The following is a 57,671-nucleotide window of genomic DNA, read 5'->3' as shown; positions in this document are numbered from 1 at the left end:
AAAAAACCAATGAAATTTTTTCTGACATCACCTCACCAGCTGGGTCCCTACGATCAACTTCTTAGCCTATCACCGCAGAACAATACAGAACAATGGAGTTCGGATGGGTAGTCCCGGTGATCATCTGTGTACTTGTGTACGCGGGTGTATGCTGGGCAATTAAAAAACACAACTTCCATCCCGAGATCTTTGCTTTTATGGGGCCGTGTCTGATGATCCGAACGTCCCGGACCGGCATCTTTGATGTACTGGCACGTTTCCGCAGAACCTTTCTGGTGTACGGAACACTGGGGGTTGTGGTCGTTGCGGTCTGCGGCGTTCTGATGACGGCAATGATTATTCTTACCGCGTACCTGACGATGCTGATCCAGCCCGATCCGTCGCCGATAATTCAGCCGCAGAATCTGCTTCTGATTCCGGGTGTGAATGACTTTGTTCCCTCCACCTTTGCGGTCTGGTTTGCACTGGTCTTCGCGGTGGTCATTCATGAGTTCGGGCACGGACTTCTTTCCCGGGTGGAAAATATCCGCGTGAAGTACACCGGAATCCTTGCACTGGTTATCCCTATCGGTGCATTCGTCGAACCGGATGAAGAGGAGATCGAAAAGTCACCGCTTGCAACAAAGCTCCGCATGTTTGCTGCGGGCATCACCAACAACATGGTGGTGGGGGCGGTGTGTATCGTGATTCTCGCGCTGCTTCTGGGTATGATTGTGCCCGGAACTGCACCGTTTGTGCAGGGTATTTACGCCGACTATCCGGCAGACCTTGCAGGTATGCAGCCCGGAACCGTGATTCTTGCAATTGACGGAGTCCCGGTTGCAAATACGACAGATATCTCTGTGATTCTTGCGGGAACCACGCCGGGCCAGACGGTTCAGGTACTCGGTGAGTACAAAGGTTCGCAGCAGATGTATGACATTACCCTCACTTCCGTTCCCCCCGAAATCAGTAATGCAACTTCGGGATTCATGGGTGTTGTGTACGGACAGCCGCAGGCGATCGTAGATACCCTGCATGCATGGACACATCCGACGACGCCCGGGGGTGTGCTGGTCTCTGCACTGAATTTCCTTGTGCTTCCGTTCTCGTCCATCACCGGCGGCAGTTCCTTTAGCATTCTGGTAACGGATACGCCGGACCCGGCGTTCCTGTCCGCACCGTTTGAGGGATTCTGGGAAGTTGTTCACGTTCTCTACTGGTGTGCCTGGGTAAACATCCTGCTGGGTACGTTTAACGCCCTGCCGCTCGGGCCGCTGGACGGCGGTCAGATGCTGCGCGAAGGTGTGAAGAGTTTCCTTGCCAAACGCGGCCGGGAAAAGTATGCCCAGCCTCTGTGCAGCATGATTACCAATCTGCTGATTGTCGTGATCATCATTCCCATTATCATGCCGTACTTTTTCCGCTGAGTGAAAGGACAGTGCTTATGAGGTTCCAGCCCTCATAAGAGTATAATTTTATGAACGGCCGCTGGCTTCTGTTTCCCCTGCTGGTTTTTCTTGGCGGATGCTGTTACGGTCCGTCATCCCCAACGATTAAGATTGCCTATGAAGCAGGGTTTTCGGCAAATGATGTGGTGATGAGTCAGTACTTTTACGGGTGGCTGATTCTGCTGGTTCTGGTCGGGGCAGGTTTTCTCAAAGGTTCTCTGCACCGGCCGGTATCCTGTGCACCGTGGACGGTAAAACGGGTGCTGCGGCTGTTTGCAACCGGGGCCGCGATTGCGCTGGTGAGCGTCTGCTACTGTTTTTCCCTGCAGAGTGTTCCTGCCTCGGTCTCGGTTATTCTGCTGTTCCAGTTTACGTGGATTGGTGTGATCATTCAGGCTCTGGCGGAACGGCGTATGCCGTCGCGGCGGACGATTGCAGCGGTTGTGATTCTGATCGCAGGCACTGTTCTTGCCGCCGGTCTTGTCGGCAGCAGTGTCCTGCTGACCGCAGAAGGTGTGACATTCGGCATGCTGTCTGCTTTGTTCTACGCGCTGTATATGTTCCTGCTCGGCCATACGGAACCGGAGATGCATCCGCTTACCCGGAGTTTTGTGATCATGTCCTGCTCACTTGCCCTGCTGCTGTGCATTCTGTCGCCTGCGTATATTGTGAGCGGCACGGCGTTCTCCGGTATCTGGGTATATGGTACTATTCTTGGTCTGTTCGGCTGTGCTCTTCCGATGTTTCTGTTTTCGATCGGAACGCCGCGTATTTCAACCGGGGCTGCGACGATTCTCAGCTCATCGGAACTTCCCGCTTCGATCATCTGTGCGGTGATTATTCTTTCCGAGGCGGTGTCCTGGGTACAGTGGGTTGGGATTGCCCTGATCTTCTTTGGTATTGCCTATCCGTATCTTGGAACCGGGGAAATGTCCGGCAGGACATCTGTGGTGTCGGAAAAGTAGTTCATGGTTGTTTCTTTTCTGGAAAAAATCAGCTAAATACTTTCGGCACGTCCCCCTCCTGCCGAAATATAATAATCCGCCCGCGTCCAATATACCTGTAACATGAAGCGGATTGCGGTACTTGCTTCGGGGCGCGGCTCAAACTTTCAGGCGATACTTGATGCCCTTGCCCGGGGAGAGATTAATGGACAGTGTGTTGCTCTCATTACGGACAACAAGGATGCCTATGCGATTGAACGGGCAAAGGCTGCCGGTGTTCCGGCAGTTGTGGTCAACTACCGTGACTATCCGACCAAAGCGGCCTTTGAAGCAGACCTGCTTGCAGCAATGCATGCGGCAGGCGCGGATCTGTTTGTCTGTGCAGGATATATGCGTATCATTGGAACCGAAATTATCCGGGCGTTTGCCGGAAAAATGATCAACATCCACCCCGCACTGCTGCCGGCGTTCCCCGGTCTGCACGGTCAGCGGCAGGCTCTTGAGTACGGGGTCAAGATTGCAGGATGCACTGTACACTTTGTGGACGAAGGGCTGGACTCCGGACCGATCATCCTGCAGAAGGCGGTTCCGGTTCTGGACGATGATGATGAGGAAGCGCTTGATGAGCGGATTCTTGCCCAGGAACACATTGCGTTCCCTGAAGCGGTTGCCCTGTTCTGTGCCGACCGGCTGGTGGTATCCGGCCGTCATGTGAAGATTCTGCCGGAGATGCGGTAAGGTCATGGCTCAGCACAAAAAAGGTCCGGCACCCAGAACGATTGCTCTTGAACGAATTGAGATCCTCTTCGATCAGGCATACAGAAATCGTTCGGATCCGGCTCTTGCCGATCGGTATGTGGCGCTCGCACGTGAGATCGCTATGCGCCACCGGATGCGGATGCCCAGAAAATTCCGGCGTGCTTTCTGTCCTGTATGTCATGTATATATTGTTCCAGGAGATAATTTCCGCGTCCGTATTCAACACGGAAAGGTCATCTCCACCTGCAGAATTTGCGGCACAGTGATCCGCTATCCTCTTCACTAATTCTGGTCGCCACTATTTTTGCAGTCGGTTTTTCGTGAAATCGTTTTGTCCTGACAACCTGTTCGAACAATCACACAAACTTATATGATGTGAATTATAACAGGTACAGGGGTCTATGAAATGAATAAGTATTTCTCTGGAGCAGTTATTCTCGTTGTGATAAGTACTCTTCTGGCCGGATGTGTCCAGTTGGAGTCAAATCCAAATGTCTCTACCTACTCTCCTGAATCTGAAGCCCCGTCTGAGGTGATTGCAGAACTGGACAGGCTCTCACAGACGATCTGTGAGCGGTATGATGCAGTGGATTTGGATCTTACCCGGGCTGCACTGAATATGTCCGGAATTCCGAAAAATGATACGCGTACGCTCAACAACATACTGTTGGAACTCTACAGCACCTATCCAAGCAGTTATGGAATTTGTCGTGTCGGTCCTTCCGGAGATGAGTATGTATCAATTCCGTATTTCTGTCTGAATGGGTTTGCCGAAGACAGTGAGTTCTGGAACTTTGATCAGAAATCCTTCGCTGAAAACAACACTACCATAATGCTGCATCCCGTGCATTCCGCGACCTACGGCTATCTCCTGCATTTCCGCCACCCGGTGTACACACCGGAGGGTGAATATGACGGTTATGTCGGTATCTCATTTTTGCCGATCTATCTGTATGACAGTCCGATGCACTTTTTACTGCATTTTGAGAATTCCAGCTGGTACTCTGCACTATACGAACCTAACGGTCTGATTTTGTACCAGCCGAACACCGAGGTTATCGGAACAAATCTGCTGGATTTGGCCGGGACAAAGGGTAGCGGGATTCCCAAAGAGATGGCATATATAATGCAGAGACCTTCCGGCATGCTGGAACATCTGGATTATGCACTAAGTTATAGTTCACCAGAAAACCATACCATCGTTTGGCGCGAAGTATCTATCGGCGGGAAAAATCTGCGGGCGGCACTTGCCAGTTACACCCCCCAGTCGGTTCCGGAGTACTCTGGTAATTTTGCTGACTTTGACAGCAGTGTTCTCTCCTCTCTCGTGTCCCAGATGTATTCGTATGCACGAGCGAACGGTGTTGACAAAACTGTTGCCGTGTTAAATGATCCGAACGGGCAGTTTGCGGTGGATGACAACATTACTCTGTTTGCGTATAATGAAAACGGAATAACGCTTGCACATTCTCAAAATCCCAATGCAGTGGGAAGAAGCATGCTGAATGCGCGGGGCAGCTATAATCTCCGCTACATCAATGCAATGATCGACCGGGCGTCCCAAGGCGGAGGATTTATCCATCACTATGTCGCAGCCGGCGATCTGGACAACGGCCTGTCAATATTCACGATTGCCTATCTTCTTCCGATAGACAGTGAGAATACCTGGTTCGTTGGAGCATCCCGCCCGATCGGACTTGTCCAGCCCGATATTGTCACGCGTGATCAGTTGAAATCAGATGTAATTGCCTTCCATCAGGCCATTCAGACGTATGGAAAGGATGCTGTGCTTGCAAAACTTCTTGATCCGGAAGTTACCTCACAGATGACGCACTCGCCCATCCTCGCAGTTGATTATGACGGAAATATTCTTGCAGTTCCGGCAGACACCAGTCAGATCGGAAGAAATATTTTCGGATCTACGGATCCGCATGGAGCATCCAGTATGCGTCATATGGTTATCCTTGCCAAACAGGGCGGCGGGTATATCCTGATTGAAACCATGGGGCCGGATGGGGTTCATGTAATGAATCTTGTCTATGTAGAACCGGTTGATGATACATGGTGTATTGCAAGCTGGGCTGCACTTGATTCGTACTTTAGTTATGGCGGTGATGAAGCCTAATGTCGTTTGTTGTATATCAGGACTATGTCCTGCTTGACAACTCTCGGTCGTCTTTCCTTTCTCCGGTTATCTGCATCATACTGGTGATCAGTATTGTTGCTGCACTTGTCGTGGCAGGGTTTTTTGCCATGGGGAAGATCGCCGACTCTACCATTGATGGACGGGATTTGACCGTACAGCTTTCCGGCAATGATATTATAGTGACAATTCTTGACGGAGGCGAGACATCCCAAATCGTTTCACTCAGTATCTATATTGAAGGTACACCGGAGAACAGCAGAGACATGATCATCAAAAACCCGCAGATAGGAATGCCAATCATCTGTTACGACCTTGCAAAAGATCGGAAAGGGTATGCGTTTGTGATTGCAGAAGCAACATTTGCTGACGGCAACAAAAAAATCATTGATTATTCCCGTGTTCTGTTTACCTGAAAATATTTCTTTCTTTTTTTTCACATATGGATGACACGTTGTCCCGGGTTTTATCCCTGAATAGGGGACACGGGACAGTCAGGATACTGCCTCGCCTGCCTGTGGATAAAAATATCCGGATTGTCAATAATATTGATTATGCCTTCGCTCTTATACATGGAACGATGAATGCATTTACCGCGTCCTGTCATACCGCGGTGATCCGGTCCCCTGGGCCCGACACGGCATATGTGGATGCCTGCGATGCGAATACCTCTCGGTTCGGATCTAATATACCTGTATCATGAAGCGGATTGCGGTACTTGCTTCGGGACGCGGCTCAAACTTTCAGGCGATACTTGATGCCCGTGCCCGGGGAGAGATTAACGGAGAGTGTGTTGCTCTCATTACGGACAACAAGGATGCCTATGCGATTGAACGGGCAAAGGCTGCCGGTGTTCCCCGGTCTGCACGGTCAGCGGCAGGCTCTTGAGTACGGGGTCAAGATTGCCGGATACACCGTACACTTTGTGGACGAAGGGCTGGTTCCGGACCCATCATCCTGCAGAAGGCGGTTCCAGTTCTGGACGATGATGAGGAAGTGCTTGATGAACGAATTCTTGTTCAGGAACCCATTGCGTTCCCTGAAGCGGCTGCTCTGTTCTGTGCCGACCGGCTGGTGGTATCCGGCCGTCATGTGAAGATTCTGTCGGAGACACCCTGAGTACATGGCGCAGCACAGAAAGGGTCCGACGGCAAAAGAGATCGCGCTTGAGCGAATTGCCATTCTTTTTGATCAGGCGTATCAGAACCGGGCGGATCCGGTCCTTGCCGACCGGTATGTGGCGCCCGCCCGCGAGATTGCGATGCGCAGGCGGCTGCGGATGCCAAGGGAATACCGCAGGTTTTTCTGTCCGGTCTGCCACACCTGCTTTGTTCCGGGGGAAAAAACCACCGCGTGCGCATTCAGCACGGGAAGGTCATCTCCACATGCAGGATCTGCGGTGCAGTGATCCGGTATCCTCTATCGTAATCCCTTTTTTTCTTCTGGTGCGGCATGGGGGGTGCAGTATTTTCTGCATGAAATTTTTTCTGCAATACAAGCACTGAGTACAATACCTGCGCGCTGATTCGTATGACCGGATGAGGATATGCGTTCTGCGGTATGATCTCTGACAAATATTTTTGCCGGTATCTGAAATGAACGGGCATCATCCGTTTTCCTTTTTCAGCGACTGTTTTTGTAGTGCAAAAGTGATCCATGCGTATTTTGGATCGCAATAGTATTCTTGAGGTATTTCTAATCGTTATGTTTATAATAAATTACGATAATAATTCTTCAATAGCTGACAGAATATGAAGCGCGAGGTTATTATTTCAGTTTCCATCCTGCTAGTAATATCCGTATTGTTTGCTGGATGTATTCAATTGTTTAGTACTAACGAAACAAAAGAGAATTTGTATCTCTTTCCGGTATCCAATGCCCCGCCCGAAGTAATGGCGGCACTGGATCACTTCTCGGAATCCGTTTTTGCCCGGTGCAATGAGCTTGATGTTGAGCTTACCGGAGCTGCTGCAGATCTGAGCGGGATATCAAGTACCGATATCTCAGGTATTTCAGCAGTTCTCATGAAGATATACAGCAACCATCCTTATGCTGTTGGCATCTCACGTGTCGGACCAAACGGTGAAGAGTATGCATCGCTTCCGTTGTATAGTCTGACCGGTATGGAAATGTCATCTTCCTTCTGGGAGTTTAATGAAACTTCCTTTGCCAAAAATAATGCAACCATTCTGATGGAGCCGCTGTACTCCACCACCTACGGGGAGATACTCCATTTCCGTCATCCGGTTTACACTCCGGAGGGTGAGTATGACGGCTGGATTGGTGCTTCGTTTATCATGACCTACATCGTTGACACGAGTGAGGACTACTTCTCTTACGGGCACGCCAACAATTATTTCCCGGCGCTCTATGATGCCGAGGGTAATATTCTGTATTACCCGACCCAGGAGATCATTGGTGACAACATCCGTACCCTTTCCCGTGAAGACAGCGAAGTCCTGCTGCATACTGATGCAATCTTCACGCAGCCGGACGGCATGATGAAATATCTGTTCACCCCGTTCAACCCGGGTCCGCTGGTTGAGTACACGACGGTGTGGAAGACGATCACCGTCTGCGGCCGGGACCTCAAACCGAATATCATCGTGTATGAGGTAGAGGACTGGAATCAGAACTTCTCCGAGGATCTGGCGATTGATGATTTATCGAATCTGGTGTTCCAGATGTATCAGTACGGAAAGGCCAACGGAATTGAAGCAACAACTGCTGAGATTCAGAATCCGCGCGGTAAGTTTGCGGTTGATCCCAATATTATCCTCTTTGCGTATGACATGAATGCAACAAACCTTGCACATTCGCTGACGCCGGATCGCATCGGGAAAAACCAGATGAACGCAGGAGATGCCTATGGTCTCCGTTATATCAGCAGAATGGTTGACCTGTGCGAACAGGGCGGCGGCTTTGTCCACTACTACAAACCTGTGGGCGAACCGAGCGGGAGTGTATCGGTTCTGATGATCTCCTATGTCCTGCCGGTGAACAGGGAATGGTTTGTGGGTGCTGCCTATCCGATCATGTTTGCCTCACCGGATCCCAAAAAGCGTGACAAACTGAATACTCTGGTCGTGGCTGCCCAGCAGTATGTTCGTGACCAGGGAAAGGATGCAGCACTGTCCGAGTTCACCGCTTCCAACAGTTCATTCCAGTTAAAGGATATTTCCCTTATGGCAATGGACTATAACGGGAATGTTCTTTCCGCTCCCGTACAACTGAATGTGACCGGTACGAATGCTTTCGGCTTTACCAATGCACACGGAGTTTCCAGTATGCGGGAACTGGTAATTCTCGCCAAACAGGGCGGCAATTATCTGTTAATGGATACTGCAAATCAAAATGGTATGAATACGATGTATCTGTTCTATGTAGAACCAGTAAATAACGAATGGTGTCTTATCAGCTGGACTGAATTGAATACGTTTGTTGAAGGGAGGTAAATCACTCATGGCGGCAGAAAATAGCTATCACTCCTGTTTTAGTGGTAGCTCCCGCATAAAATCCCCGCCCCTCAATATTTCGGTTTCAGACTCGCCAAATCGCACAGCTCCCCAGTCACGGGTTATCATTCTTCTGCTGATACTTTGTATCATCATCGGACTGGTGACCCTCGGTTTCGTTGTGATTGACCAGATTGCAGATACCTCTTCGGAGGGAATTGATGTAGTCGTCCAGCTTGCCGGAAACGATGTTCAGGTCACCCTTCTGCCGGGCGGCAAAGTGAATCAGATTACCGGTCTGAATGTATATGTTGACGGGCATTCTCTCCCCAACCCGTCTGTTGTTCACGATCCGTTGGTGGGAAGTTCCATTCAGTTTGCCGGCGTTGCAAAGGATGTGACCGGCTATGAATTTGTCGTCGTGGAAGCAACGTTTACTGACGGGACACAGACGATCATTGAGTACGCACGCATGCGGTTTTCCTGAATTCCCTCCTCCCGTTTTTCAAACAGAGACAAAATGTATCTGCCGTGCCCGTTAGGAATGGCGTTGCACCCAAATTTGTTTTTGCCTACGAATGATCTCGTTGATCGAATTTCAGCCTATGATGTTCAGGAATAAAGGTGTACCTCCGTTGGGAGCGTCATATTTATATTGTATTACGGTAATATTTCAAACAGACAATCGTATGAATCAATGGGGTGTTGTATCTGTTTTTATCCCGTCCGCAACTGTTATCGGGGCTTCCGGTCACACCCGTTTGTCCGCGGATACTGAAATCAAAAATACTTTGTATCTTTCATTTGTATCTGATGTCCCGGACAGTTCATCCCAGGAGAATGATCCTTTTCGAAGAACAACAAACAATGAAACAGTTTTCTCCTCTCCGGCAGATTCAGGATCTGCCGGTCCGGATATTTTTGCATTTCCCCATACCCGTGGAGTTTTGGGTATGCGGGAAATGTCGGAACACGCCGACAGTGCGGCGGTTGCCCGGCAGGGAACAACGCAGGATATGGACGGTTCAAACACCATGTATCACGCCGATCCGCTGAATACCGAGGGCCTTACTCTTAGATAGCTGAAAAATATTCTTTTTCAAGATGGAAATATGCAACTTATAGCGATAAAAAATGGTTATTATCTCCGGCCCAGCAGCAGCTCCCGCACGGGATCCTTTTCCTCGGTTATCATCGTTCTCCTGATAATGGGGATTATCATCGGACTTGTGGTTGCCGGTTTCTTTGCGATGGGACAGATTGCCGGTACATCCTCGGAAGGAGTTGATGTACTTGTCCAGGTATCCGGAAATGATGTTCTGATCACGCTTATTGCAGACGGCCATGCCAACCCGATCACCGGGCTTCGCGTATCTGTTGACGGTTATGCTCCTTCTGATGCAAATTCCTCTTTGCAGAACCCGCAGATGGGAACTCCTATACAGTTTGCCGGTGTTGCAAAGGATGTGACCGGCTATGCATTTATCATTGTGGATGCAGAATTTTTGGACGGAACGCAGAGGGTTATTAAATATGCCCGCATGCGATTCTCCTGAACTGATCTCCTTTTTTCAATTTAGGGGATGTTGCGGCGTTGTCCATAAAGGCCTGAGACCCACAGAAAACACCAAACACTCTAAAAACATCACGGAACTCTATACTAACCGCATGCCTTTCAGCCTGCTTCATTCGCCGCTGCGTGGCCTAACAACACGGAAATAATACGTTGAATGGAAATTCTGTGATGTTTTTTTTCTTCTGTAAAGTTTGTGTCTTCCCGCGGAGCGGTGAGCACTGATCTGCCTTGTGGATCGTGGGCAACGGATCGATGAATGGCGACGGCTGTCAGAAACCGGACTTGAACTAAGCAGCCGCAAATCTCCAGATATATTGATATGATTTCTGAACGCACAAGTAACTATACTATGGCTGCCCGACATTATTCCATTCCCCTGGCGGCATTGCTCCTTCTGGTCATTGTGTGTATCGGTACTGTTCTTCTGATGCACCTGTCGTACCCCGGGCCGCGGTATATTGATGCTCCGCTGGAGATGCAGGAATCTTCCCAGGAGTTTGCCTCGGATGTGCAGGCGCACACTTCAAATATTGAATCCGTTCTGAAAAATCTCTCCGGAGACCTTACCGGTCTTACTCCTGACGATCCCCGGGCAGGTGATCTGATCCGCACCTATTATGATCAGTATCCGGATGCTGCGGGAATTGTCTGGGTTGATGCAAATGGTTCTGTCTGCCGTGAACCTGTCTATTCCATGTCAGTACTTCTGGCCGCCCCGGAGATTGCTGCTCTCAATGAATCCTCGTTTGCGGAACACGATGTTCTGATGATAGGTCCCCTTGTTTCCCAAACCTACGGTATGGTGCTGTGCTTTGCAGTTCCGGTCTATGCGGAGGACAAAACCTACAACGGATTTGTCTGCATAGCACACCTCCCGGCTCTTCTGCTGAACGAGACGCCCGGCACCCCGTACTTCAAAGAAACGGACTATGAACTGTGGGTCATCAATGACGACGGCACGTACCTGTACCACCCGGATGCCGGTCTGATCGGTCAGAATATCTATACTGACCCGATGTTCGTGAGTGAGCCTTCTGTTCTCACCGGAGTGCGGGCGGTGGTGGAGAAACCGTCCGGCGCCATGAACTATACCGGGTATGATCTGAGCTGTACTGAAGTTGTGGAAAAGACAGGGGTATGGACAACTGTCTCCTTTGGTGGTCAGGATATACGGCTGGTTCTGGATGACTACTCATATGACGTATCGCAGATTTTATTCCCGGATACCATTGTAACTCCGGACAATTTGAAATCCATTGCCGAGTCAATGCTGGTGTACGCATTTGAAAACGGCAGGGAACTGACACTTAATGCGATGAACAATCCTTCCGGGCCGTTTGCGACACCCGGATATGATGTCTTTGCATTTTCCATGAACGGAACACTCTTGTCCATGCCTTCCCAGACATACGGCGTAGGAATGGACCGGACAAACTACCGCGATGCGTACAGTATGCTGAGTGTCACCAGTATGATCAACCGGTGCATGCAGGGTGGCGGGTACGTTCATTACTATCTGAAGTATCCCTACACCGATGAACAGGCACGTCTGGGTCTTGCCTATGTCATGCCGGTTGATGAAAACTGGTTTATCGGTGTTGACGGTCCTGTTCAGGATCATTCAGTTACCTATGACATGACCAAGCGCACGGAAGTTGTCCATACGGTTCAGGCTGCTCAGGAGTACGTTCTTGCCTTTGGCAGGGAGGCAGCTCTTGCCAAAATGATGGACGCAACGGATCCTCTGGTGAAAGAAGATACACATTTGTTTGCCCTGGATTATAACGGCACACTCCTCGCTGATGAAACGAACCGCAGCAATGTCGGAAAGGATGTGTTTTACCACACCGACTCCTATGGAAACTCTCCCATTCGTGAGGTTGTGATGGTTGCGCGTACCGGAGGCGGCTATCTCTACATTGAATCTGAAAATCCCGTAACACATCAGCATATGCTGTACCTTACGTACGTGGAGCCGGTGAATGATACGTGGTGTATTGCCAGTGCCATTTCATTGGATGCGTATGACGTTTCCGCCGGGAGTGCATCATGACCCTGAATGCATCAGCCCGGTTTGACTATCTGTACTCTGTGAAGCAGTCCGGTTCCCGTGTCTCCTTATCCCCTGTGATCGTGGTGCTTCTCGCTATAGGAATTGTTGCGGTACTGATCTTTGTCGGCCTCTGTGCGATGACTGAGATAGCTGATATCTCCCATGCCAATGTGGATGTTACCGCCCGTGTCTCCGGGAATGATGTGATGATTACGGTGATCGGCAGCGATGATGCACGCCATGTCACGGGAATCTGTGCCTACATTGACGGGGCCGCTGAGGGAAAACAGACCGTGTTCCGAACATTCCCCGGTACCGGGGAGACCATTGTCTTTCCCGACATTGCAGCAGGAGTGTTTGGTTCTGCCTTCGTGATCATTGAAGCACAGTTTGATGACGGCACAACCGACATTGTCAATTATGTCCGGCTGCAGTTCAGCTAACATCCCTTTTTTCGAGAGTGTCCCGAAAAATTTTTCCGGATATTTTTTCATCAGACGGTAGATTTATTTTCTACGGCGTAGATGATACTCCGATTACATGAATCGTCGTGGATGGTTGTTTTTCACTGTGGTTATCCTGTTTGCCGTATGCGCAGCCGGATATGGGATGCTCGTCATCTTGCCGGCCTCAAATAGTGTGGATGAACCGGTGAATGTTGCGCCGGAACTCAATGCAAATCTTACCGATTTTCATCACTCCTTCCTCTCCCAGACAACACGGATACGTACTGCACTGCTCACAACAGCCGATGCTCTTTCCGGAGTTGAACAGGGAGACCCCCGGCTCGATGTGATTCTCCGCGATCTGTATCTCTCTGTCCCGGCTTCAGCAGGTGTCTGTTATGTACAGGATACCGGGGTTGTGGGCCGCAGTGCCCCGCTGGCCAGTTTGTATTCCCTGGTTTCGCGTTCGGAGTTAAAGGATATCAATGCAGATTCCTTTGTGAACCGGTCCGTTTTATTTGTCGGCCCGATTTACTCCCCTGCCTACGGTGAAGTGGTCTGCTTTGCGGCACCGATCTATGATTCTGCCAATACGTATAAGGGGTATGCCTGTATTGCCCTGTGGCCGGGAGAGCTGATCAGCGACACCTCGTTCCCCGGTTCCCGGAGTTACAATGATACCACCTACCGTCCGTGGATTGTCTTTACGGACGGACTGGTTCTCTCGTCACCCAGTACTACCTATGTCGGGGACAATGTTCTGGACTCCGCAACCATCCGTCGCGGCGTATCGGAATCGGTGATCCGGCAGATTCTTGATGAAAAGGAAGGTGCTATCCGTCTCTCTGCATCCTCCGGGCGCATTGCCGTATGGACAACTGCGGAGGTAGACGGCAGAGAAATGCGTCTCATCCTGAGTACTGCGGAGCTGCGCTCGGATATTCCGCTTGAGCCGGTAAACCGGTATTCCACGGACGTCCATAACGCGACGGCGAATCTCTATCTCTATGCATCCGAACACGGACAGGAACAGACACTCGCCGAACTTGCAAATCCGCAGGGGATATTTGCCAGTGAGAAACTGCGGTACTTTGCCTACGATTTCAACGGCACTTCCCTTTACGACGGATTTAACCCGCAGTATGCCGGGGAAAATATGCTGAACTTCCGTGACTCCTATGGTCTTCGTCCGGTTGCAACCGAGCGGTTCCGGGCCTGGCAGGGCGGCGGGTACACGTACATGTATGCTCCGGTTCAGTCCGGAGAACCGGGTCTGGCAGTGTTATGCATTCTTTATGTCTTGCCAGTTGATGATACATGGTTCGTTGTGGTAAGTCAGTCGATTCTGGATCATACTGTGAAGATTGATCCGTCCAAACGTAATGTGGTGCTCAGTACAGTACATAATGCATCCAGTTATATTCTGATCCATGGGAAAGAGGCTGCATTTCAGGAATTTATGAATCCTGATTCATCATTGCTGGCGGATCACAGAAATCTGTTTGCGATGAACTACAACGGCACTATTCTGATGGACGTTCTGAATCCGGAGATGGTTGGTGCAGATGCGTTCTACTTTACGGATATGCACGGGGCATCCACCATGCGGGAGATCGCGATGCTGGGCCGCGCCGGCGGAGGATACTGTTATCTCGGGGTTACGAATTCCACGACGCAGGAGAGTATGATCTGTCTGGTATATGTTGAGCCGCAGGGTGATGACTGGTGTCTTGGCAGTTCGATTATGCTGGAGACCATCCCGCTGGACGGGTGGCAGCAGGTCGAAGACCTGATGCCCCAGGTAATGTGACAATGACGTGGATTCCGCTCTAAAAAATCTTTTTTTCCTATTCTGATGTAGGCACTTCTCTTTTCCGCGGAGACCGTGACCATGTTTGGGGAGGGGAACTCTTATCTCCGCAACTGTCTAATATATACGGCACGAGGGAATACCACACGTGCCCAAATCATCCGATACAGAATCTTATATTCAAACATTAAAACCCACGATCTGGGTTGGTAAAAACGGCTGCACCGAGGATCTGGTGGAGGAAACTCGCCGCCAGCTGGAAGCAAGAAAAGTTATCAAGATCAAATGGCTGCAGAGCTGTGACCTTGATGAAGAAGAAATTCTTGAGCTTGCCCAGAAAACGTCGGCAGAGGTACTGGACTCCCGCGGCCGAATGGTGGTTCTCGGTGCAAAGAACCGGGGCAAACTTCCTGTGGCAACGCCGGTGAAAGGAAAGAAACCGGTGAGGAAGCAGTCGGCACGGGATCGGATCAAGTCCTTTTATCTTGAGAAAAAATAATTTTTTTCACTTTTTCTTTTTCCGGGAAACCCCTGAATAAAATGGCACAAACTCTCACTTTCCCGAACTTATTTATTGTCCGGACACCAATTGATACAGACTGTTAATGTCATGTGTTGCAGAGAGTATCTCATGCAACCAAATCGTGCCGAAAGGTACGGGCTTACAGTGAGGAAAAGTCTATGACTACAGTATTTGACATCCCTGCCAATGCACTCATCGCAAAGGTTGCTGAGGAACTCAAGAACGAGTCCGAAATCAAGGCACCCGAGTGGTCCGAGTACGTAAAAACGGGAGTACACAAGCAGATGCCACCGGAAAATCCAGACTGGTGGTACATCCGTTCCGCAGCAGTGCTGCGTCGTATCTATGTTGACGGCCCGATCGGAGTCGAGCGTATGCGCTCGGTCTATGGCGGTATGCAGGACCGCGGTTCCAAGCCGTCCCACTTTAGAAAGGGAAGCGGCAGCATCGCAAGAAAAGTCATGCAGCAGCTTGAAGCAGCCGGTTACATCGAGAAAGTTACCGGCGGCCGCAACGTTTCCGCAAAAGGCCGCAAGTTCCTTGACAACATCGCCCACTCCTTAAAGGAAGAAGCAGTCAAGGAAGTTCCGGGCCTTGCAAAGTACTAACGAATATCTGACAAAACAGAATGGTGACCAGAAATGGGAGACGATGAACTCGCAGAAATCCGCCGGCAACGCATGATGCAGCTCCAGCAGCAGCAGATGGCCGAACAGGAACAGGCTCAGCGCCAGCAGCAGATGCAGGCACAGATTCAGTCTGTTCTCATGCAGGCAATGGAACCTGAAGCCCGTGAGCGGCTGAATACTATCAAGCTGACCAAGCCTGAGTTTGCCGCCGCAGTCGAGCAGCAGATTGTCGCTCTCGCCCAGTCGGGACGCCTGCGTCAGAAAATTACTGATGACCAGCTCAAGCAGCTGCTCTCGCAGATTGTTCCGCAGAAAAAGGAATTCAATATCCGCAGGGTTGGATGAAAGCGGGTGTGCTCTACAGCGGCGGCAAGGACAGTACGCTTGCCGCAGTTCTGCTTGCGCGGGACTATGAGGTGGAGCTGATAACATTCGTGTTTGATTCCTGCCATGCAGTTCCTTCCATTGAGGCGGCGGCAAAGGCAACAGGTTTCCCCTGGAAGAAACACACCTTTGCGCCAGGTTTCCTTGATGAGGTTGTCAACAGAATTGTTGACGACGGGCATCCTGCAGATGCCATCAATGAAATCCACCGACGGTCTCTCTGTGCACTTGCGCAGGAATATGAGGTGGTCGCCGACGGAACCCGTCGTGATGACCGGGTCCCGATGCGGACAAGTTCCGAAGTACAGAGCCTTGAGATGAAGTACGGGGTCAGCTATGTGCGGCCTCTGCTTGGCATCGGAAAAAAAGAGATTATCCGGTTATGTGAACGGTCCTTTGAGATCGCCTACGGCGAAACAGGGACGATTCCAAACGGTGATTTCGAAAGTGAGATCAGGGCCGAAATGGTTCGGCGGGGGATTGACTATGTGCCGCTCTTCCCGAAAAACCATGAACAGTCTTTGATCCTTCGAAAAAAGAATGGTGATTAACCATGAGCAAACTTACTAAAGCTCGTAAGATTCGTCTTGCAAAGGCAACCCAGCAGAACCGCCGCGTTCCTGCCTGGGTCATGATCAAAACCAAGCGTACCGTTGTGTCCCACCCGTGCAGACGCAACTGGAGACGCAGCACTCTGAAGGTGTAAGAAAAATGGTAGAAGCACAAAAGGAACAGGTATATGTTATTCCGCTCCGTGATGTCAAGCGCGTTCCGTGCTACAAGCGTGCAAACGCTGCAATCAAAGACATCCGCAGCTACCTTGAGCATCACATGAAAAGTGATGACGTTAAGCTTGACAAGAGCATTAACGAAGCAGTCTGGGCACGCGGATCCCAGAAACCGCCAAGACGCATTCGTGTTCGTGCAATGAAGTTCGAAGACGGACAGGTCCAGGCAGAACTTGCTGAGGAATAAATGGACCATACCCTGTCACTGAATGGAGACCCGAACATCGGCGTCTTTGCCCGTGTCTTTGAAGACATTGCCTTTGTTCCAATCGACTCCCCAGAGGAGTTCAGAACAAAGATAGCGGAAGCCCTTGATGTAGAGGTTATTCCTACCTTTATCCAAGGGTCATCCGTGATCGGCCTTCTTCTTACCGGTAATTCCCGCGGATTTGTTGTTTCCGGTCTCATTCATGATTCTGAACTTGAACTTCTGCAGGAGTACGGCGATGTTCTGCTCCTCGGAGAAGAGATGAATGCGGCAGGGAACGTTATTCTTACCAATGATTCATTCGCGGTTGTGCATCCTGACATGTCGTCAGAGATGCGCAGAATGGTGGCTGAGTTCCTGAAGGTCGAGACGATTCCGATGTCCTTTGGCGGTGTCGGAACGGTCGGTATGGCAGGTGCCTGTACAAACGCAGGTGTTCTGCTGCCGGCCCGCAGCAGTCCCGAAGAACTGGATCATCTTGAAAACAGTCTTCCGACAGCGGACGTTTCCGTTGGTACCGGATCCGTGAACATGGGTTCGGGTCTGATTGGAACCGGTCTGCTCGTGAACAGCAAGGGTTATCTGGCAGGAAACGCTACCACGGGTTTTGAACTCGGTAGAATTGAAGATGTATTTGGATTTCTGTGAGGTGAAAAAATATGCCGAAATTCGAGGTTAAGGGCACGTTCAAAAACGATGGACAGATGAAGCCCTATACAAAGACAGTCGATGCACCAAGCGAGCGTCTTGCAGGAGAATTCACTCTTGCAACGATTGGCAGCAAGCACCGGCTCGAGCGCAAATATATTACTGTTGATTCTGTAAAGGCTATCAATGGCGAGTAATGCAAATCAGGCAACTCTGGAACAGGAGGTACAGACCCTCCGTTCCTATGCCGCAGAGTATTCCCAGCAGTTTGAACTTCTGTCCCAGCAGCTGCGGTTTATCGAATCAGCCCGCGCCGAGTCTCTTGCCTCTATTGAGGCACTGGAAGCTCTGGCAGCCGCAGACGGAGAGGTTTCCACTCTCCTGACTCTTGGCGGCGGCGTGTCGGTTCGCGCAACGGTTGCGGATACGAAGAAGATGCTTGTCGGGATTGGCGCAGGGGTTACGGTTGAGAAATCGACCGAAGAGACAGTCTCTTTCCTGCGTGACCGGATCACCGAGATGGATGCATCCGGCAAACGGCTCTCCGAGTCTCTCGGAAAGCTGCAGAGTCAGATGGCAGCGGTTGAGCAGCGCATGCAGGAGATTTATGCTTCTGCACAGCAGCAGACCCGCTGATTTTTCTTTCTCTTTTGTTTTGGAAAAACTTTCAAAAAAGGATTATGTTCTTTTCAGGAGCAATCCTGCAATGAGAACTCCTGCGAAGATGCATACTGCAGCCGGGGAACTCTGTGTGGGTTTGGGTGTCGCTGCGGTCATACCGGGTTCTTTCAGGTAGAAGGTCTCCTCATCAAGGAAGTCCGCAAGTTCAACCATCCAGTAGCAGTTGTCCACGTCAAGTGCGGTGTAGCGTAAGGCATCTTTGGGACTGCTGCCAAACGTGACGCTCTGCGGAGAAGTGGTCACAACAATTTCATCCGCTTCCTCATTGTATACCTGCAGTGCCGGAACAAAAATATCGCCGGAACAAATTGTTGTGTTCCCCCAGATGTTGGATCTGGTATCCCGGATACTATCAGGTTTTTCGGTGACAGAGAGAGCAGAGACACTCCTGTTCTCCATATCAATAACGGCGGTGAGAATTGACGGGGCGGTGACCGTATTTTTGTGTACCGTGCGGGTAAGATTTCCTTCAATGGTATAGATGACATGAGACCGGTTATCGATCACAGCAGGACCTTTGTAGGTGAGGGTTGCAGGAACTGTGGTTCCATCGGTATTTTGGAATACAAACCAGCTTCCGTCCCAGTCGGGTTCCTCGTACAGCCCCGTGGGAACAGTCTTCCAGACACTATTGTTTACCGCTTCCCAGTTTTCCTTCAGGGGAACGTCACCAACAATGAGATACTGCCCGTCGGTATTCAGATACAGATAGTTTGCCGTGACCCACGCGGTTCCGGTGGAGTCGGTCACCTGAATGGAACGGGCACTCTCTTTAGTTGTGTATGCGGCGTGCGGCTGTGATGTGGTGCCGGCATAGTCCATGTAGGTGGACAGGTACGTGTACCAGCCGCTTTTATCAAAAGAGACGGCGTCGGGGATACCGGAGGTAAGTCCCTCAACGGGTGCTGCAATGGCCACACCGTTTGCTGCACTGAAATGTCCGTCGTCCCCGGACAGAACAACATAGTTCTTCAGAACCAGGCAAAGATCATTTGCTGCGGCATGCAGTTCCGTATCCTCACTGGTCTGCTGACGGATACTGTCGGCAAACTGATAGATATCCATCATGTCCTGTGCGGTATCGCCGGCCGGAGAGCCGAATCCCTGCGTATCCTGATAGACGGATCCAAGTACCGCAAGGGAATCGGGGTCGTCCAGAATCTCCGTGAGCTTCTCACCAAACACATTGAGTGCGGCAACAACCGACGGCACCTCGGAGAGCCGGACAAGGGACAGGGTCTTCGCCGGACTCGGTTGATCGAGGTAGTATGCAATCAGTGTTTTTCCAAGCTCCGGGGCACTCATACCCGGGGACGCGGAGAGTGCAGCGAATGCATTATAGTCATACCCTTCTCCTGGAACAATTTCCTCGGAAGCCAGAAGGTATGTCCCGTAGGGGTAAAGAGCGTTTGCCACCTCAAGGGAACCCATAAGGCAGGCATCAAAGGCGATGATGTCATAGGTTGTCCCGGCTCCGGACAGTCCCGTCCGTAGATCCTCAAGGGAAAGCATTCTGCCGGAGATCTCATTAGATCCATATCCGTTATATCCTGAGCCGTGATTCCAGAAGATCAGATAGTTTTCTGCACTGTCAAGTCCGGCGGCTTTCCGGTACTGCTCGGCATACTGCAGCGAGGAGGCCATGGTCTGCGGCGTTGAGATGTCAGCACCCGGCATGCGCTTGAGCACATACTGGGTAGGAATTTCGCCCAGATTCAGATCGGATCCGATTACCCCGTCGGCGAAATCCTCTAGGAGAAGGGTGAGATTGGTAATTGCAACACCGTCATCCCAGCCGGTTTTCTCTGCCCCGCCGTAGATGATGAGAACATCACCCATCGCAGGATCCCAGCTGTCCGCCAGATCCGCGAGGTTGCCTGTTGCCTGATTTCCGTTGGATTCAAGATCGGAACCGACAATGTACATTACCAGATAATTAGTTCCAGTGGCACCCGCCGCCGATGGAACGATTGCTGTACTCAGAAGAATCAGGATTATTCCTATAATACAGCCCCGGTAAAGAAACTTCCCTGTATTCATGCTGTTATGTTGTGTTTTACCGTGTCATTAATCCTGTGTCCCGGTGTCCTGTCGGCAAAGAATACCGTGCAGCAGGGAATTACAATACCGGATGAATACGCGGAGTGAGAGGAGCGTTGCAATCGTCGTGCCCGCCTGCATCACCTACCTTCTGCTCTGTCTCACCCGCCGGCCTGCAAAATATCTGCGGGGTAACATGTTTTGCCAGGGATGACTTTTCGGGCAATGTCTGCGTGTTTCAGATGTTCTCTCCGAAAAGACGCTCCATTTCCTCATCCAAAAAGAGCAGAGGCAATTTATACTCTCAGGGGGAATGAATAGATAATGTTTGAAGGGCTGAAGAAAAAACTTGGCGGCATTACCAAAAAGCTGGGCAAGAGCGTAGAGTCCGCCTCGGTGACAACCGAGGTCGAGACTGACGCGCCCCTGCTCGAAGCCTATGTCGTCCCCGATACCCCTGAACCGGCAGGAATACCGGAAGCGGAAGCCGCAGTGCCAGCCCCGGTGTCCGTTCCCTCTTCCCCGGTTCCGTCCCCGTCCCCTGCGGCTGAGATGTCTGTCTCCCTCCCCGCAGAAAAGCCGGATGCTGATGCAAAGAAGCCCGGATTTTTCGGCAAGTTAAAGACACTGGTTGTTGAACGGGAGTTTGTTCTCTCGGAAAAAGACATCGATGAAACGCTGTTTGAGTTACAGATGGTGCTTCTTGAGTCCGATGTTGCGTTTCCGGTTGCTGAGGCTATCACCGATCACATGAAAAAAGAACTGATCGGAACCCACCGGAAAATCCGCGAGTCTCCCGAAGAGGTCGTGACCAACGCGCTCAGACATGCCATTGAAGAAGTGCTCGGTGACGGATTTGATCTGGTCGGCTACATTAAAGCACACGATAAACCGGTGAAGATTCTCTTCACCGGCGTAAACGGTACCGGCAAGACCACCTCGGTTGCAAAAATAGCATATTATCTTCAGGGCCAGGGGCTGTCCGTTGTTGTCGGTGCGGGCGATACCTTCCGTGCCGGAGCGATTGAACAGATTCGTGTGCACTGTGACCGGCTCGGTATCAAACTGATCTCTCATCAGGAAGGGGCCGACCCGTCCGCAGTTCTCTACGATACGGTGGAGTATGCCAAAGCCCACAATATTGACGTCGTGTTAGCCGACTCTGCGGGCCGGTTCCACAACCGTGTCAATCTGATGAACCAGCTGGAGAAGATCAAACGGGTGATGAAGCCTGACCTTGTCTTCTATGTGGACGAGGCGGTTGCCGGAAACGATGCGGTGATTCGTGCCGAGGAGTTTGAGAAGACTGTTTCCACCAACGGAGTGATCCTGACCAAGGTGGATATGGATCCGAAAGGCGGTGCGGCAATTTCCATTGCATATACCATCGGCAAGCCGCTGGTGTTCCTCGGTGTCGGTCAGGAGTACTCGGACATGAAGCCCTTCACCCCTGCATTGATCATCGATGAAATCTTCGGGGATGAGGAATAAATGGGACTCGATACTCTTTCCAACTCGCTGAAGGATGCGATGAAGAAACTCGCCGGAAAAACGGTCATCGACCGTGCGGCGGTGGACGAGCTGGTCCGCGATCTTCAGCGGGCACTGCTCTCGTCGGATGTGAACGTGAAGCTCGTGATGCAGCTGTCGCAGTCGATCAAGTCCCGTGCACTGGATGAGGATCTGCCGCCCGGCATGAATGTCCGCGAACACGTGCTGCGGATTGTGTATCAGGAGCTGGTGAAACTTGTCGGCAAGGAGGCCGAGTTCAGTCTGCGTCCCCAGAAAATTCTGATGGCCGGTCTGCAGGGTTCCGGTAAGACGACGACGACCGGAAAACTGTGCCGCTACTTCCAGCGCAAGGGTCTGAAGGTCGGCGCAATCGGTGCCGACAACTTCCGGCCGGGTGCCTATGCCCAGCTGGAGACACTGTGCAAAAAGATCAATGTTCCCTGCTATGGTGATCCTCAGGAGAAAGATGCGGTGAAGATCACCCGCGACGGTCTTGCGGCGCTGAAGGATGTGGAGGTTGTCATCGTGGATACGGCAGGCCGCCACGCGCTGGAGGACGATCTGATCGAGGAGATTACGCAGATCAATGATCTGCTCAAACCGGATCACCGCTGGCTGGTGATTGATGCGGCACTGGGTCAGGCGGCACGCGATCAGGCGAAGCGGTTCCATGAAGCCATCGGTATCGATGGTGTGATCGTTACCAAGATGGACGGAACTGCCAAAGGAGGAGGCGCGATGTCCGCCGTTTCCGAGACCGAGTCCGGTATTGTGTTCATCGGTAACGGTGAGACGATTGAGGATCTGGAGCGGTTCGATGCAAACGGGTTCATCTCCCGTCTGCTTGGCATGGGCGATCTGAAGGCGCTTGTCGAGAAGGCCGAGGAGGCTATCAAGCCCGAGGACGTGGATGTCAATGCGATGCTGCGCGGCAAGTTCACGCTGAACGATATGTACAAGCAGCTTGAGGCGGTGCAGAAGATGGGTCCGTTAAAGCAGGTACTTTCGATGCTGCCGCTCGGCGGGATGAATGTTCCGTCCGAAGCGCTGGACGGAACCGCAGATCGGATGAAGAAGTTCCGCATCATCATGGATTCAATGACGCCGCAGGAGCTGGACGATCCATCGCTGATCAACACGTCACGAATGACGCGGGTTGCAAAAGGTTCGGGGGCTACGGTTGACGAGGTGCGTGAGCTCATCAAATACTACAAGATGATGCAGAAGACGCTGAAAGGATTCCGCGGCAACCGGATGGCGATGAACAAGATGATGAAGCAGATGAGCAAGGGCGGCGGCGACCTTGGCGGCATGGGGCCCATGGGTCCGATGTAAATATAGTTACAATATTTTTTTAAATTATTTTTCCGTGGTTGTATCCGGGTTGTGGTATGCAGGCTCCGGTTCGGCGACGGTTGTTTCTTCAAGCATGCCGCCTGAGTAGTAGGAGTTTCCTCCTGAACAGTTCTTCAGCTGTTCGGTAAGATACCGGATCTGTTTATCTTTTTCTTCGATGATCTCACGCTGGTAGGTAATACACTGTTCCAGATATTTCCGAAGTTCATCGATTCTTTCCTGCTGCAATGCAATGAGCTGGTCTGTCTGTTCTCTGAGATCTACCCTGATGTTTTCCTTGTTCCCGTCTATGGACATCCAGTACTCCAGAGCGGCACGAATGAACTGGATCTTTGTTTCTGATCGTCCCTTCATGTACTCATTGAACCTCTGAAGGAACTCGGCGCCGAGCCGTAAGTTTATTTGATCCGGGGGACGTCTCCGGGTACTGCCCACCATTAGGTTACAAGTTTCCCAATGGATAGGTATAAGTATATGGATAGTCAATAGATATAATTTGCATAGTCAAAAGATAGTCATTCGCCATGAATGTCTGTTGCTGAGCATTCCGGAATAATTCCTGATGAAGAGGTATTGCGGAGAAACACGGGTGAATCTCGGGATTTTTCGTATACTCTCCGGTGACAGAACAAAGTCTGCCTGACAGAGGATATATGTATTTCCGCGAACTGGTGCGTATACCCCATGCATAGCCAGTATCAAACATGAATGGGGAGTCATGTTTTTCGTCGGATAATTTTGGCCAACAGATTCGTTTTTCTGTCGGACAGACTTTCTGATATCACGAAACTATTTTTGGAACGTGTGATACCACAAAAAAGATTTAGTGGGTCTTTTTTTCGGAAACTATTGCCTGGTTCGGGGGCAGGATGAGAAGAAACCCCGCAGAGTTTCTTCTCATCCTGTCCACGCATCACTCAACCGTACACAGTACTTCAAAAAGAGAAAATCCATAGGAGGAGGGATTTGTTTAGGGGCTCGGTAGTTTTCACCCTTCGACGCTCACCACGTACGCCCTATCAAAAAACATACCCGCCCTTACAGCCGATTCCGAAAAAAAGATGAATGGACAGTTCGGGAATCTACCCCAGTCACCCATCAAGAATTGTAACATTTTCCACGGTATGCACAACCGTTCCGTAAAGGACAAAGTAATCATTATTAATCGGCTCAACAGAATAGAGCCACAAATCATAATGCCCTTCCTTATCTGCCGTCTCCTGGAAATCATACATCACCCCTCCTCCCGACTTCGCAAGCATAATTGCTGTCCGGGTAATCGACGTCTGCAACACATCCGTATAGAAGGTCATCGACTGACCAACAAGAGAAGGATTGCGCGTATCAGCATACGAATACCCATTGTAATCCATAACGATGATATTGTCCAATGCATACTCTGTGCCGTGGACAAACACACTGCCGGACGCATTCGGAGTACTCATAACGATCTCCGACAATTTCTCCACGCCCTGTTTATACGCCGTCTCCACAAGTGCACGTGAAACCAGAACCACATTTGATTTTAACTCCTGATTCACCGGCCACAACTTCGTATCCCCGGGGGTATATCCGAAGATAAACCGTCCGTTTTCAATCGGTTCCACATACGACAGACTGAACTGGCTCGCTTCGGGATGTACCGTACCATCCACCGGGAAAAGATACTTAATATATCCGCCTCCCTGCTGTGCAACATACATTGCCTTCTCGACATACGCTGAATCATACGAATCACGGGCATTCAGGAAAGAAAGACCCGCCAGCATCTCATCATATTCGGGAACCGCCAGAACAGTACCATCCTGATCCATCGCATACATGCGCGTGGGATAATACCCCTCCGTAATACGCTTCTCCAGTGCCGGATACCCGTAATTAGCGGAGTAAACAAATGTATCAAACAAATCCTTCTTCAGAGCACCCATATCCGGCGTAAATATATCCGAATAATTCAGAGCAGGAGAATCGATCTCCTTGGTCAGATAGATCACGTACTGCATATCATGGAACGGGAACTTCTGCCATGAAGTGATCTTATGGGTATCAATGCTCTGATTGTACACATAAAACGACTGACTCGTATAGGTGTATGCCCCGTGGTTGTCGTCCTGAGATACAATGATCGTTTCTTTCGTTTTCAGCGGTTTCTCAGGACTAAACGTCTGACCGGTATACTCCGGCTTTGAAGAATAAATAATAGCATTACTGTTACTGCAAAGATACACAATACAATCTCCGTAGGAGACCTCTTTACCTACAATCTCATGCTCCTTTAATGCCTCATACCAGTCGTACACAAATGCAACATACCCTGCATACCTTCCCGAATCATCATACGCTGCAGCGTACCATATCTCCATATACCCATCCCCGTCAATATAAACACAACTTGATCGGATAAGCCCGCCGGACTCTAAAAACTCCTGCTCTGACGGCGGAATCACATAATCGGTAAGAGAACCAAGATACTGATTGGGAATATTGATAAAATTACCCCTCCCCGCATCATAGTAAATTATCCGGTCAATCCAGGAATTCTGGGAATAATACTCACGACCGACTGATTCTATCTCACTGTACGTATCCAGAGAGCCTATCTTGCTGGCAAGCGTGTAGATGTCAATGGTTAAGGAAAGATCGATGTTTTTCAGATCAGAAATGAAATCGTTCATTGCGGTATCCATATCCTCGGAAACCTCAACCGACTGCGTCTGGACCGGTTCGGCCCAGACGATACAACCGGCAGAAACCACCGCGAGAAAAATCAGGATGACTGCAATGAGACTCATCCGTCCGAAACGGCGGGTCTGCAGCATCTCCTTCAATGGACTGAACATTTCAGCGTGTCTCTCCATACATATTCCTTTTTTTCGTTAATCCAGCCCATACGTTGCAAGTAACTCTGCGCGCTTTCCCGAACTCTCCAGAGCGGCAAGCCCCTTGTTTACAACATCCTGAAGTTCAATGTCCCCGTTGCTCATTGCATACCCAAATCTATCCGTGTCAGGATAGGAGGCAACAAGTTTCATCGTGAGCATCTTCTCATAATAGGAATCAGATCCCGTGTTATCAAGTATGACAGCAACCTGACCGGACTGTAACCCCTTCTCAAGATCCGCCTGCGAATCATACATCTTGATAGTTTTCTTCATGAGCATCGTGTCATACAGCTCGGAACCAAGAAGGTTTTTGAGGAACCTCTCATCGGCAGTCCCGTAAATTACACCAACAGAAATCTTTCCCGCTTCAAAATCAGCTTTTGAAACCGGACTTTGCGGCTGAGAGAACACCGACATTCCTTCGGTCATGTACGGGTTGGAAAATGCAACTTTTTCCAGTCTCTCCGGGGTAATTGACATACCGGATGCAAACATGTCTATCGTACCGGTTACAATCGCATTGATATTCTTCGACCAGGGAATATCCTCAAAGGTCACCGCAAAACCGTTCTGCTCCGCAATCCACCGGATAGAATCAATATCAAATCCCGTGAAGTTTCCATTTTCATCAAGGTGCGAGTAGGGATAATTATCCTTATCCGTTCCTACCTTGTATGCGGACTTTACATGCGGAATTCCATATGCTTTCATGACCTGATCATACTCACCGGACGCCTTCATGTTTCTCAGCCCGTTGTTTAAGATCTTCAGAAGCTCGGGATTGGACTTGGCAACCGAAAATCCGGCATCGTTTCCTTCAGAAATATATCCGGCAAACATCAGCGGAGTGTATTCATTCAGCATCTGGGAAATTGAACCGCCGCTGGTCATCCCGGAGTCCGCTTCCTTCGCGAGGACAGAGTAGATAACCGCGTTCACCGAGGGCTTGATGATGATTTTTCCTGCTGCCACCAGCTCGTTGAAGGTATCTTCACCATGGTGGGCTTTGAGCCACTTCTCATACGCACTTCCGGAGTTTGCAGCAATACTCGCCTGACCGCGTAATACCTCATCAAGAGTTACGTTGGAGTCCTTTCGCACCACAAGACCATACTTTGCAGTATAGTACACATCGGTAAAGTCACAGCGTTTCAGACGATCCTCGGTGATAACTTTCCCGGTTACAACATCCACAGTCCCCGCATCCAATGCATCCAGATACTTGTCGGCTCCTATGTACGTGTAGACAACATCGAATCCCTGATCCTTCGCAATCCAGTCTATGATATCAATATCAATACCATACGGATCACCGGTTACCGCATTCTTTGCGGAGAACGGTTCAAGAGCAGAACTCACTCCAACGGTGTAAACCTTCTTCTCGGCAATACAGCCGGCAGATCCGGCAATGAGTATAAGCAGAATCATCGCCGCCAGCCACACGATTTTTTTGTTCATACTGCCTTCCTTCTTCCACATCGTATCAGCTCGTCTGTGGTAACGGGAAGATCCGATCCGTAATTTTGTCCATCCATGTCATACCTCCCCAGGATCAGCAGGAATACCTCATGGGAAAATATCCGATGCACACAAGACCCATTGAATCCTAAGATAGTGGAATATATACTCGAAACAATATATAACTAACTACAAACTGTTTCAAAGCGATTACTCTCCCCTGACAGAATTGTATTTCCGCATCGTACTGAGGGGAAGCCAGTATAAACTCCATCAGAAATTTTCCGGCAGGTTCTCAGTCAAAGACAATTTTCTGCCTGAAAAAAAACGTTTATTCTCCTTTTCTGCTGATGATTTCGCGGGATGCAAACAGATACTCCTGTGCATACCCGGCAAACTTTCCGAAATGCTCACGGGCATATGCCCCTGCTTTGGCATAGGCGAGTTTCTTTTCCCCGCCGACATATTTGGTACGCAGAATCCGTTCTATCCATACGTCAACCGGTACCGCCTCAAGTTTTTCAAATGCAAACAGCAGCACACAGTCTGCGACCTTCGGCCCGACTCCGTTCAGCTCACAGAGTTTTTTCTGTGCCTCCGGATAGGAAAGGCTGCGCACCGCATCCTGCCACCCGGGATTCTCTGACGCCATCGCTGCCGCACCGCAGATGTAGGCGTCGCGGTATCCTACCTTACAGGATCGAATGTCGCAGACCGGAGCTGCGGCAATAGTCCCGGGCTGAGGAAACGCGTAAAATATTTTGTTGTCGCAGAAGATTTTTGTGCCGTACTTTTCCGCGAGATTTTCTATCCGCATCTGAATGCCCGGGATGTTGGCACAGCTGGAACAGATGTAGGAGACGAGACACTCCCACGGGTCCTGGCGCATAATCCGCAGTCCCCGGCACCGGACGATCGCATCGTGAATCAGCGGATCGCAGTCAATGCGGGAAAGAATGTCGGTAAGATCATGATCCAGCGAAAAGTAGCGGATGAGGTCTCCCTCGCTCATCCCTTCATACCCGATACCCTCATCAGTCTGCCGTACCTTCCAGACCACGGGGTCCCCATAGGGAGACGGGGCATACCAGATGTCACCGTGTTTTCTCCATCGGAATGCCTGACCGCAGGAAACGCTTAACTCAAGGTTAAACCAGAGACCATCAAGCGGAAACGTCTGCATAAAAAAGGAGATTATTCTTTGATCATCAGATAGCCGAGAACAATACCGCAGAGACCGGCAACTGCAAGAACAATGCCGATACCTCCGAGCAGCACCTGAATAAACTGGGGAAGCCAGTACCACATCAGCACAACACCGACGATTAAGAGAACGATACCAACCAGCAGGGTTGCAAGACCTGTTTTATCCATACACCATATTTGCCTGTCTATCCTAATAACCTTCCTTTCATAATGCAGCACAACCGATCAAATTGCCCCTGCCGGCTTATGATAATCCTTATGTTTACGAAAAACATACATAATGGGATGCTAAGCCCTGGCACGACACACAGTGTCATGGAGTCTCGCGGGGCCTGACGGCACAGGATTTGTAAGGACTGCCTTATGTTTTGGAATGAAAAAATGGAGACCCTGCGTGGAAAAGAACTGCAGGAACTTCAGCTGAAGCGGCTGAAGGAGACTGTTGCACGAACGCAGAATATCGGTTTCTATCAGAAGATGTTTGCCGAGGCGGGCATCCGCCCGGAAGATATCAAAACACTCGATGATCTGTCAAAGATTCCTTTTACCAAGAAATCCGATCTTCGCGGCGGATATCCGTTCGGGTTCCTCGCGGTTCCGATGAACCGGATCAACCGGATTCACACAACGTCGGGCACAACCGGCAAACCGACGGTTGTTGCCTACACCAAAAATGATCTGAACAGCTGGTCGGAATTAATCGCCCGCAATCTGACGATGGTCGGACTTCATGAGGGTGACATTTTCCAGAACGCCTCAAACTATTCGCTGTTTACCGGCGGTCTCGGTTTCCATTACGGTGCGGAAAAGATCGGCTGTTCCGTTGTTCCGGCAGGTGTCGGCAATACCAAGCGGCAGATTGAGATGATTCAGGACTTCGGCGTAAACGCGATTCACTGCACCCCAAGCTACGCCATGCATCTTACCGAGGTTGCCGAAGACATGCACGCAAACCTTGATTCGCTCAGAGTCGGGGTGTTCGGTGCTGAGGCATGGTCCGAGAACATGCGCCGCGACTTGGAAAACCGTCTCAACATCAAAGCCTATGACAGCTACGGTATGAGCGAGCTGTTCGGTCCGGGCGTTGCATTTGAGTGTCCTGAACAGAATGGTCTGCACATCTGGCACGACTGCTACATTGTGGAGATCATTGACCCGAAGACCGGTGAGACACTCGGTCCCGGCGAGAAAGGCGAGATGGTGGTAACGCCTCTTGTCAAAGAGGCAATGCCGCTTCTCCGGTACCGTACGGGAGACATTACGATGCTCATGGAGGATGACTGTCCCTGCGGCCGCGGTCAGAAGATTGCACGGCTGTTCGGCAGAAGCGATGATATGCTGACCGTGCGCGGCATCAATGTGTTCCCGTCCCAGATTGAGCATGTGCTCAAAAATATTCCCGAGGTCGGCGACCAGTTTATGGTGTACATTGACCGCGTGAACCATCTGGATGAGATGACGATTGATGTGGAGATCAACAAGCACCTCTTCAGCGGTGAGCTGAGTGATCTCGCCAGACTCCAGAATAAAATCGGCAAAGCGCTGCATGAAACTCTTACCCTTCGCGCCAATGTTCAGCTTGTCGAACCGGGATCCCTTCCGCGGTTCGAGGGCAAGGCAAAGCGGGTTGTGGACCGGAGGACGATCTGATTATGGCATACTATAACGAAAAAATTGAAACGCTTCCCAAAGCAGAGTTGGAAAAACTGCAGTACCAGGAACTGAAGGTCCTTGTTGAACGTCTCTATGCAGGCTCCGTCTTTTATCACGACAAGATGAAGGCGGCAGGCGTGCTTCCGTCCGACATCAAATCCATTGCAGACATTGCAAAACTTCCGACGATGAAGAAGACGGATCTCCGCGACAATTATCCGGACAAACTTGTCTGTTGTCCAAAGGAGGATCTTGTCCGCTATCATGTCTCTTCGGGGACAACCGGCAAACCGACGGTCGTTGCCTACACGAAAAATGATGTGGAACTGTGGGCCGAGGCGGTTGCACGATCCCTTGCGTCCTGCGGTCTCGGCCGCGGCGATGTACTGCAGGTCGCCTACGGGTACGGTCTGTTTACCGGCGGTCTTGGTCTGCACTACGGTGGTGAGAAGCTGGGCGCAACAGTGATCCCGGCATCCACGGGAAACTCCGAGCGGCAGATTGAACTGATTCAGGATCTGGAAACAACGGCGATTGCCTGTACGCCTTCCTACTTCATCCACTTAATTGATGTGGCGAAGAAGATGGGCGTTGATATTGCGAAGGATACCAAACTCCGGACTGCCATTCTTGGTGCCGAACCGTGGTCTGCGGCAATGCGGCAGTACATCCATGACCAGTCCGGGGTCACGGCCCACAACATCTTCGGAACGTCTGAAATTTCGGGCCCGATGTTTACTGACTGCGGTGAGCTGAACGGTATGCACATCTGCGGTGATATTGCCTATACGGAGATTCTGGATCCCGAGACCGGCGAGGTGCTTCCTCCGGGAGAGAAAGGTGAGCTGACGATGACGATTCTGAAGAAAGAGGCAATTCCGATGATTCGTTACCGTATCGGTGACATTACCTCAATTCTTGAGGGAGACTGTCCATGCGGCAGAACGTCTCCGCGCATTGACCGTCTGCAGGGACGGGTTGATGACATGCTGGTTATCCGCGGCATCAATGTGTTCCCGTCGGCGGTGGAACACGCACTTCTCCGCGTGCCGGAGCTGACGAGCCACTTTATGCTGGAGATTACCCGCACGGGCCCGCTGGATGATATGCTGGTGAAGGTGGAGCTCAAGCCGGATGCGATGACGGACAGCATCAATGGTCTGATCGGTCTGCAGTCACGGGTGGAGCGGACACTGCGCGATGCGCTGAATGTATCCGCAAAGGTTGAGCTGTGCCCGCCAAACTCCCTTCCGCGTTTTGAGGGGAAAGCAAAACGTGTTGTGGATCACCGGGTGTTCTAAATGACGCGAAACAAATATTTCATCAAACAGCTTTCGATATTTTCGGAAAATAAATCCGGACGGCTTGCAGCAATTGCAAAAGTGTTCGAGGAGAGCAAGGTCAATATCCATGCGTTCAGTATTGCCGAGGCAAACAGTTTCGGTGTGGTGCGGGCGATTGTGGATAAGCCGGAGATTGCATTCGAGGCATTTTCGAAACAGGATTATGCACTGCAGTACACCGATGTTCTGGGCATCAAGATGGACGATGTTCCGGGAGGTCTGTACCATGTGGCAAATCTTCTGGGCAGTATCGGCATCAACATTGAGTACGCGTATGCGTTCCGTACGGGGACGTTCGGTACGCTGATTGTAAAGGTGTCAAACCCCGGGGATGCGGTAGAGAAGATTCTTGCTGCAGGTCTTGAACTTGTTCCGGCGACGGATTATAATTTCTAATTTCTTTTTTGTACGGGCATGGTTCTGCCGTGCGAACCGTGGGTATCAGGACTTTACGGGCAACGCCTTCATCATCACAAACTTAATACGCTTTCCCGTGGGAGATAGACAGTAGGAGTGACTTCGTCATGACCAGTGAATATAGTATCAAACAGCTTTCGATCTTTGCTCCCAATACACCCGGAACACTGGCGGAGATCGCGAAGATCTTTTTGGACAGCGGGGTAAACATTTCGGCGTTCTGCATTGCGGAGGCGAACAACTTTGGTGTGGTGCGGGCAGTTGTGGACAAACCGGATACGGCCTTTCAGGCGTTTGAAAAGAAAAATTATCTGCTGAAGTTTACGGATGTCCTTGCAGTGAGGATGGATGATGTTCCGGGCGGCCTCTATGAAGTTGCAGCAACGTTCGGTGCTGCGGGTCTGAATATTGAGTATGCCTATGCGTCACGAAGTGCCGCAACTCCGACGCTGGTGGTGTATGTTTCCAATACCGATATTCCGCTGGAGACGGCTGTCGAAAAGATTCTTGCATCCGGTCTTGTTCTGGTACGTGCGGCAGAGATGCGGACCTGATTCTTTTATTTTTGTTTCAAAAAGGGTGAAGATATTATGACCGCTCGCCGTAGATGCGTTTGATCTCGTGTGCCTGAGCGGTCTTGTCCTTTCGCTGGATGATGTTGCCTTTTCGCAGTTTGATGCGGGTAATCCGGAACTGTTTTCCGCCGACCGAAGTGATGTGATCGACGGTGTACACTTTGTCGCCCGGCACCTGTTCGTAGAGCGGGATGGTAACCGCGCCTTTGTTTAAGGAAGCGCGGATGATGACTTTGTCCACAAGGCGTGTCCAGAGAACTTCGATCTCTTCTGCCGGAAGTTTGGCTCTGCGGGCGTTGTCACGCTCAATGGACATGACCTCAACGCCATAGGATTCGTCACCGACCTCTGCCACCAGAAAGTCTCCAATAGAGCAGATATCTCCTTCCATAAGCTCAATGGTTCCGGTATGGGATTCGGTGCCGTAGCTGACGATGGTTTTGATGGTAAAGATCTTTGGTTCTTTCAGCGTAACCCGCATGGTGTGGCCGCATTCTGTGCAGCGCACGACTGCCTCCGGCGGTTCTTTGAGGATTTCAAAATCCGTCTCCTCACCGCAGACGGGACAGTCAAGAATTATCATATCGGTATCCATTATGGTGTACTTGTTGCGTTTGCAGATAGTTAAGGTACTCCTGATACAGGGCGGTGCACCTTTCTTTGTGTATCTTCCACGGACCGCCCAAACCTCACGGGTTTCTCCGGTACGGAATGCTGCGCAGTATCCCAACCGGGAAAATCTATTTGTCCCGGCACAACCAGATCATAGCAAAAGCAATGGAGATCACCGAAATCATTCACTGTCGCGGTCATAAAAACGTCCGGGCACTGCACAAAAGTACCTTTGAGATCACCAAAGAAACCGAACTGTCTCCCAACGGGGACTGCATCATCGCGGTCGATGCAGACCGCGGCGCCGCTGATCTCTCTCCCGCATTCCGAGATGCCCTCTCCCGCGACGGAACTATTCTCACAACCACACTCTCCTGCGGTGGTGTTACCGCAATCGTCCGGTCTGAGGGATGCGCCGGTATCACACTCACGCACGAAACCGATCTCGTCTGGCGGCGCAGTACCTTCCTCTGCCCCCGGACAGTTGCTATCTACAGTGATCACACCGCCCGGCAGCTTCCGCGCGACCTGATCGAAAAGTTACAGAACGAAGAGGAGATGACCGTTACTCTTCGGGCTGAATTTCCGTGATCGTCAGTTCAGCCTTCTGTAAAAACTCCTCGCAGCTGTGGATCAGTGCAAGTCCCCGCTGATGCAGACGTACTGCCTCCTCAATTGGTGTCTCCGGGTCATCAAGCTGCTTTGCAATCGCCTTCAACTCGGCGATCATCGATTCATATGTCTGAACTTCAGGTGTTTCTGTCATAAGTAACGTTCTCCACAACTGTGACTGCTTCTCCGTCCGAAAGCCGGAGGGACAGGCAGTCACCTGTACTGATATTTTTTGCCGAACGGACTACCGTCCTGTCCTTCCATACAAGGGCATAGCCGAGTTCAAGCGGTTTATACGGATCTCTGCCGAGGATGATCTCTTTCTGGGCAAGAAGTTCCAGCCGGGCGGTTGCTATCCGGGTCCGTGCCGACTTTGCAACCGTTTCCCCGAGTGTTCTGCACAGCTCACATTCGGCAGAAACCCTCCGGAGGAGGGCGGACGTGATCCGTTCTGCAAAGTCCGCCGTCTGCTGGTGCATCTGGTCCAGTTTTCGCGAAAGCCTTGAAGGTTCAACCCGCTCGGCAAGTTCCGCAAGCGTACTTCGTTCCGCTGCAAACCGTCCGGCAATCGTATCGCGGATCGTTCTGCGCATCTCTTCGAGCTGATGCAGAAGAACCGCCCGGTCGGGCACGACCGTCTCCGCCGCAGCCGACGGTGTCGGCACACGGCGGTCGGCTGCATAATCCGCAAGTGTCGTATCCGTTTCATGGCCTACCGCGCTGATTACCGGTACCGCGGACGCGGCAATTGCCCGCACCACATCCGGATGGTTAAACTCGAACAGATCCTCAAAACTTCCGCCGCCCCGGGCAACAATGATCACATCCGTCTTTCCCTGCAAAGACCGGATGGCCGCGGCAATCTGGATATGCGCACCGTCACCCTGCACCGCTGTGTGTGCAAGCAGAATGGGCAGCGGATACCGGCGCGTGATAACATTGCGGATGTCCTGCAGAACAGAACCGGTCCGCGACGTCACCACTCCGACGCAGGAAGGAAACACCGGCGGCGACCGGCGGTTGCACTCCGCACGCGGGATCACCCCTTCTGCGGTAAGCTGCTTTTTCCACTCCTCCTTCTGAAGATACAGACCGGTTTTTCCCGTGAGCGCAGGTTCAAGTTTCTTAATCACGAACTGCATCTTCCCGTACGGCGGGTAGAAATCCACATAGCCGGTTGCCCGGACCAGCACGCCGTCCTTCACCGGAAATGCCACCGTCTTTGCCGCGTACTTCCACATAACACAGGGCATCGTTGCCTTGTCGTCACCGTGTTCGGACAGTGAGAAGTACATATGTCCCGAAGAGTGAGGGCGGTATCCGGTGATCTCTCCCTGCACGCAGACATTGGTGAGAAGGGGCGTATCAATAGCATCGCGTATCCGTTCCGCAAGATCCGATACACTCAGAACCGCAGGTTCGTTTGCGGCCTGCGGGTCGCCTGCCGCAAGCGTCGAGTTCTCCAGAACCGGCGCGATGACATTTGGCGTCCCTTCCTCAGGTTCTGCATCACCAAACGTCAGCTGCATCTGCTGTCCCTTCCCTGCCATTACCCATAGGTTGGTATTTCGATGAAAGAAACCTATCTGATCACCATGATCCGGCTTGGCGCCTCCAGTATGTTTTTCCACGAGTATCAGCCCGCAGAAATATTTTCTGCGATGGATTCTGCGGGACTGGATCATATCGAGTTCTGGATGGAAACACCGGAGTTCTGGATGCAGGGCGCAGACCCTTTGGTGCTGCGCGATCTGATGACGCAGTATCCGCGCCTTGTCCCGGTCGCTATGCACGCGCCGGTTTTTGATCTCAATCCCTGTTCGTTTAATCCGGGTGTTGCAAAACTCTCGGCTGACTATACCGGTAAAACCATTGAGATGCTGGATCAGCTGGGCGGCGGTGTGGTCACGATCCATCCGGGAAAGCGGACGGCGAAACGTCCGGTCGGCCCGCTGGATCGTGCGCGCCTCTCCGCCTATCTGGATGCGGTCTCCCGATGCGCATTTGGGACTGGTGTCACGGTCGCCATTGAAAACATGCCGCCCGCAGTAAATGCCCAGCTGGTCACGCCCGATTCGGTGCGCGGTGTTCTGGATGAGTACGCGTGGCTTTCCTTTACCTGGGATTATGCGCATGCACAGGCAGCACTGCCGGATGATCCGTTTGCATTTCTCCGCGACTGTCAGGACCGCATGGTCAACATCCATGCGAGCCTTGGAACCGCAGAGATGATGCACACGCCGCTTGCAGGAACTCCCGCGGGTGCGCAACTCAAACAAGAACTTGCCGCAGCAAAGTATGCGGGACTGGTGACGTTTGAACTTGAAGACCTCAACTTCCGGAAGAGTCTTGACTACTCGGAAAAAACCGCCGTACTTGCCGCCGAGGCAGCATGGTTTTCCGATCTCCGATCAATTTAAGGACGATAATCCATATATTAAGAAGGAGATTTGCACATGACGATGATCACGGGTTCAGGACACCGGAATAGATCTGCCGCACCTGCGGCGTGGAATATATGATAGAATACTCGAATATTGTTATTTTTGTGATCCTGCTGATCTTCTCCGCGTTTTTCTCGGCTTCCGAGGTCGCGCTCGTCGGGATCAATCGTGCGAAGGTTCGTGTTCTTTCCGAGGAGGGAGGAGCTGCCGGCAAACGTCTTGAAAAACTGAAGAACAATCCGGATCACTTTCTGATCACGATCCTTATCGGGAACAACATCGCAAATGTCGGCGCTTCGGCAATCGCAACGGCGGTTGCATTCGTTATCTTCGGCGATGCGGGAGTTGCCATTGCGACGGGTGTCGTGACACTGCTTCTGTTAATATTTGGTGAAATCGGGCCGAAGACGTTTGCGACCCGCAGAACCGAGGCAGTCGCGCTGTTTGTTGCAACTCCGATCTATTATATGACGCTCGTGCTTTCCCCCTTCTTCTGGGTGTACGACCGTTTCCGGCGCATCGGCAAACATGGTGCGGCGGATGTTCCGGCGGTTACCGAAGAGGAGATCCGCGAGTGGATCGATGTAGGTGAGATGGAAGGGGCAATTGAAGAGGACGAAAAGGAGATGATCTACTCTGTTCTCCGGTTCAACGACACCACCGCAAAAGAGATCATGACACCGCGCCCGGACGTTGCGGTGATTGAAGACATCTCTTCCCTTGAGGATGCGGTTGCCCACTTCCGCGACACCGGGTACTCGCGGGTGCCGGTGTACCATGACCACATCGACAACATTGTCGGAACACTGAACATCAAAGATCTGTTCAATGCCTACACCGCAGGAAACCACCGTGCGTTTGTGAAGACACTGATGTATGATGTGTACTGTGTACCGGAGTCCAAGAAGATCGATGATCTTCTGCGCGAGCTACAGCTGCGTCGTATGCACATGGCAATTGTTCTGGATGAGTTCGGCGGGTTCTCCGGCGTGGTAACGTTTGAGGACATCCTTGAAGAGCTGGTTGGTGACATCATGGATGAGTCGGACACCGACGAGGTTGCCGACATTATTGAGATCGGCGAGGGCCTTTACATGGTGGATGCCCAAGCGCGTGTTACCCTGCTCAACGAACACTTCGGGATCACTCTGCCCGAAGACCCGGGCAACTATGAAACTATCGGTGGTCTTGTTTTTTCGCGGCTCGGGCATATCCCCCGGCTTGGTGAGTCGGTGACAATTGCAGAACAGTACATTACCATCGTTGTCACAAAGATGCGGGGACGCCAGATTCTCAAACTGAAACTGATTCTGCCCCAGCAGGAAGCAGACAACCAGGACATCAGCGGGGAATAATCCCCGCGTTTTTACCTGCCTCTCCCTTTTTCCTGTGTCGTGGTCGGCAACTTTATCTCATCCTGCGCACATTAACATAATAGCGCTTTTCGCCGCGGCAGAATATGCATGCGGTCGCGACTCCCGAAGGGAGGAGCGGTTCACAGTTTTGCCGTGCGACTGCGATTCCCCGAAGGGGAGAAGCAGAACAGGACATTTCCTTGCAACTGTGACTCCCGGGGGAGGAGCGGAGCAAGGCTGTGCCTTGCGACTTTACTCACAAATTCTCAAGCGTTACCTGTAGATAGCAGCCCTTTTGGGGAACAGCAGAACAGGTGTCCAAGTACGAGGTCTCCATGTCACAGGAATATCAGGACGTTAAAACGGGAACTACCACTGTCGGTATCGTTTTCCAGGGCGGTGTTGTCCTTGCGACCGAACGGCGTGCCACGATGGGCACCCTCATCGCCAGCAAAAAGGCAAAGAAAGTACACAGCATCACGGATCGCATCGGCATGACCATTGCCGGAGGTGTCGGTGATGCCCAGCAGCTGGTCAGAATCATCAATGTTGAGTGTAATCTCTACCAGATTCGCCGCGGAAAAGAGATCAGCGTGGGTGCGGCAGCGACTATCCTGTCCAACTACCTGAACCAGAACCGTTTCTCTCCCTATTACGTTCAGCTCTTGGTTGGAGGCGTCGATATGAACGGCCCGTCCATCTACTCGGTGGATGCTGCCGGCGGCGCAACGCTTGAGGAGGATTTTGTCTCGACCGGTTCCGGCTCCCTGACCGCCTATGGTGTTCTTGAGGACCGGTTCCGGCAGGACATGAATGAAGCTGAAGCCGTTGATCTCGCGGTACGGGCGCTTCGCGCGGCAATGCGGCGTGACTCGGCATCGGGCGAGGGATACAATGTAGTGGTGATAACCCGGGATAAGTTTGCGTACATCCCGGAGGCAAAAATAGCAGAGATGCTTCCGGCCTCTTCTGCCTCCCTCTGATTTTTATACTTTTTTGGAAACGATTTCTATGCAGGTTGAAGACAGACTCAAAGAACTGAAAGATACTATAAACCGGAAGGTCCCCCGCGGCGTTACCGTAACCGATGTTGAATATGAAGGCCCGGAGATGGTGATCTACACCGATGATCCGAAACGGTTTGCCGAGGAGCAGGATCTGATCCGTACCCTTGCCCGCGATCTGCGCAAGAGGATTGTGGTGCGGCCGAATATTCTCGGCGATACGGAACAGGCGTATGATATGATCAAGAGCGTTGTTCCGGAGAGTGCGGGGATTACGGATATTTTCTTCGATACTGATACCGGCGAGGTCCTGATTGAGGCGGAGAAGCCGGGCGTGGTCATCGGCAAGAACGGTTCAACACTCCGCGATATTACGATGAAGGTCGGCTGGACGCCGAAGGTTGTCCGTACTCCGCCGATTCCGTCGGTGACGATCAAACAGGTGCGTCAGTTCCTGCGCGAGACTCGTGATGAGCGTAAGGAGTTCCTGCGCAAGTGCGGACGCCGCATTCACCGTGATTCGATGTACTCGGGACGTGACAAGGAGCAGTGGCTGCGGCTTACGACGCTCGGCTGCTGCCGTCAGGTGGGCCGGGCGGCATTCCTGCTCTCTACTCCGGAGAGCAAGGTCTTAATCGACTGCGGTGAGTCGCCGGGAGCTACCGGCAGTGCGTCGTCGCCGTTCCTGAATGTGCCGGAGATCTATCCGTTCACGTCGCTTGATGCAGTCGTTTTAACGCACGCCCATCTGGATCACTCCGCATATATTCCGCTGCTGTACCGCTACGGTTATGACGGTCCGGTATATACAACGCCGGCAACCCGCGACACGGCAGCTATGCTGCAGCTGGACTATCTTGATGTGAATAACAAGGAGGACAAAGTCCCGCCGTATTCGTCGAACGAGATTCGTGAGTTTGTGAAACATACGATTGCCCTCGGCTACGGTGATGTGACAGACATTGCGCCTGATCTGAAGCTGACGCTGCACAATGCGGGACATATTCTCGGTTCGGCTATTGCGCACTTCAATGTAGGAAACGGTCTTTACAATATTGCGTTCACCGGCGATTTCTTCTACAGCAAGAGCCGGCTGTTCAACCCGGCGGTCTCGCAGTTCCCGCGTCTTGAGGCGCTGATGATGGAGAGTACCTACGGAGGTTCCGAAGACTTCTCCCCGTCCAGAAAGGATGCGGAGGATCGTCTCTATGAGGTTATCAACACGACGCTGGAACGCGGCGGCAAGGTTTTGATTCCGGCGTTTGCGGTCGGAAGGTCGCAGGAGCTGATGCTGGCCCTTGAGGAGGGATTCCGGAACCAGCGGATTCCGAAGTGCAAGATCTATCTTGACGGGATGATTAAGGAGGCAACTGCCCTTCACACGGCGTATCCGGAGTATCTGAACAATGATCTCCGGAATCTGATCTTCCGCGACAATTATAATCCGTTCCTTGCGGAGTGCTTTGAGCAGGTTGATTCGCAGGACAAACGTCAGCAGGTCATCTTCTCGGAGGATCCGTGCGTGATTATTTCAACGAGCGGTATGTTGAACGGCGGTCCGGTTATTGAGTATCTCGGCAATCTTGCGGAGTCGGAGAAGAATATGCTGATCTTTGTCGGGTATCAGGCAGAGGGTACGTACGGCCGCCGGATTCAGAAGGGATGGCGCGAGGTGCCGGTCGGCAAGAAGGGCAGTATCATCATCAATATGGAGGTGCAGACGGTGGAGGGTTTCTCCGGTCATGCAGACCGCCGCCAGCTGATGAATTATGTGCAGTATCTCCAGCCGAAACCGGAGCGGGTGTTTACGATCCACGGTGAGGAGTCGAAGACGATTGATCTGGCAAGTTCGATCTATAAGAAGTATCATATCCAGACGGTGTCGCCTCAGAATCTTGAGACCTACCGGCTGGTCTAATTTTTTTTCATCGGTGCAGCAGGCGGGGATGTGTGCTGTACTGAGTACCTGTTCGTTGTATCACAATCTTTTTTTTGTCATCTCCCGAAGAGTCAGGTATGCGAGTGTACTGCGCCCAGATTGCCCAGGTGTGGAATGATCCGGATACTGCATTTGCGCGGGCTCATGATGCTGTTTTGCGCGCCGCAGAGGATGATGCGGATCTGGTGATGTTTTCTGAGCAGTATGCGACCGGCTGGCGGCCTACAGGTGATGACTGCGATACTGTGTCCGGAGCGGAGGTGAAGGAGCGGTGGTGTTCGCTTGCGCGGGAGGTTGGTGTTGTGATTGCGGGTTCGTATGCGCGGGATGTGCCGGGCGCGCTTCCGCAGAATGTGATGCTGGTTGCCGGCCCGCGCGGTGAGGTTCTTGCGGAGTATGCGAAGATGCATCTGTTTACGCCGGGCGGTGAGGATATGCGCTACTCTGCCGGGACGGAGCCTGTCTGTTTTTCATACGGCGGGGTGAAGTTTGGGTGCGCGGTCTGTTTTGATCTGCGGTTTCCGGAGTTGTTCCGCGCGTATCTGCATGAGGATTGTGCGTGTGTTCTGGTGCAGGCAGCGTGGCCTGCGGCGCGCGTTGCGGACTGGGAGCTTTTGCTGCGCGCGCGGGCTTTGGAGAACCGGGGGTTTGTTGCGGGTGCGGGGTGTCTTGGGTATGATGCGAAAGAAGGGGTGGATTATTCGGGGCGCGGGATGGTGTGCGATTATGAGGGACGTGTGGTGGCGGATGCAGGGGTGTTTGCAGACGGGTGTTCCTGGGAGGTGGATGCGGAGGGGGTGCAGGAGTGGCGGGAGAAGTGGGGGATGAGGTGAGGTTATATTCTGTGAACTGAGAGATAGTAATGAATAATCGATGTCTGATGCCAATATCAATACTATCCTTATTATCAGTGCCCATTATTATCCGGTAAAGGGGGGTACTCCAACCCATACGCATTATCTTTGTACTGCTCTTTCTGCATTAGGGAAGGATGTGCATCTGATTACTGCGGGTGGTGATGCTCCGGTCACTGATGATGTTGCAGAGCATGATTCTCATCTAAATTATACTTTGCACCGTATTCCCACGAGGGGAAAGTACAAAGATGACTTTTTCTTCCTTTGGAGCATCAGGAAGGAGTTCCCAAAATATATTGCGCAGCTTCAGCCAGATGTTATAAACATCTCTACCGGAAATTTTGTACCGCTTGCACTCAGATTTGCTGATGTGGGTAGTGTTCCGATTGTGTATACTGTGCACAATGTCCCGCCGGAAGAATATACCCTAAATATATCTTCTAATGAAATGATAAATGGAGTTATTAAGCATATTTTCTTTAAATTTATTCGAGTAGTGACTAGACTTACTATACGATTTGGCCGCTATAATTTGATTATAAGTGGTAGTGATAGGACGAAAGAACGTCTTCTTGATGCGGGGGCTGATGGAACAGACATTTCTGTCATCTCGTATGGTGTCTCTCTCCCATATTTAGATCAGAGCACGAAAAAAGATCAGAACCATCTTGAAGTTCTTACTGTTGCCGGTATAATTGAGCATAAAGGGCAGTTAGAAATTGTGCGATCGATCCCATCGATTTTGGAAAAAATTCCTTATGTACATTTTACTTTTGTTGGTCCGATACGATCTCCAGTTTATCTCAATAAAATACAAGAATGTGCTGATTATCTTCATGTTTCTGAAAAATTAACAATAACTGGAGAAGTTTCGGCTGAATGTCTGGATCGTTACTATCGAAATTGTGATATTTACATTCAACCCTCCTATCAGGAAGGATTTTGTCTCTCTCTCATGGATGCAATGACCTATAGAAAACCGGTTATTGGCACTCCTGTTGGAGCTATCCCGGAACTTATTGGAAATGATAGAGGTATTCTTATTCAATCTCCATCTCTGAAAAATATCGCATGTTCAATATTGAAGCTTGCTGAAAATCCGCAGTTGTGCCTGTTGTATGGTGAGAATGGACGAAAATATATTGAAATGACCTATAGCTGGGATTCGGTTGCCAGAATTACTCTCGATGCATACAAAAAGGCCGTTTCAGTATTTACTTATTCAAGCAAACCCTAATAAACCAGTAGTATCAAGATATAAAAAATATTAGGTGATCCGTATAGATAAAACTGCATTCATTACTGGAATTACTGGTCAGGATGGTTCATACCTTGCAGAATTACTTCTCAGCAAAGGGTACACAGTTCACGCTCTTGTTCGTCGTGCTTCTACCTCGAATACTTCTCGTATTGATCCTCTTCTCCAAAAAATAGATGAACAAGGTTTGCCACTTTATCTCCATCTTGGTGATTTGTCTGATGGAGAACAGATCTCTAATATCATATTTAATCTGAAGCCCGATGAGGTCTATAATCTCGCAGCCCAGAGTCATGTCCGTGTCAGTTATGATTGTCCCGCATACACGGGAGATGTGACGGGTATTGGTGCAACGCGGATATTAGAGGCAATCCGAAATTGTGATAAAGAGATAAAATATTATCAGGCATCCAGCAGTGAAATGTTTGGATCCACACGCCCTCCACAAAATGAAATGACTGCGTTTCATCCGCGAAGCCCGTATGCATGTGCAAAAGTTTATGCGCATTATCTGACGCAAAATTATCGTGAGAGTTATAATCTGTTTGCTTGCAGTGGTATCCTTTTTAATCATGAGTCGCCCCGTCGTGGCGAAAATTTTGTCACCCGAAAAATAACGAGAGGTATTGCTTCAATTCTTGCTGGGCGTCAGAGGGGTTTAGTGATGGGAAATCTGGATGCAAAACGTGACTGGGGTTATTCTCCGGAATATGTTCAGGCTATGTGGATGATGCTTCAACAGGATAAACCGGACGATTATGTTATTGGTACTGGTGAGAGTCATTCCGTACGCGAATTTCTTGAAATTGCTTTTGATTATGTTGGTTTGGACTGGCAGAAATATGTGACATTTGATCAGAAATTTTTCCGACCTGCTGAAGTGGATGATTTAATTGCCGATACACGGAAAGCTGAAGCTCAGTTGGGGTGGAAACCGAACGTGACTTTCCAGGAGTTGATGAAAATTATGATTGATTCGGATATGCGTGCAATTGGAATGGAACCAATTGGTGAAGGTGATGATATTCTTGCACATATTTATCCTGATCGATGGTGGGCTGTAGATTAATTTTCATTTTTTAGGTGGGATTTATGTCATTTTGGGATGATAGTCAGGTATTAGTTACTGGTGGACGCGGATTTTTGGGGAGATGGGTCTGTAAGATGCTTCATAAACGAGATGTTCCTTTGGAATCTATTCGTGTTCCCTCCAGCAAGGATGCAGATTTAAGACGATGGGATGATTGTGTAGATATGGTGGAAGGTATTGATGTTGTTATTCATCTTGCAGCACGTGATGGTGGTCTTGGCTATAATTTGGAACATCCTGGGAGTATCTACTATGACAATGCGATCATGGGACTTCAGTTAATGGAAGCTGCTCGTCAGGCTGGTGTCAGTAAATTTGTCTCCGCAGGGACTGTTTGCGCATATCCTCAGTCTGCTAAAATACCATTGGAAGAGTCATCGTTCTGGGATGGTTATCCGGATGTATCCAATGCGCCATATTGTCTTGCAAAAAAGATGGGGCTCGTGCAGGCACAGGCGTATCGAAAGGAGTACAATTTTAATGCTGTCCATCTTCTTTTGACGAATATGTATGGTCCCGGGGATGTATTTGATCCTACCCGTTCGCGTTCTGCTGCATCCCTGATCCGAAAATTTGTTGATGCGGTACAAAATGATCTTCCTGAGGTTCAGATGTGGGGTACGGGAAATGCATCGCGGGAGTTTTTGTACGTCGAAGATGCGGCAGAGGCATTTGTTCTTGCAGCTGAGCGGTATAACTCATCTGAGCCGGTCAATATTGGTTCCGGACAAGAGACAACCATGCGTGAACTGGTTGATATTATTGTTTCAATTACAGAATACGATGGTACTGTTGTGTGGGATACCTCAAAACCGGAGGGGCAGATGAGACGATGTTGTGATGTAAGCCAAGCAGAGAGATCATTTGGTTTTCGAGCTCAAACTCCATTAACTGAGGGGTTAAAAAAGACGATTGAATGGTATACTTCTCAGTATTTTTCATTATCTCTCTGATAGTCATCATCAATCCTGACGATATCAGATTCAGTAAGTACCTCTCCGTTTTGTACTTCAATTACTTCCAACGGGATTAATCCTGGGTTTGATAAGCGGTGCTTAATTCCTGCAGGTATGAAGGTACTTTCTCCCGTTCGTACGAAGAAGGTGTTGTTATCATTGGTAACCTCTGCTGTTCCGCTTACAACTACCCAGTGTTCGCTTCTGTGGTAATGATACTGCAGGGACAGACGGCTGCCCGGATGGATGGTAAGGCGTTTGATCAGGTACGTGTTTCCTTTTAGCAGTATTGTATATTGTCCCCATGGCCGGTGGACAGTGGTATGTAAGTCTGCCCGTTCGTCTCCTGCATTTTTGAGGAGGGATGTTATTTCTCCGACATGCTGGGATTGGTTTTTCGGGCATACAAGCAGGGCATCTGTGGTGTCAATAACTGCGATGTCTGACAGACCGATCGTTGCAACAAGACGATCTGAGATTATGAGATTGTTTTGTCCGTCCGGGGTGAGGTATTCGCCTTTGACAACGTTTCCTTGACTATCTTTCTCCTGTACTGCGTATAATGCGTCAAAACTTCCCATGTCGCTCCATGTTGCTTTCAATGAAACTACTGCGGATTTTTTTGTTTTTTCCATGAGGCCATAATCGATGGAAATCTTTGGTGTTTTTTCATATGCTTCCGGAACAGGGTGAGTAAATGCTTCTGCTATCTCTGGTGCATATTTGTGGAGTTCATTCATGAAGGTATCTGCTGAGAAACAGTACATTCCTGAGTTCCAGAGATACCCTTCTCTGAGATATTTTTCAGCTGTTGGAAGATCTGGTTTTTCCACAAATTTTCCTATTTTGTATCCATTTCCCTGTGGGGTTCCGGGTAGGATGTACCCGTATCCCGTGTGGGGTGATGTTGGTATGATTCCGAATGCGATCAGCAGATGTTCTTTGGTGAGGAGCTCCGCAGTATGAACTGCATTTTTGTAGTTTTCTCCATCGTCAACCAGTTGATCGGATGGGAGGACAAGTATTGGTGCAGTCTGGTTTGTTTTCCGGATTTGTGTGACTGCATAGGTGATTGCGGGGAGGGTATTTTTTCCGCACGGTTCTAAGAGGATGTTGCATTCTGTGTCAATCTGATTCAGTTGATCTTCTACCAGATATTTGTGTTCCTCATTTGTGACAATGTAAATCTCTTCGGGTTTGGAGTGGAGTAATGCACGTTTAACCGATTTTTGGAACAGGGATTCATTACCAAGTAATGGGATGAACTGCTTTGGGTATGTGGTTCGGCTCAGGGGAAATAAGCGGGTTCCGGAGCCGCCGGCAAGAATTATTGTGTACATATTTCTTTATTTGCATATGTGACGGAAGTATAATGAGTTTTGGGATTCTATGTAGTTGGTATATCCCTTCTGGGATATGGGTTGGTTAGATAAAATATGAGGGTATTATATGATCATCAGGCATTTCGAATTGGTAGATTTTCAGGAATTCCGCGGTATTTCTCTGAGTTAATATTACAGTATCGAAATGATCCTCAAATTGATCCAATCATTCCATCATTTTGGACGATCAATCAGGACTATCGAAACCTGAATATTTGTTCTCCAAATATTACATGGCCAATTCGTGATAGCATCGTGTCTGCATCCCAGCGACTCTTTCATCAGAATCCGTCAAGGCTACTGGATGGAGCTGAACGAAAAACAGTGCAGTTATTACGAAATCAGGATTTCGATATCTTTCATCCAACACGTCTTGAACCCTATTTCTTACAGTATATTGGAAAGAAGCCCTATGTTTTGACAATTCATGATCTGACGTATGAAAAATTTCCGGAGTATTTTCCGCTTTCTACAAAGATGAGATCTAATACTGAGGAGATTGTAAAAAATGCAGCCCGTTTTATTGCGGATTCTTACGCTACCAAATCTGATTTTGTGAAATATTATGATATTGATTCGGATATGATTGATGTGGTTTATCTAGGCTCTCTTTTTGAGAAATATGCCATTCCCCCCAAAAAAGAGAGTGATTTACCCTCTCCAATCTCTATCCCTTATCTTCTTTATGTTGGGTCGCGTTCACCTCACAAAAATTTTTATCATTTTGTTTTGGCAATTCGTTCTGTGCTTCAGTCTGGTGAGTGTCGACTGATTTGTGCGGGAGGTGGTCCGTTCCGCAGAGCGGAAATTCAGTTCTTGGAAACTCTTGGTCTCCTCACCTCAGTTCATCAGGAAACAGTTAGTGATCAGAAACTAATTTCTTTGTACCAGAATGCATTGGCATTTGTATTTCCTTCTGTTAATGAAGGATTTGGATTGCCTGTACTTGAAGCGTTTTCCTGTGGTTGTCCTGTTATTTGTAGTGGAACAAGTTGCCTCCCAGAAATTGGTGGTGATGCTGCGATGTATTTTGATCCAAAAGATGCAGGGTCTATGCGGGAGGCTGTTTGCCGGATGATCGATGATGATAAGTTGCGTGAACAGATGAGAAAGAAGGGATATTTACAATTAGAGAAATTTTCCTGGAAAAAATGTGCCGAGGAGACGATGAGGGTATATAATTTAGTATGCTCCCACTAATTTTTATATAGTGTGGTTTTCAACAAGCAAATTTTTGTGATTTCATCTATTAAATCAATTGAGGTGTTTTAATTCCTCCTTCGCGTATGTGTTTTTTTGTAAGTATCGTACATCTTATATCTTAGGCCTGTTCGAGATCTAAGATACCGTAAGAGGGGGGCTGGCATTATGCTACAGACATAGAGGAAGTATTTTTTCCCTCTGAAATGTGGATTTTTCACATAAGATAAGCTATTACGTGCACCAGTGATATTATTCGATAGAATTTGAGATCCCGCAAATTTGAGATGCAGTGATTCAATGTAGGGTGGAATATATTGCGCGTCTCTTCTTTGGGAAATTTCTTCTGGATGTTGTTGCTGAAGAAATGTTATCAGGGGATGTTCTTCTGGCAATATTGGGATCGAGTCTGTAATTTTATTTGATGCGGTTCGGTGATACACAAAGCCGTACCGTAGTGAACGAGCAACAGGGTATGAATAACCAATTCTCCCAAACATCTCTACATCTTCATACCAAATCAATGATTCGTTGAACATTCCTATCTCATCAAATACTGATTTGCGGATTACAACTCCGGACATACTATATAATTCACCGTGAGATACTGCTTCAAAGTAATCTAAAATGAGATTATCTGGATTTTCTATATTATCTTCCGTCTGTGGATCTATGATAACTCCATTTGCGACACTATATCCTCTCGTGCCATACATGCCTGCAGTGGGGAAACGTTCTACCAAGTGTAAGATGATATCAAGAAATTCTGGCAAATATTCGTCATCTGCATCTAAAAATGCGATCAATTCTCCTTGTGCAGCACGGATTCCTTCATTCCTTCCTGCTGCTGCTCCTTTGGATTGTTGGTTAATTATCTGTATTCGTTGGTCCTGATAAGTCTCAACGATTTCCAAACTTCCATCTGTGGAGTTTCCATCGACTATAATTAATTCAAAATTTGTTATGGTCTGTGCCAGTATTGAATCTATGCATCTGTTGATTTCTTGTGCTTTATTTTTGAGTGGGACTATGACGGATATTTGCATTGGGATTCCTCTTTTCATTTGATACATCGTGTATGTTATTTCTTTTTATTGGTGCTATTGTTATTCATTGCATGAGTAAGTACCATTATTCTCTATATGTGTGTCATCTCTGGTAATTTTGAAACATTTTTTGAATATTTTCTGTAATTTCATACTTTCCTAAATCTATCTTTACAGGAATGTGTCCAATTCGTTTTGACTCTGGAGGTGGTGTCATATAATCTCCATAGACTAATTTCAATATCTGCGTATAGTTATTGGGAACTGGAAATATCTCTCCTTCAAATCTTAGTGTCTCCAGTTTTTCTAAATTTGAGGAGGAAATCAAGCTTTTTTCGTATTTATAGGGTGATCCTGTAAGATACTTCCTTTTGGTCTCAATATTATTATATTTTTCTAACTCTTTGTCTCGCCAGCGTAATAACGTATGATCACTCATGAAATGAAGAGGTAACGTCATGACAAATCGATATATCTTACGAAGTCTGGTGTTAGGTATCCCATATCCATATCTAACATAGCATGAATCAATGAGGTATTTTAAGAGATATTTATGTATTTGTGTACACAATCCTCGACCATTGGGTACATTGTCGAGAGGGAATATATCAATCCATATGCCTAGGTGTATGGGGGCTGACTCTAGGCTTTTGCTTACATAAGTTGTTCCCTCCATCATTATTTTTATAAATGGCATTATATAGTTTTGATCGTTTGTCCCTGATATCATCTTAAATGGAGGTTTTAATTCTTTTTCGCAGATTGTGATAAATTTGTTGTATTCACTTCTTGTCATGCCTATGTCGATGTCATCGTCCCAAGGAATAAAGCCTTGGTGCCTTACCGCACCCAGAAGTGTTCCCGCAACTAAAAAATATTTCACTTGATGTTTTTCACAAATTCGTTTGACTTCAAGTAAAATTATCAATTCCACAAGTTGTAGTTTCCGTTCTGTGGAGATTCGAGTTCCTGTAGCGTTCTCATAAAATATGGCATCTTCCATCCTACTTATTATTCATCTGTGTGTCCTTTTAATATTTATGGATTTTATTCATCTCCTATGGTGTGTTGCATCGAATAAATTTTACAAATCTTTAAGACGTGATAAAAAACAAGAGAGACGTATCCCTTTCTGGTGAAGAAATCGCACAAATCATTAAAATGATTGTGGATTTATCCCTTCCTGCGACGCTGGTTGGTGATCTTCACGGCATTACTGCGAGCCGCGTGTATCAGCTGGTGAAGTACTACCGTACGAATGGTGTGTATCCTATCCCGCTGAAGCGTGGCCTGCCTGCTGCCGTCGTCAGTCCCTCCATTCGTTTGAAGATCCTTTCTGCCAAAGCGACTCTTCGTATTGGTACTAAGGAATTGGGGAAATATCTTCGGGAAATCAAAGGATTTTCCATTGGTAACCGTGCAATTCATCGTATTCTTCTGGAGGAAAGTATGACTCATCCCGACCCGAAAAAAGGTATTCGTCATCGTCCCTGGGTTCGCTATGAACATGAATTCAGCCTTGAAGCTGTCCATATGGACTGGCATGTCAGTAAATTCAACGGGAAACAGGTTTGTGTCGTGTTGGATGATGCAAGAAGAATGATTCTCGCTGGGAAAGAGTTTGATGCCTGCAACCACGCAAAATTCAATTTCAGCCGTGGAACAGGCGTGTCAGTCATATCTTCCCTATGGAAAGATAGAGGAGGTCATTACGGATCATGGTTCGCAATTTTATGCAAATAGATGGGACTGTTATGGAGAAGCAAATCATGCATTTGAAGAATATTGTAGATAAAGAGGACTAAAAGACATTCTCTGCAAATATAATCATCCGAAAAGTAATGGAAAGGTGGAGAGATGGTTCCAGATTTACAAACAATTTCGCGCGGAGTTCGCAAGCCTTGACTAAATGCTAATCTGGTACAACACCGTCAGGCTTCATCAGAGTTTGGACTGGGGTGTCATAGAAACACCGGACAAGGTGCTTATCGGATATTGAGGATAAATAAGGAGAATAGGAATGAGAAACATCCGATGGACGACAGAAGGTATCGGCATGAATTCAAATAATTTTGGCACGGCACACATTGCGCAAGTTCTATTTAAATTTTAGTTAAACATTTACAGTATTGTGGCTTCCACTCGAATGACCGAAGGTCTTTCATTCCTATAAGGTGCAAAATTTTTGCTTTCCTCAGTATAAATTATGTTAAACCCAATTCTCGATAAGGTTTCTACCAGTTCATCACCATCTATAAACCTGCGGTAATGATCATTGTAAATGAAAGCATTTCTCTCTCCCTTAACAGGCATTCCTTTTCCAAAAATATCATCATTTACGCTTCGGGCCTCAATGAATAATTCCCCTCCGGTTTTAAGGTTATCATGTACATTTTTCAAAAGGGTGTTTGCTTCGTCTTCACGAATTGAATGGAGAGTGAACCTGCTATAAATAAAATCATATTTTTCCGACAAATATCCCGGAAAATCTGTAAAATCTTCTCGAATAAAATTCAGATTTTTGCATGATTTAAACCTATTTCGAAGACGGCAAATCTCATCAACTTGATCAATTGCAGTCACATCAATCCCGTTTTGGGCAAAATAAATGCTGTCTCTTCCATTTCCACATCCTAATTCAAGGAGAGATGGGGTTACTGGTGAATTGCCCCTCCTTTTTAAAATATATGATAATACAACCTGTGCAAACAACGATGGTTCCTTAGGGGGCTCATTATTTTTATAGTAGTCTATCCAGTATGTTTTATCCATCTTATATCCTCTTAGAGTAGGGTTATATTTTGTTTGCCTAAGATATATCTTCTTCCTCTTTTCTTTTCCAAGAACCTTGTAATAATTATCTTTTCAGAGATATGTCATTATATCCTATTCGGGAGAAGATGTGGCGGATATGATAAAAATAACATTGATCTCTGAAATTTTGTAAAAAAAATCACCCGTACAAACACCCCATTATGTCCTACTCTAATAGGATCTCAAATGAAAATACAGCTATTCATTCAATGTCTCCGTGACACCCTCCAAATATCTTCTTTCACTGGTATCCCGGATTCCCAGCTATCATCTCTTTGCAATTATCTGGTAAACACCCATGGTATCTCTTCAACCCACATCATCCCTGCAAACGAAGGAAATGCCGTTGCCCTCGCGGCTGGCTACCACCTTGCCACAGGGAAAACACCCTGTGTCTATCTGCAGAACAGCGGAGAAGGAAACATCATCAACCCGGTAACCTCGCTCCTTCATCCGGAGGTCTATGGTATCCCCTGCCTATTTATCATTGGATGGAGAGGTGAGCCGGATGTGCATGACGAACCGCAGCATAGTTTTCAGGGAAAAATTACCCTGGAGATTCTTGATACCCTGCAAATCCCTTATCTGGTAATCGACAAAGATACAAATCCGGAAATACTGCAGCAGATTGCCGAAAAATTCTCAGAAACATTATCGAAAGGGAATAGTGTTGCCTTTGTCATCAAAAAAGGTGCTCTCACCTATGATCAACCCGTAATGTATCAGAACTCCAACTCCCTCTTGCGGGAAGACATTATCAAAGAGATCACCAATGTCTCCGGAGACGACGTTATCATCTCAACAACCGGAAAGACTTCCCGAGAACTGTTTGAAATACGGGAAACTGTCAAAGCATCACACAAATCTGACTTTCTGACAGTAGGATCTATGGGTCACAGCTCCTCTATTGCTTTGGGAATTGCTTTGAACAAGCCGGCAACCCGGGTATGGTGTATTGACGGGGATGGGGCTGTTCTCATGCACATGGGATCAATGGCAATTATTGGTTCCCAAAACCCAAAAAATCTGATCCATGTCGTGGTAAATAATGCAGCTCATGAGTCGGTCGGGGGGATGCCAACCGTTTCAGCCAACATTGATCTTCCTGCAATTGCCAAAGGCTGCGGTTACAAAAATGTGTGCTCCGTAGATACCCGTGAAGAACTGATCCATGTTCTTGCAGCCGTCAAAACCACCTGGGAACTGACATTCATCGAAATAAATGCAAAAATTGGCTCTCGTCCGACTCTGGGACGCCCAACACTGACCCCGCACCAAAATAAAGAAAACTTCATGCAGTATCTTGCGGGGCTGAGATAAATGAAAGCAGTTATACTCAATTCCGGAATGGGCAGACGAATGGGAGTCCTCACCAAAGATCATCCTAAGTGTATGACCGAATTGTCTCCCCAAGAAACAATACTGGGCCGACAACTAAATCAATTAGTAAACGCTGGTATTTCAGACGTCGTAATCACGACAGGCCTGTTTGACACCGTTTTGATGGAGTATTGTCACTCTCTGAACCTGCCGTTACAGATCACCTTCATAAAAAATCCTGTTTATGATCAAACAAACTATATTTACTCCCTTTACTCCGCAAAAGATCACCTCCATGACGACATTATTCTGATGCATGGGGATCTGGTATTCGAAAACATAGTGCTGGATGACCTGCTTGAGTTCCCTGGAAGTTGTATGATAGTGAGCTCCACTGCCGAACTTCCGGAAAAGGATTTCAAGGCTGTCGTAAAAGATAACCAGATACGAAAGATCGGCATTGAGTTTTTTGATCACGCACTTGCTGCGCAACCTCTTTACAAACTACACCAATCCGAATGGGAACTATGGCTCACAAAAATCTCGGAATACTGTGAGGCAGGTAATACCGGATGTTATGCAGAGAATGCATTCAACGAGATCTCAGACAAATGTATTCTTTATCCGCTTGATATCAAAAATCTTCTCTGCAGTGAAATTGATACTAGTGGCGATCTTGCGGTTGTCAGTAATCGTGTTGCCGATCTTGCAAAAAAGTCCGTATACATGTGTTTCAGTACTGATGTAATCCACGGAGGCCATATCAATATCATCAATAAAGCAGCAAAATTAGGGCGTTTGACCATTGGCATTCTTACTGATGAGGTCATTGCCAGTTTCAAACGCTTTCCCATCCTTTCATTCGATGATAGAAAAAAAATCATTCAAAACATCAAGGGGGTTATTGAAGTAATTCCGCAGAACACCTTGAGTTATGCAGAAAATCTCAGAAATTTACATCCGGATTACGTTGTTCATGGCGATGAATGGAGAACGGGATTTCAAAGACCCATTCGTGATGAAGTTATCGTAGTTCTTCAGGAATATGGTGGGGAATTAATCGAATATCCCTACTCTATTGACAGATCTTATGCCCTTCTTGAAAATCGGGTGCGAGATCAGCTTGCTGTTCCTGAGGCGCGACGTGGAAGACTGAGAAAACTTCTTGGTATGAAAAAAACTGTAACGGTTATTGAAGCCCACAGCGGAATCACTGGTTTGATCGCAGAAAATACCACCGTACTTCAGGATGGAAAAGCATACCAGTTCGATGGAATGTGGGTGTCCAGCTTGTGCGACTCCACCACGAAAGGAAAACCAGATATTGAACTCGTTGATATCTCCTCACGCATGAGAACCATTGATGATATCATGGAGGTAACCACAAAACCGATTATCTTGGACGGAGATACCGGTGGACTGATTGAACACTTTACGTATAATATCCGTACAATGGAGCGTGTAGGTGTTTCTGCAGTTATTATTGAGGACAAAATCGGGCTAAAAAAGAACTCCCTGTTTGGAACTGATGTAGATCAGACTCAGGATACCATTGAAAATTTTTCCGCAAAAATAGCTGCTGGAAAACGTGCTCTCAAAACAAAAGAGTTCATGCTGATCGCCAGAATTGAAAGTCTGATCTTAGAAAAGGGAATGAATGATGCTCTTATACGTGCATTTGCCTATGTTGCTGCTGGTGCAGATGGAATCATGATCCATTCCCGAAAAAAAGATCCTACGGAAATTTTTACCTTCTGTGACATCTTTCGGGAAAAAGATGCAACAACACCATTAGTGGTTGTTCCCACATCTTTCAACACCGTAACCGAAGAAGAATTCTCGGTACACGGAGTAAATATTGTGATTTATGCCAATCAGCTAACTCGAAGTGGGATTCCAGTCATGGAAAACGTTGCAAAAACAATTCTTACTCATCATCGTGCAAAAGAAGCTGATGATGTGTGTATGCCGATTTCCGAAATACTAACCCTGATACCATCAAACATATTCGATGATGAGACACGGTGATCAGTGTATGAACTCATTTTGTAATACTGAAATTGTATTTTCCGATAAATCTACTGCAGAAGATCTTCTTCTATCCCGGACTGGAGAGAATGTCGTCTTGCTTCTGAGCGAGAGTGCCGACATGCGATGGGGTCTGAAAACTTTCCGAAACTCACTGGAAAAACAGTCAAATATCTATGTATGGGTGAAATCTGTACCCGCTAATCCGACACAGAATGACATCTTGCAAGTACTTAGAATAATCGGGGGGCAGTATATAGATACAGTGATTGCTATTGGTGGAGGTAGTACTATTGATCTTGCCAAGGCTCTTAGTATTTTCTCAAATTCGGAAAAAAATAACACCTACACGCTGGATGAGATTTCTGCATGCATTCGGAATAAATCCTATGTTGCTGGTTCCTGTATTGATATTATTGCTGTTCCAACAACGGCTGGTACCGGTTCGGAACTTACGCAATGGGCCACCATCTGGGATGCAAATAAACTGGGAAAATATTCCATTGATGTTCCGGAATTAAAACCGCGCCTCGCTTTGATTGTTCCGGAATTTACTCTGAGTCTCCCCCCCATCATAACACTATCCACAGGTCTGGATGCATTAAGTCATGCTGTTGAAGCATATTGGTCCAAGCACACGACACCTCTTGTTCAGGAAATTGCCTGCCGATCAATAGAGATCATTCTGGAAAATCTCAAAAAAACAATCCAATATCCATCCAATCTCCTTTACCGTGAGAAAATGTGTCGGGCTTCTGTTCTTGCTGGATTGGCATTTTCCCAAACCCGAACCACTGCTTGCCATGCAATTTCCTATCCTCTGACGCAGTTGTATGGTGTTCCACATGGAATCGCGGCTGCCCTTACACTGAATGGGGTGAGCATCGTCAACAAGGGACATTTTCCCAATGATGATGAGTTATTCTGCCTTTTTGAAGAGTATAGTGGTCTTGAGATGTGGCTGAAGAACACATGTGATCCCTACGTAACATTATCATTGGGATTCTATGGAATTCAGAAAGATGATATAGATGGAATTGTTGCCGCATCCTTTAGCAGTGGAAGAATGGATAATAATCCTGTTGCATTAGGTAAGGATGATATTTATAAGGTTCTGTTCTCTTTATTAAATTAACTCTTCTTTTATCTCATTTTTTATTTGGGGATTTTTACTTCTCTGGTATCTTCTACCCATTCCTCATGATTCCTCCCAATACTTCCCGGATGATAGTTTCCGGATAATGCAGCTGCTTCAGCAGAAGCATCATCAGCTTCTCCCCATACACGTACTCCCTGTCTGCTTGCAATGCAGTTCGTCTCCGGAAAAGAACACATCCCTGTATAGAGCTATTGAACCTTTCTTTATTTCTCGCAAACACTGTCATTGATAAAATTGTATGGGTATTGACACTGGATCCAAGTGAAATCTTATTCTTTGCTTTTTTATATCCTGTATGGGGGTATTTTAGTCATAAAATATTCAAATATGGTGGTTTTTAGGGTGTGTTTTTATAGTTTCTTTAATTACACCGTTAAAGAAAGAGGAACTAATATATAATAAAGTATGACAAGTACAATACCAATGATACTTCCTATTATAATCCACTCTACAGTGCCGCATCTGCTGAACCATCCCTTGAATTTCTCCCCCTTGGAATTATTCCCTCCATAAATTCTTACTCTTGGCTCCCTGCACATGAGGATAGTGCAGCCGGCTCTTTTCCGACTGGATGCAACTTGTCGACGACCCCAAAGCACAGATAAAATCCATCGACAAAAATGGAAAATGGATCGTCATCACACAGGAAAAATCGTAATCAGCAGGTATCTCCCCACCTCCTTCTTAACCCCCGAACACCAACACTATTCCACAACAAAGATGCCCCCGCAACTCATCAACCGCATCTCCGCAATTCCGCCCATCCAGCGCCAGAGCATGATCCAGCTCGGCGTAACCATCGCTGTTACGCTCTTTGGATTTGTCTCCACCATGCTCTTCTCCCACATTCTCGGTAAAGACCTGATGGGTGTCTACTATCTTTTCCTCGCCTACTACGGCGTCTTCAACATGATCGGCGATGCCGGATTCGGCGGGGCAGCCGTCAAGCGCATCTCCGAGGGAAAGGATCAGAACGCATACCTCACCGCGTATGCAACGCTGCGGTTCCTCTTAATCATCGTCTCCACACTGGTGCTCCTTGCGGTCAGCCCGTACTTCGTTGACCTCAAAGAGTATGAACTCGTCCACTGGATTATTGCAGCACTCGCCGCTGCATTCTTCGGCGGCACCATCACTATGGGCGTCTACGGCCTCGGTCATGTCGGTATCAGAAATCTCGCGACCGGCGTCAATGAGTTTGCCCGCATCCTCATTCAGATCGTTGCCGTCCTTCTCGGCTACTCGGTGGCAGGACTTTTCGGCGGCTTCATCATCGCAATTATCATATCCGGCATATTCTGCCTCAAATACTTCACCTTCCGGCCCGCACGGTTCACCACCCGTCATCTTAAAAGCCTCATCACCTACTCGCTCTGGATCTTCCTCATCGGCAGCGGCTCTCTTATCTTCTCCTATGCCGACACCATCTTTATCGGCTACTTCATGGAAAACGGGGACGTCGGTGTCTACCGCGTGGCACTGCAGCTTACCACCGCGGGCACGTTCATCACCACCGCGATTGCCGGAACACTTACTCCGAAGTTCAGCAACTGGAGCGCCAAAGGCGATCTCACCCGGATACCGGGAATCTTAACGCGAAGCATCACTTACGGACTTCTGCTCGCAGTACCGGCCGCCGCAGGGGGCATTCTGCTTTCCGAGCGTCTGCTCTACTT

Annotated in this window: 57 protein-coding genes and 1 pseudogene (1 of these 58 only partly in view); 45 read left to right on the top strand and 13 right to left on the bottom strand. The window is 48.9% G+C overall.

The window, feature by feature from the left end:
- The first annotated feature begins 92 nt into the window (after nt 1–92).
- From O0S09_RS02055 to pfdA, 24 genes and pseudogenes are all read left to right on the top strand, one after another.
- Nucleotides 93–1,409 carry a site-2 protease family protein gene (locus O0S09_RS02055; protein ID WP_268922249.1) on the top strand — a complete coding sequence of 439 codons (1,317 nt, stop codon included), beginning with the start codon at nt 93–95 and terminating at the stop codon, nt 1,407–1,409.
- Between the two features lie 50 nt (nt 1,410–1,459).
- Nucleotides 1,460–2,395, top strand: coding sequence for an EamA family transporter (locus O0S09_RS02050; protein ID WP_268922248.1), 936 nt, complete (start codon nt 1,460–1,462; stop codon nt 2,393–2,395).
- Nucleotides 2,396–2,497: 102 nt separating this feature from the next.
- The gene (purN, locus tag O0S09_RS02045) at nt 2,498–3,112 is read left to right on the top strand and encodes a phosphoribosylglycinamide formyltransferase (RefSeq protein ID WP_268922247.1); all 615 of its coding nucleotides are present in this window, start codon (nt 2,498–2,500) and stop codon (nt 3,110–3,112) included.
- Nucleotides 3,113–3,116: 4 nt separating this feature from the next.
- Nucleotides 3,117–3,419: a ribonuclease P protein component 4 gene (locus O0S09_RS02040; RefSeq protein WP_268922246.1), complete on the top strand. Its 303-nt coding sequence runs from the start codon at nt 3,117–3,119 to the stop codon at nt 3,417–3,419.
- Nucleotides 3,420–3,539: 120 nt separating this feature from the next.
- Nucleotides 3,540–5,258: a cache domain-containing protein gene (locus tag O0S09_RS02035; RefSeq protein WP_268922245.1), complete on the top strand. Its 1,719-nt coding sequence runs from the start codon at nt 3,540–3,542 to the stop codon at nt 5,256–5,258.
- A complete protein-coding gene (locus O0S09_RS02030; protein WP_268922244.1) occupies nt 5,258–5,692 on the top strand; it encodes a hypothetical protein in 435 nt (144 codons plus the stop codon). The genes O0S09_RS02035 and O0S09_RS02030 overlap by 1 nt, the downstream gene beginning before the upstream one ends.
- Before the next feature lie 283 nt (nt 5,693–5,975).
- Nucleotides 5,976–6,395, top strand: a pseudogene (gene purN / locus O0S09_RS02025) (phosphoribosylglycinamide formyltransferase).
- A gap of 4 nt (nt 6,396–6,399) precedes the next feature.
- Nucleotides 6,400–6,684 carry a ribonuclease P protein component 4 gene (locus tag O0S09_RS02020; RefSeq protein ID WP_268922243.1) on the top strand — a complete coding sequence of 95 codons (285 nt, stop codon included), beginning with the start codon at nt 6,400–6,402 and terminating at the stop codon, nt 6,682–6,684.
- Between the two features lie 445 nt (nt 6,685–7,129).
- Nucleotides 7,130–8,731, top strand: a complete 1,602-nt coding sequence (locus tag O0S09_RS02015) for a cache domain-containing protein (protein WP_268922242.1) — start codon at nt 7,130–7,132, stop codon at nt 8,729–8,731.
- A 7-nt stretch (nt 8,732–8,738) separates the two neighbouring features.
- Nucleotides 8,739–9,218, top strand: coding sequence for a hypothetical protein (locus O0S09_RS02010; RefSeq protein WP_268922240.1), 480 nt, complete (start codon nt 8,739–8,741; stop codon nt 9,216–9,218).
- A 466-nt stretch (nt 9,219–9,684) separates the two neighbouring features.
- Nucleotides 9,685–9,813, top strand: coding sequence for a hypothetical protein (locus O0S09_RS02005; protein WP_268922239.1), 129 nt, complete (start codon nt 9,685–9,687; stop codon nt 9,811–9,813).
- 30 nt (nt 9,814–9,843) lie between these two features.
- On the top strand, nt 9,844–10,287 hold the full coding sequence (locus tag O0S09_RS02000) for a hypothetical protein (protein WP_268922238.1): 444 nt from the start codon (nt 9,844–9,846) through the stop codon (nt 10,285–10,287).
- A gap of 339 nt (nt 10,288–10,626) precedes the next feature.
- Entirely contained in the window at nt 10,627–12,360 is a 1,734-nt protein-coding gene (locus O0S09_RS01995; RefSeq protein ID WP_268922236.1) for a cache domain-containing protein, read from the top strand.
- Nucleotides 12,357–12,803 (top strand): hypothetical protein, encoded by a 447-nt coding sequence (locus tag O0S09_RS01990; RefSeq protein ID WP_268922234.1) that lies wholly within the window; start codon nt 12,357–12,359, stop codon nt 12,801–12,803. Before O0S09_RS01995 ends, O0S09_RS01990 begins: the two co-directional genes overlap by 4 nt.
- Before the next feature lie 97 nt (nt 12,804–12,900).
- A complete protein-coding gene (locus O0S09_RS01985; RefSeq protein WP_268922233.1) occupies nt 12,901–14,616 on the top strand; it encodes a cache domain-containing protein in 1,716 nt (571 codons plus the stop codon).
- A 148-nt stretch (nt 14,617–14,764) separates the two neighbouring features.
- Entirely contained in the window at nt 14,765–15,115 is a 351-nt protein-coding gene (locus O0S09_RS01980; protein WP_268922232.1) for a YhbY family RNA-binding protein, read from the top strand.
- 182 nt (nt 15,116–15,297) lie between these two features.
- On the top strand, nt 15,298–15,747 hold the full coding sequence (locus O0S09_RS01975; protein ID WP_268922230.1) for a 30S ribosomal protein S19e: 450 nt from the start codon (nt 15,298–15,300) through the stop codon (nt 15,745–15,747).
- 33 nt (nt 15,748–15,780) lie between these two features.
- Nucleotides 15,781–16,113 (top strand): DNA-binding protein, encoded by a 333-nt coding sequence (locus O0S09_RS01970; protein WP_268922229.1) that lies wholly within the window; start codon nt 15,781–15,783, stop codon nt 16,111–16,113.
- Entirely contained in the window at nt 16,110–16,703 is a 594-nt protein-coding gene (locus tag O0S09_RS01965; protein WP_268922228.1) for a DUF7411 family protein, read from the top strand. The genes O0S09_RS01970 and O0S09_RS01965 overlap by 4 nt, the downstream gene beginning before the upstream one ends.
- Nucleotides 16,704–16,705: 2 nt before the next feature.
- A complete protein-coding gene (locus O0S09_RS01960) occupies nt 16,706–16,858 on the top strand; it encodes a 50S ribosomal protein L39e (protein WP_268922226.1) in 153 nt (50 codons plus the stop codon).
- A 5-nt stretch (nt 16,859–16,863) separates the two neighbouring features.
- Nucleotides 16,864–17,127, top strand: coding sequence for a 50S ribosomal protein L31e (locus O0S09_RS01955; RefSeq protein WP_268922225.1), 264 nt, complete (start codon nt 16,864–16,866; stop codon nt 17,125–17,127).
- On the top strand, nt 17,128–17,796 hold the full coding sequence (locus O0S09_RS01950; RefSeq protein WP_268922224.1) for a translation initiation factor IF-6: 669 nt from the start codon (nt 17,128–17,130) through the stop codon (nt 17,794–17,796).
- Between the two features lie 11 nt (nt 17,797–17,807).
- Complete coding sequence (gene rpl18a, locus O0S09_RS01945; protein WP_268922222.1) at nt 17,808–17,993, top strand: 50S ribosomal protein L18Ae; 186 nt, start codon at nt 17,808–17,810, stop codon at nt 17,991–17,993.
- A complete protein-coding gene (pfdA, locus tag O0S09_RS01940) occupies nt 17,983–18,432 on the top strand; it encodes a prefoldin subunit alpha (RefSeq protein ID WP_268922221.1) in 450 nt (149 codons plus the stop codon). The genes rpl18a and pfdA overlap by 11 nt, the downstream gene beginning before the upstream one ends.
- A 42-nt stretch (nt 18,433–18,474) precedes the next feature.
- Here pfdA and O0S09_RS01935 read toward each other — a convergent pair whose 3' ends face one another.
- Nucleotides 18,475–20,517, bottom strand: coding sequence for a clostripain-related cysteine peptidase (locus O0S09_RS01935; RefSeq protein WP_268922220.1), 2,043 nt, complete (start codon nt 20,515–20,517; stop codon nt 18,475–18,477).
- 324 nt (nt 20,518–20,841) lie between these two features.
- Between O0S09_RS01935 and ftsY the strand changes: the two genes are divergently transcribed.
- A complete protein-coding gene (gene ftsY, locus O0S09_RS01930) occupies nt 20,842–22,008 on the top strand; it encodes a signal recognition particle-docking protein FtsY (RefSeq protein ID WP_268922218.1) in 1,167 nt (388 codons plus the stop codon).
- Nucleotides 22,009–23,364 carry a signal recognition particle protein Srp54 gene (locus O0S09_RS01925; RefSeq protein ID WP_268922216.1) on the top strand — a complete coding sequence of 452 codons (1,356 nt, stop codon included), beginning with the start codon at nt 22,009–22,011 and terminating at the stop codon, nt 23,362–23,364.
- Between the two features lie 24 nt (nt 23,365–23,388).
- Here the strand turns inward: O0S09_RS01925 and O0S09_RS01920 are convergent, their stop codons facing one another.
- The 5 genes from O0S09_RS01920 to O0S09_RS01900 all read right to left on the bottom strand — a co-directional run bounded on the left by O0S09_RS01920 (nt 23,389) and on the right by O0S09_RS01900 (nt 29,099).
- Nucleotides 23,389–23,739, bottom strand: a complete 351-nt coding sequence (locus O0S09_RS01920; RefSeq protein ID WP_268922214.1) for a hypothetical protein — start codon at nt 23,737–23,739, stop codon at nt 23,389–23,391.
- Between the two features lie 737 nt (nt 23,740–24,476).
- Nucleotides 24,477–26,225, bottom strand: coding sequence for a hypothetical protein (locus O0S09_RS01915; RefSeq protein WP_268922213.1), 1,749 nt, complete (start codon nt 26,223–26,225; stop codon nt 24,477–24,479).
- 36 nt (nt 26,226–26,261) lie between these two features.
- On the bottom strand, nt 26,262–27,725 hold the full coding sequence (locus tag O0S09_RS01910) for a transporter substrate-binding domain-containing protein (RefSeq protein ID WP_268922211.1): 1,464 nt from the start codon (nt 27,723–27,725) through the stop codon (nt 26,262–26,264).
- Nucleotides 27,726–28,056: 331 nt separating this feature from the next.
- The gene (locus O0S09_RS01905) at nt 28,057–28,908 is read right to left on the bottom strand and encodes a DNA-3-methyladenine glycosylase family protein (protein WP_268922210.1); all 852 of its coding nucleotides are present in this window, start codon (nt 28,906–28,908) and stop codon (nt 28,057–28,059) included.
- Nucleotides 28,909–28,919: 11 nt separating this feature from the next.
- Nucleotides 28,920–29,099, bottom strand: coding sequence for a hypothetical protein (locus O0S09_RS01900; RefSeq protein WP_268922209.1), 180 nt, complete (start codon nt 29,097–29,099; stop codon nt 28,920–28,922).
- A gap of 195 nt (nt 29,100–29,294) precedes the next feature.
- On the opposite strand from O0S09_RS01900, the gene O0S09_RS01895 reads away from it, so the two are divergent.
- The 4 genes from O0S09_RS01895 (at nt 29,295) to O0S09_RS01880 (ending at nt 32,898) form a co-directional block, all read left to right on the top strand.
- Complete coding sequence (locus O0S09_RS01895; RefSeq protein ID WP_268922207.1) at nt 29,295–30,581, top strand: phenylacetate--CoA ligase family protein; 1,287 nt, start codon at nt 29,295–29,297, stop codon at nt 30,579–30,581.
- Between the two features lie 2 nt (nt 30,582–30,583).
- The gene (locus tag O0S09_RS01890; RefSeq protein ID WP_268922206.1) at nt 30,584–31,885 is read left to right on the top strand and encodes a phenylacetate--CoA ligase family protein; all 1,302 of its coding nucleotides are present in this window, start codon (nt 30,584–30,586) and stop codon (nt 31,883–31,885) included.
- Nucleotides 31,886–32,323, top strand: coding sequence for an acetolactate synthase (locus O0S09_RS01885; protein ID WP_268922205.1), 438 nt, complete (start codon nt 31,886–31,888; stop codon nt 32,321–32,323).
- A 128-nt stretch (nt 32,324–32,451) separates the two neighbouring features.
- On the top strand, nt 32,452–32,898 hold the full coding sequence (locus O0S09_RS01880) for an ACT domain-containing protein (protein WP_268922203.1): 447 nt from the start codon (nt 32,452–32,454) through the stop codon (nt 32,896–32,898).
- A gap of 34 nt (nt 32,899–32,932) precedes the next feature.
- On the opposite strand, the gene O0S09_RS01875 is transcribed toward O0S09_RS01880, so the two are convergent.
- Nucleotides 32,933–33,502, bottom strand: coding sequence for an HVO_0476 family zinc finger protein (locus O0S09_RS01875; RefSeq protein ID WP_268922202.1), 570 nt, complete (start codon nt 33,500–33,502; stop codon nt 32,933–32,935).
- A gap of 128 nt (nt 33,503–33,630) precedes the next feature.
- Between O0S09_RS01875 and O0S09_RS01870 the strand changes: the two genes are divergently transcribed.
- The gene (locus O0S09_RS01870; RefSeq protein ID WP_338148497.1) at nt 33,631–34,122 is read left to right on the top strand and encodes a DUF371 domain-containing protein; all 492 of its coding nucleotides are present in this window, start codon (nt 33,631–33,633) and stop codon (nt 34,120–34,122) included.
- Here O0S09_RS01870 and xseB read toward each other — a convergent pair.
- Nucleotides 34,097–34,297: an exodeoxyribonuclease VII small subunit gene (gene xseB, locus O0S09_RS01865; RefSeq protein ID WP_268922201.1), complete on the bottom strand. Its 201-nt coding sequence runs from the start codon at nt 34,295–34,297 to the stop codon at nt 34,097–34,099. The genes O0S09_RS01870 and xseB overlap by 26 nt on opposite strands.
- Nucleotides 34,281–35,693 carry an exodeoxyribonuclease VII large subunit gene (gene xseA, locus O0S09_RS01860; protein ID WP_268922199.1) on the bottom strand — a complete coding sequence of 471 codons (1,413 nt, stop codon included), beginning with the start codon at nt 35,691–35,693 and terminating at the stop codon, nt 34,281–34,283. The genes xseB and xseA overlap by 17 nt, the downstream gene beginning before the upstream one ends.
- Before the next feature lie 21 nt (nt 35,694–35,714).
- Between xseA and O0S09_RS01855 the strand changes: the two genes are divergently transcribed.
- The 8 genes from O0S09_RS01855 (at nt 35,715) to O0S09_RS01820 (ending at nt 45,043) form a co-directional block, all read left to right on the top strand.
- A complete protein-coding gene (locus O0S09_RS01855) occupies nt 35,715–36,563 on the top strand; it encodes a sugar phosphate isomerase/epimerase family protein (protein ID WP_268922198.1) in 849 nt (282 codons plus the stop codon).
- A gap of 98 nt (nt 36,564–36,661) precedes the next feature.
- Complete coding sequence (locus tag O0S09_RS01850; protein ID WP_268922197.1) at nt 36,662–37,942, top strand: hemolysin family protein; 1,281 nt, start codon at nt 36,662–36,664, stop codon at nt 37,940–37,942.
- Nucleotides 37,943–38,277: 335 nt separating this feature from the next.
- A complete protein-coding gene (gene psmB / locus O0S09_RS01845; RefSeq protein WP_268922196.1) occupies nt 38,278–38,925 on the top strand; it encodes an archaeal proteasome endopeptidase complex subunit beta in 648 nt (215 codons plus the stop codon).
- 28 nt (nt 38,926–38,953) lie between these two features.
- The gene (locus O0S09_RS01840) at nt 38,954–40,864 is read left to right on the top strand and encodes a beta-CASP ribonuclease aCPSF1 (RefSeq protein ID WP_268922195.1); all 1,911 of its coding nucleotides are present in this window, start codon (nt 38,954–38,956) and stop codon (nt 40,862–40,864) included.
- 98 nt (nt 40,865–40,962) lie between these two features.
- Nucleotides 40,963–41,718, top strand: a complete 756-nt coding sequence (locus tag O0S09_RS01835; protein ID WP_268922194.1) for a nitrilase-related carbon-nitrogen hydrolase — start codon at nt 40,963–40,965, stop codon at nt 41,716–41,718.
- A gap of 40 nt (nt 41,719–41,758) precedes the next feature.
- Nucleotides 41,759–42,979, top strand: coding sequence for a glycosyltransferase family 4 protein (locus O0S09_RS01830; protein ID WP_268922193.1), 1,221 nt, complete (start codon nt 41,759–41,761; stop codon nt 42,977–42,979).
- A gap of 34 nt (nt 42,980–43,013) precedes the next feature.
- The gene (gene gmd, locus O0S09_RS01825) at nt 43,014–44,069 is read left to right on the top strand and encodes a GDP-mannose 4,6-dehydratase (RefSeq protein WP_268922191.1); all 1,056 of its coding nucleotides are present in this window, start codon (nt 43,014–43,016) and stop codon (nt 44,067–44,069) included.
- Nucleotides 44,070–44,092: 23 nt separating this feature from the next.
- Nucleotides 44,093–45,043, top strand: coding sequence for a GDP-L-fucose synthase family protein (locus tag O0S09_RS01820; protein WP_268922190.1), 951 nt, complete (start codon nt 44,093–44,095; stop codon nt 45,041–45,043).
- Here O0S09_RS01820 and O0S09_RS01815 read toward each other — a convergent pair.
- Nucleotides 45,019–46,386, bottom strand: coding sequence for a mannose-1-phosphate guanylyltransferase/mannose-6-phosphate isomerase (locus O0S09_RS01815; RefSeq protein WP_268922189.1), 1,368 nt, complete (start codon nt 46,384–46,386; stop codon nt 45,019–45,021). The genes O0S09_RS01820 and O0S09_RS01815 overlap by 25 nt on opposite strands.
- Before the next feature lie 96 nt (nt 46,387–46,482).
- On the opposite strand from O0S09_RS01815, the gene O0S09_RS01810 reads away from it, so the two are divergent.
- Nucleotides 46,483–47,628, top strand: a complete 1,146-nt coding sequence (locus tag O0S09_RS01810) for a glycosyltransferase family 4 protein (protein WP_268922188.1) — start codon at nt 46,483–46,485, stop codon at nt 47,626–47,628.
- A 68-nt stretch (nt 47,629–47,696) separates the two neighbouring features.
- On the opposite strand, the gene O0S09_RS01805 is transcribed toward O0S09_RS01810, so the two are convergent.
- Nucleotides 47,697–48,701 (bottom strand): glycosyltransferase family 2 protein, encoded by a 1,005-nt coding sequence (locus tag O0S09_RS01805; RefSeq protein ID WP_268922187.1) that lies wholly within the window; start codon nt 48,699–48,701, stop codon nt 47,697–47,699.
- 76 nt (nt 48,702–48,777) lie between these two features.
- Nucleotides 48,778–49,677, bottom strand: coding sequence for a LicD family protein (locus O0S09_RS01800; protein WP_268922186.1), 900 nt, complete (start codon nt 49,675–49,677; stop codon nt 48,778–48,780).
- Nucleotides 49,678–49,775: 98 nt separating this feature from the next.
- Between O0S09_RS01800 and O0S09_RS01795 the strand changes: the two genes are divergently transcribed.
- On the top strand, nt 49,776–50,417 hold the full coding sequence (locus O0S09_RS01795) for a hypothetical protein (RefSeq protein WP_268922185.1): 642 nt from the start codon (nt 49,776–49,778) through the stop codon (nt 50,415–50,417).
- Between the two features lie 378 nt (nt 50,418–50,795).
- On the opposite strand, the gene O0S09_RS01790 is transcribed toward O0S09_RS01795, so the two are convergent.
- Nucleotides 50,796–51,446, bottom strand: coding sequence for a class I SAM-dependent methyltransferase (locus O0S09_RS01790; protein ID WP_268922184.1), 651 nt, complete (start codon nt 51,444–51,446; stop codon nt 50,796–50,798).
- 228 nt (nt 51,447–51,674) lie between these two features.
- Between O0S09_RS01790 and aepY the strand changes: the two genes are divergently transcribed.
- The 4 genes from aepY to O0S09_RS01770 all read left to right on the top strand — a co-directional run.
- Nucleotides 51,675–52,808, top strand: coding sequence for a phosphonopyruvate decarboxylase (gene aepY, locus O0S09_RS01785; RefSeq protein WP_268922181.1), 1,134 nt, complete (start codon nt 51,675–51,677; stop codon nt 52,806–52,808).
- The gene (gene aepX / locus O0S09_RS01780; RefSeq protein WP_268922180.1) at nt 52,809–54,836 is read left to right on the top strand and encodes a phosphoenolpyruvate mutase; all 2,028 of its coding nucleotides are present in this window, start codon (nt 52,809–52,811) and stop codon (nt 54,834–54,836) included. It begins immediately after the preceding gene.
- A gap of 7 nt (nt 54,837–54,843) precedes the next feature.
- Entirely contained in the window at nt 54,844–55,971 is a 1,128-nt protein-coding gene (locus O0S09_RS01775) for a phosphonoacetaldehyde reductase (protein ID WP_268922179.1), read from the top strand.
- A 744-nt stretch (nt 55,972–56,715) separates the two neighbouring features.
- A protein-coding gene (locus O0S09_RS01770; RefSeq protein WP_268922178.1) for a flippase crosses the window boundary here: on the top strand, nt 56,716–57,671 show its 5' portion. 517 nt of this gene lie beyond the right edge of the window; the window shows 956 of its 1,473 coding nt (coding positions 1–956); the start codon lies at nt 56,716–56,718; its stop codon lies beyond the right edge, outside the window.

The sequence above is a fragment of the Methanocorpusculum vombati genome (genome assembly GCF_026891935.1).
GTDB classification, from domain to species: Archaea; Halobacteriota; Methanomicrobia; order Methanomicrobiales; family Methanocorpusculaceae; genus Methanocorpusculum; species Methanocorpusculum vombati.
The sequence above is the reverse complement of the archived record's forward strand: the minus strand, read 5'-3'. Positions and strand labels throughout refer to the sequence as shown.

Bases quoted from the DNA above. Each gene is read 5' to 3' on its own strand.
- O0S09_RS01840 (WP_268922195.1), top strand. From the start codon at position 38,954: ATGCAGGTTGAAGACAGACTCAAAGAACTGAAAGATACTATAAACCGG.
- O0S09_RS01875 (WP_268922202.1), bottom strand. From the start codon at position 33,502: ATGATAATTCTTGACTGTCCCGTCTGCGGTGAGGAGACGGATTTTGAA.
- O0S09_RS01955 (WP_268922225.1), top strand. From the start codon at position 16,864: ATGGTAGAAGCACAAAAGGAACAGGTATATGTTATTCCGCTCCGTGAT.
- O0S09_RS01805 (WP_268922187.1), bottom strand. From the start codon at position 48,701: ATGTATCAAATGAAAAGAGGAATCCCAATGCAAATATCCGTCATAGTC.
- O0S09_RS01925 (WP_268922216.1), top strand. From the start codon at position 22,009: ATGGGACTCGATACTCTTTCCAACTCGCTGAAGGATGCGATGAAGAAA.
- O0S09_RS02035 (WP_268922245.1), top strand. From the start codon at position 3,540: ATGAATAAGTATTTCTCTGGAGCAGTTATTCTCGTTGTGATAAGTACT.
- xseB (WP_268922201.1), bottom strand. From the start codon at position 34,297: ATGACAGAAACACCTGAAGTTCAGACATATGAATCGATGATCGCCGAG.
- O0S09_RS01810 (WP_268922188.1), top strand. From the start codon at position 46,483: ATGAGGGTATTATATGATCATCAGGCATTTCGAATTGGTAGATTTTCA.
- O0S09_RS02055 (WP_268922249.1), top strand. From the start codon at position 93: ATGGAGTTCGGATGGGTAGTCCCGGTGATCATCTGTGTACTTGTGTAC.
- O0S09_RS01965 (WP_268922228.1), top strand. From the start codon at position 16,110: ATGAAAGCGGGTGTGCTCTACAGCGGCGGCAAGGACAGTACGCTTGCC.
- O0S09_RS01900 (WP_268922209.1), bottom strand. From the start codon at position 29,099: ATGGATAAAACAGGTCTTGCAACCCTGCTGGTTGGTATCGTTCTCTTA.
- O0S09_RS01830 (WP_268922193.1), top strand. From the start codon at position 41,759: ATGTCTGATGCCAATATCAATACTATCCTTATTATCAGTGCCCATTAT.
- O0S09_RS02030 (WP_268922244.1), top strand. From the start codon at position 5,258: ATGTCGTTTGTTGTATATCAGGACTATGTCCTGCTTGACAACTCTCGG.
- O0S09_RS01920 (WP_268922214.1), bottom strand. From the start codon at position 23,739: ATGAAGGGACGATCAGAAACAAAGATCCAGTTCATTCGTGCCGCTCTG.
- O0S09_RS01790 (WP_268922184.1), bottom strand. From the start codon at position 51,446: ATGGATAAAACATACTGGATAGACTACTATAAAAATAATGAGCCCCCT.
- psmB (WP_268922196.1), top strand. From the start codon at position 38,278: ATGTCACAGGAATATCAGGACGTTAAAACGGGAACTACCACTGTCGGT.
- O0S09_RS01890 (WP_268922206.1), top strand. From the start codon at position 30,584: ATGGCATACTATAACGAAAAAATTGAAACGCTTCCCAAAGCAGAGTTG.
- O0S09_RS01905 (WP_268922210.1), bottom strand. From the start codon at position 28,908: ATGCAGACGTTTCCGCTTGATGGTCTCTGGTTTAACCTTGAGTTAAGC.
- xseA (WP_268922199.1), bottom strand. From the start codon at position 35,693: ATGGCAGGGAAGGGACAGCAGATGCAGCTGACGTTTGGTGATGCAGAA.
- O0S09_RS02020 (WP_268922243.1), top strand. From the start codon at position 6,400: ATGGCGCAGCACAGAAAGGGTCCGACGGCAAAAGAGATCGCGCTTGAG.
- O0S09_RS02010 (WP_268922240.1), top strand. From the start codon at position 8,739: ATGGCGGCAGAAAATAGCTATCACTCCTGTTTTAGTGGTAGCTCCCGC.
- O0S09_RS01870 (WP_338148497.1), top strand. From the start codon at position 33,631: ATGCTGCGCAGTATCCCAACCGGGAAAATCTATTTGTCCCGGCACAAC.
- O0S09_RS01820 (WP_268922190.1), top strand. From the start codon at position 44,093: ATGTCATTTTGGGATGATAGTCAGGTATTAGTTACTGGTGGACGCGGA.
- aepX (WP_268922180.1), top strand. From the start codon at position 52,809: ATGAAAGCAGTTATACTCAATTCCGGAATGGGCAGACGAATGGGAGTC.
- aepY (WP_268922181.1), top strand. From the start codon at position 51,675: ATGAAAATACAGCTATTCATTCAATGTCTCCGTGACACCCTCCAAATA.
- O0S09_RS02005 (WP_268922239.1), top strand. From the start codon at position 9,685: ATGCGGGAAATGTCGGAACACGCCGACAGTGCGGCGGTTGCCCGGCAG.
- O0S09_RS01915 (WP_268922213.1), bottom strand. From the start codon at position 26,225: ATGTTCAGTCCATTGAAGGAGATGCTGCAGACCCGCCGTTTCGGACGG.
- O0S09_RS01970 (WP_268922229.1), top strand. From the start codon at position 15,781: ATGGGAGACGATGAACTCGCAGAAATCCGCCGGCAACGCATGATGCAG.
- O0S09_RS01985 (WP_268922233.1), top strand. From the start codon at position 12,901: ATGAATCGTCGTGGATGGTTGTTTTTCACTGTGGTTATCCTGTTTGCC.
- O0S09_RS01855 (WP_268922198.1), top strand. From the start codon at position 35,715: ATGAAAGAAACCTATCTGATCACCATGATCCGGCTTGGCGCCTCCAGT.
- purN (WP_268922247.1), top strand. From the start codon at position 2,498: ATGAAGCGGATTGCGGTACTTGCTTCGGGGCGCGGCTCAAACTTTCAG.
- O0S09_RS01950 (WP_268922224.1), top strand. From the start codon at position 17,128: ATGGACCATACCCTGTCACTGAATGGAGACCCGAACATCGGCGTCTTT.
- O0S09_RS01885 (WP_268922205.1), top strand. From the start codon at position 31,886: ATGACGCGAAACAAATATTTCATCAAACAGCTTTCGATATTTTCGGAA.
- O0S09_RS01775 (WP_268922179.1), top strand. From the start codon at position 54,844: ATGAACTCATTTTGTAATACTGAAATTGTATTTTCCGATAAATCTACT.
- O0S09_RS01880 (WP_268922203.1), top strand. From the start codon at position 32,452: ATGACCAGTGAATATAGTATCAAACAGCTTTCGATCTTTGCTCCCAAT.
- O0S09_RS01995 (WP_268922236.1), top strand. From the start codon at position 10,627: ATGATTTCTGAACGCACAAGTAACTATACTATGGCTGCCCGACATTAT.
- O0S09_RS01975 (WP_268922230.1), top strand. From the start codon at position 15,298: ATGACTACAGTATTTGACATCCCTGCCAATGCACTCATCGCAAAGGTT.
- O0S09_RS01835 (WP_268922194.1), top strand. From the start codon at position 40,963: ATGCGAGTGTACTGCGCCCAGATTGCCCAGGTGTGGAATGATCCGGAT.
- O0S09_RS02000 (WP_268922238.1), top strand. From the start codon at position 9,844: ATGCAACTTATAGCGATAAAAAATGGTTATTATCTCCGGCCCAGCAGC.
- O0S09_RS01800 (WP_268922186.1), bottom strand. From the start codon at position 49,677: ATGGAAGATGCCATATTTTATGAGAACGCTACAGGAACTCGAATCTCC.
- ftsY (WP_268922218.1), top strand. From the start codon at position 20,842: ATGTTTGAAGGGCTGAAGAAAAAACTTGGCGGCATTACCAAAAAGCTG.
- O0S09_RS01895 (WP_268922207.1), top strand. From the start codon at position 29,295: ATGTTTTGGAATGAAAAAATGGAGACCCTGCGTGGAAAAGAACTGCAG.
- O0S09_RS02040 (WP_268922246.1), top strand. From the start codon at position 3,117: ATGGCTCAGCACAAAAAAGGTCCGGCACCCAGAACGATTGCTCTTGAA.
- O0S09_RS02050 (WP_268922248.1), top strand. From the start codon at position 1,460: ATGAACGGCCGCTGGCTTCTGTTTCCCCTGCTGGTTTTTCTTGGCGGA.
- pfdA (WP_268922221.1), top strand. From the start codon at position 17,983: ATGGCGAGTAATGCAAATCAGGCAACTCTGGAACAGGAGGTACAGACC.
- O0S09_RS01960 (WP_268922226.1), top strand. From the start codon at position 16,706: ATGAGCAAACTTACTAAAGCTCGTAAGATTCGTCTTGCAAAGGCAACC.
- O0S09_RS01815 (WP_268922189.1), bottom strand. From the start codon at position 46,386: ATGTACACAATAATTCTTGCCGGCGGCTCCGGAACCCGCTTATTTCCC.
- rpl18a (WP_268922222.1), top strand. From the start codon at position 17,808: ATGCCGAAATTCGAGGTTAAGGGCACGTTCAAAAACGATGGACAGATG.
- O0S09_RS01935 (WP_268922220.1), bottom strand. From the start codon at position 20,517: ATGAATACAGGGAAGTTTCTTTACCGGGGCTGTATTATAGGAATAATC.
- O0S09_RS01910 (WP_268922211.1), bottom strand. From the start codon at position 27,725: ATGAACAAAAAAATCGTGTGGCTGGCGGCGATGATTCTGCTTATACTC.
- O0S09_RS01990 (WP_268922234.1), top strand. From the start codon at position 12,357: ATGACCCTGAATGCATCAGCCCGGTTTGACTATCTGTACTCTGTGAAG.
- O0S09_RS01850 (WP_268922197.1), top strand. From the start codon at position 36,662: ATGATAGAATACTCGAATATTGTTATTTTTGTGATCCTGCTGATCTTC.